Raw genomic sequence first — 57,671 nt, forward strand, 5'->3', positions numbered from 1 at the left:
GAAATATCGTGGAAAGAGAGGTAGACTATCCAGCGTTCACCGAAGAATTCGGTCATCTCGAAGGAGATACCATTGTGGGTGTTCACCACAAGAGTGCTGTTATCACGCTAGTAGAGCGTCTTTCCAAGATCATCATCACTTTGAAACCGGATGGCCGCAAAGCCAGTGACATTGAACAGAGGATGAACCAATGGCTGGAATCGATTCCTCGACATTTCTTTAAGTCGATGACGTTTGATTGTGGTAAGGAATTTTCCAATTGGAAAGCATTAAGTAATCAACATGACATTGATATTTATTTTGCCGATCCAGGAACGCCCTCGCAGCGAGCTTTGAATGAGAATTCCAATGGTTTATTACGCAGAGACGGACTGCCAAAAGGAATGGACTTTAATCAAGTAGACCAAAGCTTTGTGTCATCGATTGCACACAAACGGAACACGATTCCACGGAAATCCTTACACTACCGAACACCGTTGGAAGTATTTTTGAGTTACTTAGATGAAGCAGTTTTGTCTAGCTTAATTTGACAAATCAAATGTTTAAAAAACCAACCCAGTTTTCCAAACATATCCATACAATTCACCCCATCCTAAAATATAAAAAAGAGAGACGCGTCATACCCCTTGCCTCTCAAAATAAAGCTATCATTTTCTTCTCAAAAACTTAACTTTTAACTAAAAAAGCCTTGATACAACCGCTATTAGTAGCATAAAACATACCATAGCCAATTTACTGAAGCAAATCTTTTGCACCTTATCTATTGAGAACAGTCCAAGTATTATACCACTTTTAAAATTGTCATGCATGATTAATTAGACTGGCTTCAAAATCAAAATATATTTTTGCTGCTACTTTGTTGCCTTAGGTTTAATTCCATCTAAAAAAATAAAAAACAGGAGCCATCCGAAAAAATCGGATAACCCCTACTAGCATTATATTAACGCTGTTTCATTGAGTTCATAATTTGTTGAACTTTCTTTTTAGATGGTTTTTGACCCATTTGGGCCATCATTTGAGAAATCATTCTCTCGTCGATCGGTGGATTTTCCTTAAAGTAATCCATCATATACTTTCTTGATAGGAAGAAACCAGCGACAAAACCAATAATTAATGCAATAAATACGATAACTAACCATATCCAAGTTGCCATTTAACTACACCTCTCTTCTAAACTTCATGTAATACAATAATACTAAATAATCATTGTGTTGACTAGAGAAAATTATTCGTTGTCTCTATTATGTAAGCCACGTTCTTTTTGAATCTCTTTAACTTTATTAGGAGTTAAGTCTTCCCCTTCAGGATCAACGACTTTAATTCCCTCAATTTGAGCACCAATGCTATCTCTCATACTTTGAATGTATTCTTTGTGCAGGTTTTTTCTTTCAATCGATTCTTCTTCAGTGATTGTCCCTGCTTTGTTCTTTTTAGACAATTCGTTGATGCGTTTGATCTTATCCTTACTTAACATATAATCACTCCTTTACTACGAACATTTGTTTGCTAAGCGTTATTATAAATGCTATACTAAAAACAATAAAAACGAAAGAGTTGAAATTATGAAATCAATATCAGCAAAACAATTAAATATACTTGATTGTATATATAAAGCAATTGACTCTAATGGATACCCGCCAACTGTCAGAGAAATTGGAGCAGAAGTTGGATTAGCTTCGACATCTACTGTTCATGGTCATCTTTCTCGATTAGAAGGCAAAGGTTACTTAGTCCGTGACGCGAGTAAGACACGTGCGTTAGAACTGACGCCAATTGCGCTTGAAGCTTTGGGTATTTCAAGAAAGGATATCCCTTTACTTGGTCGCGTTGCTGCCGGTGCGCCTATCTTAGCAATTGAAGAGGCCGTTGATTATTATCCAATTCCACCTAATTTAGAACATTTTGATAGCAATGATTTATTCATGCTCCAAATTGACGGTGAAAGTATGATCAATGCCGGTATCTTCAATGGTGATTTAATTACAGTTCGTCGCCAACCTTCTGCTAATAATGGTGATATCGTTGTCGCTTTGACTGATGATGACGAAGCAACTTGTAAGACTTTTTACAAACAGTCTGATCACTATATTTTACGTCCCGAAAATGACGCTATGGATGACATTATTTTAAACTCAGTCCAAATATTAGGTAAAGTTATTAGCTTATACCGTGAATTTTAGATTTAAAATATATTAATTAAAACGAAATCCGAACACTATAGTAGAGTTCGGATTTTTTTGAATTTTAAAATAAAGAGTAGGTATTAGTATTGCATTAAAGCTTTATAGTTATAACCTTCAATTTTTTCTCTACCGTTTAATTCTTTCAATTCAATTAAGAATGCAATTCCTACAACTTCTCCACCTAGTTTTTCAACTAAGTCGATTGTAGCTTTAACCGTACCACCTGTTGCTAATAAATCATCGATAATGACAACTTTTTGACCAGGTGTAATTGCATCTTTATGCATCGTTAATACGTCAGTACCATATTCAAGTTCGTATTCTACTTCAATGATTTCACGAGGTAATTTCCCTTTTTTACGAACTGGCGCAAAGCCAATTTCCATTGCGTAAGCAACAGGACATCCCACGATAAACCCACGCGCTTCAGGTCCAACAGCAACTTCAGCCCCTACTTCTCTTGCATAGTCCACAATTTCTTGTGTTGCTTGCGCAAAAGCAGGTCCATTTGCCATTAATGGTGTAATATCGCGAAACGTTACACCTTCCTTTGGATAATCTTCGATTGAAGCAATATAATCGTTTAAGTTCATTTAGTTATTTAATTCCCTTCAAAATAATCTTTAATAGCGTCTAACGGCTGATAATTTAATAAAGCCTCTGACTTATATTCACTTTCATATTGAATAAATGTCTTTAAATGAGGTAAATCAATTTTATTATTTGTTGCATCTTTATTAAACTCTAACCGACCATTCTTAATTGTAACAAATTCTGCTTCCAAAAACATCAAAAACATCCCTTTTAATTTTACAGGGTGTAAATTTAATGATTTTGTTATACTTTCGAATTCTGTCTTATATCTGAATTCTTGCTTGGCAAAGACATATTTATACAGATTAATAAATTCTTCTCGAGTAGGAATGCCTGCCATATATTTCGATTCCTGAACAAATGATCCTAGATAGACTTTCGACCAAGCTTGCGCATTCACTATCTCTTTCAGTTGTTGTAATTGAATGGGTGGTTCCATTACGATGAGGTTATTATATTGGGCTAAATTAACTTCAGAGACATTCTCATATAATACAACGGGTGCACCATTCAATTGCTTGGTCATATAATCTGCAATTGGTTGATGGGAGAATACATATAAGGCTTTGTCTATACTTAACAAATCTTTATGAATCTTACTTGAGCGATAATCTAACCATTGAGAACCATTGACACCCATATCTTTCAGCATTAACTGTGGAAGACGATTCCCATTCCATTCGTTAATATCTAACTCACCGACGACAGACACAACACTGCCGTTCTCTAACCCTTCAGCTTGCTCTGCCTTACCAAAGCCTATGGCTTGTAATTCGGCTTGGCTATTCGTTTGTTTAAGGGCTAGCTTGACATGATTTTTATCTGCACCAATAAATCTGATTGTATTAATATGAGCATCCTTGACCATAAATTGCGGTTTAGGATTATCCGTACCGAAAGGTCCTAATAAATTCACTTCATTAATAAAGTCAATCGTCATTTCATTCACGCTTAACGGCATATCAATCACAATTGGCTCAGGTTCGTTTAGTAATTCAGTATAGTGCTCAAAACTTTTGTGAATGCTTTGTTTAAAGTCTTCCCAATTCTCTTCATCAATCGTTAACCCTGCTGCTTGACTATGTCCACCGAAGTGAGTCAGGTACTCATTTTGTTTAACGAGTTCTTCGAAGATATTTATCTTAGAGACACTTCTTGAACTTCCTTTATATTGCTTTTTCTCTTCTATGTATTGGAAGACAATCGCTGGTCTTTGGTATTTTTTAACCAAACGACTTGCAGCAATCCCCAAGACTCCGGCAGGCCAATCTTTATCTGCTTCAATAATAATATTTGGAATCGAGTCATACTGAGCCATACGATTTTCGATTTCTATAGTGATGTTTTCGGTGATAGATTTTCTTTCACGATTTTTTTCATTCACTATTTCTAATAACGATTCCGCTTCAGAAATATCTAAAGTTTTCAATAACTCTAAGCCCGGCGTCGGATCTCCTAATCGACCAACTGCATTTAAACGTGGACCAATAATAAAGCCAATCGTCTCACTCGTTAAGTTATCTAAATTAACTTTTTCATTTTGTAATAATAATTGTAAACCAACGCGCATCGAGTCTTTAATTAGAGTCAATCCACTTAATACAATCGTTCGATTTTCATCCGTTAAAGACACCATATCTGCAACCGTACCGATTGCTGCCAATTCAACAGCTTCTGTCGGAACTTCACCTAATAATGCACTAACTACTTTCAAAGCAACTCCCGCCCCACTTAATTCTGGGAAAGGATATTGACCTGATGGATGTTTTGGATGAATAATTGAGAATGCATTCGGTAATTCACTTTGCAATTCATGGTGATCGGTAATAATACAATCCACACCTATATCATTCATTGCATCCACAGCTACAAAGCCAGCAACACCGTTATCGACGGTTATGATTAATCGGATATCTAATTCGTTAACCAACTCACTCCAACGTGCTTTATTTGGCCCATAACCGTCTGTTAAGCGGTTTGGTAAATAGTAATGGACGTTGGCTCCAATAGTCTCTAAAGTCTCATACATTACCAATGTGCTAGTAATACCGTCTGCATCATAATCTCCATAGATTAAGATTGGTTCAAATTCTTCAATCGCTTTTTGAATGCGTTCGATTGTTTTGTCCATCTCAAATAGTAGAAAAGGATCATGATAAAGTTGAGGTTTTTGATTTGTTTTCTCAATTAACTCTTCAGAACTTGTGATGCCTCTAATTGAACATAGGCGTAAAAAAGTTGAACTAAATGTAGATTCATTATTGTCTAAAATACTTTTAGAAGCGTCTCTATTAAACTCTGGTCTGATTTGCCAATCAAACTGTGCCATATTGAACTTCACGAATATTACACTTCCTCTGTTGTATCAGTTGCTACATCTTCATTTAATTCTGGTTTTTCTTCTGTTTCTACAGAAATTGTATTACGTGAAACACGCTCTTGTTCTTCGACCTTACTGCGTAATTCAGCAATTGTTGCATCTTTTTCAATCGCAGTATTTGAGTGATTATGTTTCTCTTTTGATAATTGTTTTTCTAATTCTTTATTTTTCTTTCTGTTTGATTGAATCGCAGACATTGATGCAATCATTCCAATGATAACTCCAACCAAAATACTGAATAATACAACTAAGACAAGTGATACTTCAAATTGAGTGAAAAAGAAATCAATTCCAACAACATTTGTATTTTGTAATGCAAAAACGACTACTAAGATTAGTAACATAATAATCGCAATAACTTTCCATTGTTCTTTCATCTAATTATCCTCCTTGAAATTTAACATTTCTCCTGCTAATTTATCTCCAATACTTGGAAACACTTTATATAGTATATCAATAAAATGATAATAACGGGGACGATTTAACTCTCTTTTGCGACGTGATGGTTTTAAATGTTTAGTCACATCTTTAGCTAACTTTTGTGGATTTAATGCAAATGCTTTAATACGGTCATAATATTCTTTAGAATTTGAATCATGATTGAAAAAGTCCGTTTTGACAGGTCCAGGATTAATTATTGTCACATCAATACCAAACCGCTTTAATTCCAATCTTAAACTATTCGCATAGCCTATCACTGCAAACTTCGATGCCGAATAAACACTTGAACTTGGTGTGGCTATTTTACCAGCTATGGAAGAGATGAATAAAATATGTCCAGTTGTATTTTTAATAATCATTTCCCTTGCGACCAATTGTGATAGATAGATCATCGCATAAGTATTGATTTTAAAGAGCTGATCAATTTCTTTAGAAGTGAAATCCACTGCTTTTTTAAATATACCCATACCACTTGAATTGATTAAATAATCTATATGACCAAAGGCATTGATTGTTTCTTCAACGGTTTCTTCAATTTCTTTAGCCTCAGATAAATCTTTCGCTAACACAAGTGTGTCTATTTCGTATTCTTGCTTCAGTTTGTCTGCCAATTCATTGAGTACTTCTTCTCTTCGAGATACTAATACAAGATTACCGCCTTTTTTGGCTACTTCAATGGCAATCGCTTTACCGATACCACTTGAAGCGCCCGTAAGTAATACGACTTTGTTTTTCAGAAACATAATCTCATCCTTTCAATTATATTTCAAATTCATTTAAATCATAAGCAATTTTCGTTTGTTTGAATATTGAGCGCGCATCTTTTTCTAATTGTTTCACATCTGCCCCTAAATATCTTGAGCTAATGTGATTTAAATATAATTGCTTAACCTTTGATTGTTTAGCAACTTGTGCTGCTTGTTCAACTGTAGAATGGAAATAACGATTCGCCATCTTGTTCTCACCTTTTGCATGTGTCCCTTCATGAACAAGGACATCAGCTTCTTCGGCTAATTTCCCGATGTTTGCATTGGGTCTCGTATCTCCTATAATTGCAATGACTTTACCTGGTTGGGCTTCCCCGACAAAATCTTTCCCATCAAGTTCAGTACCATCTTCTAAAGTGACTGTTTTTCCATTTTTTAACTTCCCAAATATCGGTCCGTTTGGAATATTGTATTCTTTAAGTTTATCAACCAATAACACACCATCGGATTTCGGTTCTTCAATTCTATAACCAAATGATAGAATATTATGTTGTAGAGGTAAGTATTTAACTTTCCAGCCTTTATTTAATTGAATTTCTCCACCCTTTGGATCTAGTTCAACTATATTTACTTTATAAAGTAAATTTGATTTTGAATATTTCAATGAAGCATTAATGTATTGTTCAATCCCAGGAGGTCCGTAGATGGTAATAGGTTGGTTATCACCGCCTTGGAACGAACGACTACTTAAAAATCCTGGTAAGCCGAATATATGATCCCCATGCATATGAGTAATAAATATATTTTTGACCTTTCCTGGTTTCAATGTTGTTTTTAATATTTGATGTTGAGTTCCTTCTCCACAATCAAATAGCCAAGTTTCATTCAATTCATTCAATAGTTTTAACACTAAAGAACTTACATTACGACTTTTTGATGGAACGCCAGCGCCAGTTCCTAAAAATAATATTTCCATAGTCACTACCTTTCCTTAATACATTATATTTTACTACATATTTTTGAGAATTACTTTACATTTATTTTATTAAACATTAAAAGAGTGTTAGTGAGTTAATCTCCCCACCAACACTCCTCAATTAACTAATTTTTTATCTTTGACGATATATTTCATTAGCAATAAAGACTGATAATTCGTGTGCTCCTTCTTCAGTTGGATGCGCACCGTCTTCTCTTTGCCAGCCGACTTGGTCGTTTGAGTAACTTGCCCAATCAATAATATGAACATTACCAAATCGCTGAGCTGCTGCTAATAATTGTTTGTTAGCGTCAGACACCCATGAACGCTTTGTATCTGATGTTACAAAGAAAATATCATGTTCTGGCCCAATCGCTTCAATGTAGTCATTAATTTGACCTGCTGTAAAGGTTCCATTTGATCCCATCATTGTAACAACTGTTGGTTTCAAAAGTCCACTTTGATCTAAACTATTAACAACCGACACACTATTATACAGTTGACGTCCGACTTCACCGTTAATGACCGCTTTCGGGAAGGCATTTTGAATTTGTTTTGTTGCTGCTAATAAAGTAGAGTCTCCTACAAAGGTAATATCTAGTCCATTGGCATAAAGCATTTCTTGTTGGCCGAGGCCTTCAATATTGTTAACTACTTTCACATTTTCAGTATCTTCTGTCTGTGTATCTTCGGCTATTTGGGAGTTCGTTTCAATAATCGTTTGCAATTCTTCTGCCGTTTGAGCTCTTTCTTCAGGTGCAGCAAAAATTCCAATCGTACCAATGACGAAAATCACAATATAAGCACCTGTAATCACTTTAACGTTTAAAAGAGTCCCTTTATGAGATCTTAAATATTTTAATTGGTGACGTGTTTTCTTAAGATTAAAGTCTTGTCCAAGTGGTAAACTAATAGTCACTTGCTCAAATAATCGGTAACTAATTTCAGCAAGTATCGCGATAATTAAAAACTGAATTGTATAGTTTGCCCATGATGGTAAACCTAAATTTTGCATCATATTAGGAATAATTAAATAAACAGGATAAAACCATAAATAATAAGAATAACTACGTTTACCAATAAAGGTAAGCAGTGGAAAACTTAATATCTTGTTCCAAATCGTACTTGGGTGAATGGAAACAAGAATAAATAATGCACTTAAAAGCGTGAATAAACTCATCCCAAAGCGATAAGCAAAGGGTTGTGTTCCGTACATAAATTTACACATAAAGAACATCAAGACCATAATTAACGTCCCTATACCATTAAAAATCCAATTAATTTTACCTTTAATTGGCTTCGCAGTAAGATTCATCGGTAATATTAAACCGACAACCCCACCTGCTGTATAAGAAAACGCCCGTGTAAATACACTATAATAAATACGTGTAGGGTCTTCACCATCTTTATATAAATAACCCATTAAAAATGCTGATACAACAGTAACAATGAGTAACATATTCACGGTTGTTGTTTGTTTCTTATGCCAAGAATATAATAGCAATATTATTACGGGTGTAAGTAATATTAACTGACCTAAAATTCCGACATACCATAAGTGCGTAAAGGCACTTGGGTTTGCAGCCTGAACGAAATAAGACTGTTCATTCAAGATTTGATAATAGTTATTAAAGAAAGCAAGTCCTGATAAAGCCATATTTCTAAGGTTAAATAAAGACCCTCTTGAAAATAACAAGATAAAAGAACTTGCTGTTATAATCATGGCTAACATTGGGAAAAACAATCGACTTAACCTTTTTTTATAAAAGGTTAAGTAATTTATTTTAATTCCTTTTTGACTAGCACTAACAAAGTGTCTAAAGTTAAAAAAACCAGCGATTAACAAGAACATATTTACCGCTAAAAATCCACCGGGTAAAATATGCTGGAAAAAATAATACACAATAATTGTGATAATTGATAGCCCTTTAAGACCATCAAAGATATCTAATCTTTTTTTGGACTTAGTTTCTTGTGACATGCTATCACCTAATCCATAAACTCAAACTGGAATGTTGATAACTCAACAATATCTCCTGTCTGAGCTCCAATATCACGAAGAGCTTGATCAATTCCCATACCACGCATTTGTCTTTGGAAACGAGCAATACTTTCATCATGTGCCATATTCGTCATCGCAAATAATTTTTCGATTTGAGCACCCGTAATACGGTAGAAGCCTTCTTCGACTTGTTCGACTTCGAAAGGCGCTTCTTCTTGCTCTAAAGTATAATAAGCTTCTTCGACTTCAACTTCTTCTTCAAGTGGAATAAATTCTTCGTTTTGAACAAGTGAAGCTGTTTTCTTGATTAACTGATCTACCCCTTGATTTTGCCATGAGCTGATAGGATAAATCTCTGGAACATCTAAATCACGTTCGCCGTAATATGCATTTAGTTTTTCTTCAAATATTTCAAGATTTTCTTCTGAGATCGCTTCGTCCATTTTATTAGCGACAATCACCATCGGTCTCAGTAATAATCTTTCGTTATATGCTTCTAATTCATCCATAATATCAGTGAAATCAACAAAAGGATCTCGACCATGTACAGCTCCCATATCAATAACGTGTAACATTATTTTTGTTCTTTCGATGTGGCGTAAGAATTGAATTCCTAAACCTACACCTTCAGAAGCTCCTTCAATTAAACCTGGCATATCTGCGACAACAAACTCTTGCTGGTTTCGCAATTGTACAACACCTAAGTTCGGAACTAACGTTGTAAATTGATAGTCAGCTATCTTTGGTTTTGCATTACTAATTAGTGATAGCAACGTTGATTTACCAACACTTGGGTAACCAATTAAAGCAACATCTGCAAGAACTTTTAGTTCAAGTTCTAATTCTAATTCTTCACCGGGCTCACCATTTTCTGCAATAGAGGGTGCAGGGTTTTTATGCGTCGCAAAACGAATGTTCCCGCGACCACCACGTCCTCCTTTAGCAACAGTGAATTTTTGACCATTATCAACTAAATCGGCCATGAATTGACCAGTTTTAGCTTCACGGACAATCGTTCCAGGTGGAACTTTAATAATTAAATCCTCTGCTCCGGCTCCGTATTTACTCTTACTCATTCCATTTTCACCATTTTTGGCTTTAAAATGACGGTTGTAACGGAAATCCATTAAGGTTCTTAATCCTTCATCAACGATGAAGATAACATCCCCTCCTTGACCTCCATCTCCGCCGGCTGGTCCACCATCTGGAACGTATTTCTCTCTACGGAAAGCGACCATTCCATCGCCACCCTTGCCTGCTTTGACTTCTACTTTAGCATGATCTAAAAATGTTGACATTTGACATCACTCCTTTCTTTATCTGTGTAATTTTCTAAAACTTACTGTTTAATTCTCTTGGGTCTATAAATTTCAATACTTTATCCGTAATAAATTTCATCGTTTTCAATCTGTTTTCTCTAATTGCTTCATTATCGTCATTTACCATATTGTTATTGAAGTAATCTGCAATTGGATCTGACAATTTAACGAACATTTCTAATGCTTTATCTCTGTTCGTAGAGAAATCTGATTTTAACATATCGAATAATTTTTGTTCCGATTCAGTTTGAGCTTTCGTTTCTTCGAATAAGCCGTCTGAATTTTCCTTCACACCTAAATTGACAACACGTGTTAAAGATTCAACTAAGTTACGATACTCTTCTGGAGAGTCATTCTTAAGTTTTTGAATGCCTCTAGCAAAGTTCACACCTGCATACACATTAGCATGACGTCCATTAAGCTCTGCTTGAATGATATCATAATCAATCGCTTCTTTCTCAAGAAATTGTTGAATACGTAATTTAATAAAATCAATAAATGATTCAATTAAATCTTCTTCGGTAACATCCATATCTTTAATCACAACTTTAACAAATTCATGCATATCAAAGTTCCAATCATATTTCTCACTGATTTCTACCATTCCCATCGCTTGACGGCGAAGTGCATAAGGATCGTTTGATCCTGTTGGGATTAATCCGATGTTAAAGTAGTTTAATAGTGTATCAAATTTATCAGCAAAAGCAAGCATTGCTCCGGATAAAGTTTCAGGTAATTCTCCACCACTGCTTGTTGGCATGTATTGTTGGCTAATTGTATGAGCAATCTCATCTGAAAGACCAAATTTCTTCGCGTAAATTTCGCCCATCTGACCTTGTAACTCATCAAATTCGTTTACTACTTGGGTCATTAAATCAAATTTGTAAATTTTACTTGCTTCACTTGCAATGGCACCCGCTTCAGGTTCATTGATCGTTTCAGCTAATTTTTGAATGATGAGTTCCACACGTTTTTGTTTATCAGCTAATGTACCTAGTTTGAAATGTTCTTTAACTGATTCTAACTTCTCTGTAAAGAAAGCTAAATCATGTGTCATATCTTCATGATAGAAGAATAAAGCATCTTCTAAACGAGCTTTCAACACTTTTTTATTTCCTTTGATAACATTTTCAATGTGATTGGCGTCACCATTACGAACTGAGATGAAATAAGGTAACAGCTTATCAGTTTCTTGATCTAAAGCGTAGAAATATCTTTGATGGTCTCTCATCGCAGTGATTAAAACAATTTGTGGAATTTCTAAATATTCATCTTCAAATTGTCCAAAGAAAGCTGTTGGCCACTCAACTAAAGCCGTTACTTCATCTAATAAATCTTCTGTCATTGGGACATTCCAAGTGTTATCTGAAGCGATTTGTTCAATTTGTTTGATAATAATATCTTTTCTTTCATTTGTATCAACAATTACAAATTCATCTCTTAGTTTTTCTACATAAGTATCAGGAGACGTAATTTCTGTCTTGCCACCTAGGGAACGGTGACCTATTGATGTATTACTTGCTTCGATATTAATAAAGCTAAATGGTACGACTTCATCATCTAGTAATGACACAATCCAGTGTACTGGACGGATAAAGCTTTTATGGAATGAATTCCAAGTCATACTAACTGGGAATGTCATCGCGTTTAATACATCAGCCATATTCGCTAATACCTCTTTAGCTGATAAGCCTTCTGTATGTTTATTAACGAAGATATAGTCTTCATCTTTAATTTGTTCAACAAAAATGTCGTCGACAGTTAATTTTTGTCCGCGAACAAAACCTTGTGCTGCCTTACTCCATGCACCTGCGTCGTCTTGAGCAATGCGTAATGCAGGTCCTTTAACTTTCTCAGACACGTCTTCTTGACGTTCCGCAATTCCTTTAACAATCACAGCTAAGCGTCTTGGTGTTGAATAAGCAACTGCATCATCATAAGTTAATCGGTTATCAGTTAAAAACTGCTCGACTTTATCTTTTAATTGGTCGCTTAATTCAGTTAAAAAACGAGCAGGTATTTCTTCCATACCAACTTCTAATAAATAATCTTTTGTCATTTCAATTGCTCCTTTACGCTTTGTCTTTGTTTAATAATGGGAAGCCAAGCTCTTCACGCTCATTAACAAATGCTTGTGCAACAGAGCGAGCCATTTTTCTAATTCTACCTAAATACCCAGCACGGTCTGATTGAGAAATTACTCCGCGTGCATCAAGTAAATTGAATGTGTGCGAACATTTTAAGATGTAATCATAAGCTGGATGTGACAGTCCATTATCAATTAAATTCATTGCTTCTTTTTCAAATGCATTAAATTGAGTGAAAAGCATTTCTGTATTACTTAAATCAAATGAGTAAGTCGAGTGTTCACGTTCAGGTTGTTTAAATATTTCACCATATTTCACTCCCGGAGCCCATTCTAAATCATAAACATTATCCACATCTAGAATATACATGGCTAAACGCTCTAATCCATATGTTAATTCACTTGTTACTGGGTCTACTTTTAAACCACCTACTTGTTGGAAGTAAGTAAATTGTGTAATTTCCATTCCATCAATCCATACTTCCCATCCTAATCCTGCACAGCCTAATGATGGGTTTTCCCAGTTATCTTCAACAAAACGAATGTCATGCGCAAGTGGGTCAATCCCTAAAGCCACTAAGCTATCTAAGTATAATTCTTGAATATTTGTCGGAGATGGTTTCATCACAACTTGAAATTGATGATGTTGATATAAACGGTTTGGGTTTTCACCATAACGCCCATCAGCTGGACGTCTTGATGGTTCAACATACGCTGCATTCCAAGGCTCAGGTCCGATTGCACGTAAGAAAGTATACGGGCTCATTGTCCCTGCCCCTTTTTCAGTGTCATAACTTTGTAAAATTAAACACCCTTGTTCTGCCCAAAATTGTTGTAATGTTAATATCATTTCTTGAATTGTCTTTGCCATTGATAATTCCTCTTTTCTGTAAAATAAAAAAACTGCCCCTATGATTAGATAAAAATCTAAATCATAGGGACGAAGTAAATTCGCGGTTCCACCCTAATTCAAGCGTTAACTTGCACTTATGTCAAACGATTCAATTAAAAAACACTTTTAAGGTTGCCTTCGATTTGGTCTAGCTTTCACTCTCCTAGACTCGCTTTACTATCTTATTTATTCACCTTAATACATAGAACATCATACTACAATTCACTCAAATTCTCAATCAGATTTGTGTCGTTTTCTGATGACATCTTCCATGGAAGCACTTAAAGTGTCCAAATTATTTAAATAACTCTTGCTCTTCAAGTTAATACCGACAAATTCTTTATAAATTTCATCCATTAATCGACGTAATTCTTGGATTGTCTCCTGACTAACCTGAATACTATTAATCTGATGTAAACTAGCTAAATCAAGTCGACTTGCAATAAACATTGCCTTAGGCGCAATATGCATACGAAATGGATCTTCATGAAAGTGTTTCTGACATAACACCCCTTGTAATTTCATACTGAAATCAAAGGGCTGTACCGTTGTGCCACAGATGCGACACCGATCAAAATGTATGTCAAAACCAAAATACCGTAATAACTTAATCTCCATGCTGATCGTAATCGCTTCGTAAGAGACATCGCTATTCATTAGTTCCAATGCTTTCTTTAGCATCTCATATAATGCTTGATCTGGTGTGTTGTCATTAATCGCTGCATCTACTAATTGGGTCACATAACTTGAATATGCTTGTTTCATATAGTCCGTTTGAATTTTTCGATGAATTTCAATCGTATTCGCTTCTTTTAGAAAAGATAAGCCTTCTTCATTTATGTTACCAATATAGTGGTTCACTGTGAGTGGTATCAGTTGACTAGTTAAGCGATGATTAGGTTTTTGTAAGCCTCTTACAAAGAACATTTTTGTTCCATAATCTTCTGTAAAAATCTTTACGAGCGCATCATGTTCCCGATGCTTTCTTTGAAACAAAACAATCCCTTCAAACCGTTCATTCAACTAATCACCTCTGTCATTTAATAATTATCTGGTTGATAACCAAAGTCATTCAATTGAGTACGACGATCGCGCCAATTCTTTTGAACTTTCACCCATAAATCAAGATAAACTTTATCTCCTAATAGAATTTCAATATCTCGACGAGCGCGTTGACCAATTTTTTTAATCATTGATCCTTGGGCTCCGATAATAATTCCTTTTTGAGAACTGCGTTCTACAATAATAGCTGCTTGAATCTCAATCTTATCATCTTCGTTACGTCTCATACTCTCAACTTGAACCGCAACCGAATGCGGAATTTCTTCGCGCGTTAATTCTAATATTTTCTCACGAATAAATTCAGCGACTATAAAGTATTCTGGGTGATCCATCACTTGGTCAGCTGGATAATATTGAGGTCCTTCTGGAATAATTTCTTTAATTCCTTTAACTAGCGCATCAACATTATTACCTTCTGTGGCACTGATTGGGAAGATTTCATCAAAATCATGTTCTTGACGGTACGAATCAATGATTGGTAATAATTCGTCTGGTGTTACTAGATCAATCTTATTAATAACTAAGAACACAGGAATGTTCGCTTGTTTCACGCGTTCAATCACCAAGCGGTCCCCAGGTCCGATTTTTTCGGAGGCATTCACAACTACTAAGATTCCGTCTACCCCTTTAAGTGCGCTGTATGCTGCATTCAACATAAAGTCACCTAACGCATGTTTTGGTTTATGAATTCCCGGTGTATCTATGAAGACAATTTGGCTTTCTTCATCAGTCACAACCCCTTGAATTCGATTACGTGTTGTTTGCGCTTTATCAGACATAATTGCTACTTTTTGTCCGACAAAACGGTTTAATAAAGTTGATTTCCCTACATTTGGTCTACCAATAATGGTAATAAAACCTGATTTAAATTTGTTATTTTCCATAAACACTCCTTAATTAATAAATATTAACTTCCAAATTTTTGGTATAAATATAATCATTCCAATAACAACCGACATGGTAGCAACTACTAATACTGCGCCAGCGGATGCATCTTTTGCTTTTTTCGCTAGTTGATGGTACTCCTTTTGACACGCTAAATCAACTGTATGTTCGATGGAAGTATTCAATAATTCCATACCGATGACTAAGCCAATGCAAATAACGATACTCAACCACTCAACTAAATTAATCTTGAATAGAAAGCCTGCAATGATAACTAGAGCTGTAATAATCATATGGATTTTAATATTTCTTTCGACTTTTACTGTCTCCATAATCCCTTGGACTGCATGATAGACAGACTTCGTAAATTTATTATTGCCCTCGTGAAAAGCCATTTTCTTCTAGCACCTCTTCTTGTAACGAGAACATTTCTTTTTCGTCAGCTTCGGTTTGATGGTCATATCCATTCAAATGTAAGAAGCCATGGACAGCTAAGAATGCTAATTCTCTTTCGACTGAATGTCCATAATCTTCAGCCTGTTCAACGGTTTTTTCAAAAGAAATAATAATATCTCCTAAGTGTTTGGACACATCACCGCCACCTTCAATGTCAGAAAATGAATCAAAGTTGAAGTTCGGTGCCTCATCTACGTCTTCCTCTAAAGCAAAACTTAATACATCCGTTGGGCGATCAATACCACGATACTCTTTATTCAATTCATGAATAATATCATTAGATACGATTGAGATATCGACTTCGATACCTTCGCCTAATCCAAGTTTGTGAGCTGTTTGGGTAATAATGTGGTTTAACATCTCTGTATGTTCTTCAGTTAGTAACCCATCTTCATCTATTAAATCTATAATCATAAGTTGTCCTCCGTTTTTTAATCTGGATACTCCACCCGAGTATGAAATGTACTTGCTATAGTGTGTACAATTGATTTTTTAACTTTTTCTAATTCAGCGACTGTCATATGACACTCTTCAAATTGTCCTTCAGTCAATTTCCCATTAATAATATTATCAACTAAATTTTCAAATGCCGTTTGCGTATGTTCCTTAATTGTTCTAGAAGCAGCTTCAACTGAATCAGCAATCATGATAATCATCGCCTCTTTACTTTGAGGCTTAGGTCCAGGATAGCGGAACTTTTCCTCGTCCACATGATTGTTTGTTCGTTTAGCCTGATGATAAAAATACCTTACTAAAGTGGTTCCGTGATGTTGCATACAAATATCTATAACACTTTCTGGCATATCATATTCTCGTAAGATCTTTTCACCTTCAGTGACATGCCCAATAATAATGGCAGCACTCTCTTCAGCCGTCACCATTGAATGTGGAGACTCCATTCCTTCAGATAAATTCTCAACGAAAAACAATGGATGATTTACCTTTCCAATATCATGGTAATACGATGCAATTCTTACTAATAATGAATCTGCTCCGATAGCATCCGCAGCATTCGCTGAAATATTCGCTACCATCATACTATGGTGATATGAGCCTGGTGCTTTCTCTACAATACTTTTCAATAGCGGATGAGTTAAATTCGCTAGTTGGTTTAAAGTTAATGGTGCTTTACTGCTTAAAAGTTTATGCCAATATGGTTCAATAAAGAAATAAATACCAAAGCCTATCAGTAAATTAAATAATATAAACGATAATATAACAACTGAAATTTCAGATACTAATGAAACGTTCGTCATCAACACAACCGGCATGGCAAATACAGAATGCAAGACCAATGCATATAAGAAGCCGTACCTTAAAGAGTTTTTATTCTTAACTAGTAATTGATAACTTAATGAAATTAGAGAACTAAAGAAATAAAAACTTGTAATCATAAAGGTCACAGTCATACTATCGCCGTCATGAGAAATAAATAATGCAAGTAAATTGAAAAAGCCCATAAAGAATAAGGTTAATCTTATATTGGTTCTTGGTCTTAATAACATTGGGATCACATAGATTGGCAGAAATAACATGGCGTAATCAATCCCATTCAATTGCAATATATACAACACTCTCAAGACAAGAAAACTTACTGTAAAGAGTAAGCCATAACCCAGGATTTGTGTACCCAATTCAATGTCCAATAGCGCATTTTCTTTCTCTTTTACAACATAGTAAACAAGTGCGATTGCATGAATGATAATAACTGCAGCAAAAGCAATTAATAAATCATTGTTAGACTCTCGATCTAGATAACCAAGCAAATCTAATTGTCTGTAGGTCGTTTGGTTAATAATGTGCCCTTCTTGAACGATTATTTGCCCTTGTAAGATATAGCTCGGTTGAACAGCATTCTCTGCTTCTGCACGACGCTTTTCTGTCTCGCTTTCACTATAAACTACGGTTGGCACAACCAATTCTTGCATTAATTCGCTGATAATGCCCTTATTTTCAGAGTTTATATCCAATTCGCTAATATATTGATTCACATCTGATAAAATTTGATTTAAATCAGTCGATTCAATTTCACTACTTAAAACACTCGCAAGTAAATCATTGATTTGTTGTTGCATTTGATTTAAATCTTCATTATTTACTGTTAACAGTCTAGTAATAGAGTCCACTGATAACGATTCATCTAATTCTTCGACCGAATCACTCTCACTCGCTAAGATTGCTTGATTATAAACAACAAGCTGTTCCGTGGCTTCTAATTGTCCAAAAGGAACAGATTGTGTCTCAGCTCGTTGACTATCTATCGAGGTGATACCCACCAGATCACTTAATACAGAATCTTCAAGCATCTCATTAATGTCAACAGTTGAGTACTCATTCTCTCTAATAGAATAAATTAAATTAAAAAACTCTTCAGTCTGCTCCACTTGTTGATCAAGAATAGCAGGCTGAAAAACATATGCGTCTGGCACGCTTGAGCGTGCACGTTCCATATTAATCTCAGTCTGTTCAGTATCTTCTATCGTCACAGGAGCTTGAACTGTTTTCTCCGCAACTTGGTTGATGCGAAAGTTATATTGTTCAGGTTGCACATCTGTAAAACCTATAAAAAATATCAACACAGACATAAGCAAAATAATTAGAGGGATGAATAATGTGCCTAAAACCGTCTGTAGTTTCCGTAATTGCTGGTTCATTTTACTCCCCCTCTATATAAAATTAATCTTCAGAATAAGCTCTAATAATATCCGCTACAACTGGATGACGTACAACATCAAATTCATCAAAGTAATTAAATTTAATTTTATTTATTTTATTTAATTTTCTCTCAGCATCAATTAAGCCTGATTTAACACCTTTTGGTAAGTCAATTTGAGTTTGGTCTCCGTTAATAATCATCTTAGAACCAAAGCCAAGTCGTGTTAAGAACATCTTCATTTGTGCAATGGTTGTATTTTGAGCTTCATCTAAGATAACAAAAGCGTCATCTAATGTACGACCACGCATATATGCTAAAGGCGCAATTTCAATAATACCTCTTTCCATCAAACGATTTGTATGTTCCATCCCAAAAATAGCATAAAGTGCATCGTAAACAGGTCTCAGATATGGATCTACTTTTTCTTTCAAGTCGCCTGGTAAAAATCCAAGGCTCTCTCCGGCTTCTACGGCAGGACGAGTTAAAATGATTTTCTTAACACGGCCTTCTCTCATAGCTTGAACTGCTAAAACTACCGCTAAGAAAGTTTTCCCTGTACCTGCTGGCCCGATTCCAAACACCACATCGTGAGTTTCAACTGCTTTGACATATTGTAATTGTCCAAAATTTTTCGCACGAATCGCTGTTCCGTCATATGCTCGACCGATGACTTCTTCAAATAGGTTAATGAAATATTCAATGGTTCCATTTTTTGCCATCTTAACAGCAGTAATGATATCCATCGTTCGAGGGGTAATCCCTCTTTCTAAAAGCTCAACTAAATTCAACATGATTGCTCGTGTCATCTCAACATCATCTTCTTTTCCTGATATTGTTATGACTTCGCCACGATTACTCACCTGAATATCAAAGTTCTCTTCGAGTAATCGAACATACCTATCATGTGTCCCTAGTATCGCTAATAACCAATCTTGGTTTGATACAATAACTTGTTGTGAAAATGCATCTGCTCCGCTCAAATAATACGCTCCTTTTATCATTGTCTTTAATTAAAATAAGATTACCATAAATACATAAAAAAATGAACTTTAGTACCCGATTATATCAAAATCCTCTAGATATTGTATGATAGAACAAAGTTACTTCAATGTTTTTCATCTTTACATCTAATTTACACGATATTTACAGGAAATTTACACTTCTATCGTATAGTTAGTGATGGAAATAACAAAAATATTGTTTAAGGAGAATGTAAATGAAATCTTTGAAAAAAATGGTCTTATCTGCCTTACTGGCAACGACTATGTTATCAAGCGTTGGATTTAATGTTCACGCACAAGATACAGCGACAGGTTCAATCACTGAAGATACACATATCGCTAATGAGGAACGTGCGAATGATGAGGCATATTCAGAAGACGCAATTACTGCAGAAGACGGCATTGAATTTGACGATGAAGGTAATATTACGACAGTAACGATTGGTGGAGAAACTGCAGAAGTTACTCAAGAAAATCCAGCTAATCCTGAGGCGCCTGTGAATAATACACCAAACAGAATTACAACGAACTTAACAGATGATCCTTCGACATCAATGCATTTCCAATGGCACACAACGGATGCAGATGAGAACGCTAAGTTATACATTTGGGAAGATGGGCAATCGATGGATGACGCTGCTGAAGTAGATCCTGAAATCATTGAAATTGATGATGCTTTCTATAACCAAATGACAGAAGACGGGCATTACGTTTATGCTATTATGTGGGATGAGGAAGAAGATGAGCCAATGACAGACGATGATGACCCATGGATTGCAGCTGAAAATCCAGATCAAGTTATTGGATACTATACTGATGAAGTATTCTCAAATGACAACTTATTATGGCTAGACAAAGGGTTTGACAATTATTCTTTAGGTTTACCTTATCCTAGCTTTACTGAAACAGCCTATAAAGCGACTGCGACTGAATTAAATCCAAATACTATATATCACTACGCAGTTGGAAATAAAGACGGTGAATTATCTGAAGAAGCGACATTTACAACAGCAAGCGAATCAAATGAAGATTTCTCATTCATTCACTATACTGACACTCAAAATGCTTTCTCATCAGAAAACCAACGTTCAGAAGCTGATTATTCAAATTCTACGATTCAATCAATGTTAGAAAACCCTAATGCAGAAGATGCAAAATTTGCTCTACATACAGGTGTTGTGGTTAATGATGACTGGAACGATACAGAATGGGACTTAACTTTAGATGCATTATTACCATTAAATAATGAAATGCCACATATGTTTATCACCGGTAACCATGATAATGATAACTTCTTAGATCATATTAATACCGACAATGCCGTTGAAGGCATGGATTCAGGTGCAGCTTACTCAACTCGTTATAACGGTGTACAATTCATTAACTTAAACACTGAACAAGCAAATGAATCAGACGAAGATGCAGTACCAGCAATCTTAGATAACCAAATGGAGTGGTTTGAGGAAGAGTTACAAAAAGCTCAAGAAGCTAAGGACAATGGAGACATTGACTGGGTATTTGTCAGCTATCACCGCCCTCTATTCTCTTCATCTTATCATTCATTAGAAGATGAAAGTGTACAATTAATTCGTGATGATTTAATGGCTTTACTAGATGAGTATGATGTTGATTTAGTCTTTAATGGACACGATCACAACTTAACTGTGACGCATGCACTAACTCATAATGCTGAAGCATTCGGGAATGCAGAAGTAGCCACTGCCGGTGAAACGAATGAGGACGTGACAACGTTCAATAATCCTGAAGGAACGGTCTTCTTTATTCCAAGTACAGCAGGAACTAAGACTTATAACACGATTTATAAACTTGAAAGTTTTGATTGGATCTTAGAAAACGAAGATATTCATGAAACATACGAAGACTTATTCGGTCATGAATTAACTGAAGAAAACATTAATAGCTTCCGCGAGTTATTATTAACAGAAGAACAACCATTCGTTTCGTCATTCTATGCAGAAGGTCATTCAAATGCCCGTGAATCAAACTTCCAACACTACTCTGTTGTAGACGTGACTTCAGAAACTGTCACTTATGAATTATATCAAGTGGTTGGTGAAGATTTAGATAACCGTGAAACAACACTTGTTCATTCTTATGAAATTACTAAATAATTTTCTATACTAGATAAATAAAGCTGCGAGTGAGATTTCTCTTACTCGCAGCTTTTTGTATAAAAATAAAAACACCCTTTCGGGTGTTTAAAAAGATTAACCTAATAGATTCTTTGTAACTTCTTTTACAAGGTTACCATCAGCTTTTCCTTTTAGGTTGGCCATAGCTTTCCCCATAACTTTACCAAAGTCAGATTTAGAAGTTGCATTCAGTTCGTCCATTACTTTTCGAACTTCAACTTCAATTTCTTCTTCTGATAATTGTTTAGGTAAGTAACGTTCGACTACTACAATTTCATCGGTTACTTCATCTACTAAATCTTGTCGTCCAGCTTTTTCAAATTCAGCTAAAGAATCTTTACGCTGCTTTAATTCGCGAGCAATTATCGTAATTTCTTGCTCCTCATTTAAAGGTTCAGAATGCTCTAATTGCTCCATTTGTAATGCCGACTTCAACATACGTAATACTTTTAAAGTCTCTTTATCTCTAGCCTTCATCGCTTGCTTGACGTCTTGATTAATTCGTTCAGTTAGTGACATTTCGCCTCACCTATCTGTTATTTAGAATTTTCTTTTACGAGCTGCTTCCGATTTTTTCTTACGTTTAACACTTGGTTTTTCGTAAAATTCACGTTTACGTGCTTCTCTTAAAGTACCTGTTTTTGAAACATCTCGCTTAAAGCGACGAAGAGCGTCTTCTAATGATTCGTTATCACGAACTACTGTTTTAGACATTATGAATCCCCTCCTCCCAAGCTTTTCTGACCTTACTATTTTTTATGAAAAATAATAAAGTTCTTGTAATATTATAATCAAACAACCTTGTCTTTGCAAGGTCTTAATGAAAGTTTTTTCATAGAAAGTGTATATTTATTTTCAAAAATTCGATTAAATATAGGATTTTTATCCTATTTATCGAAAAGTTTATTAGATAAAATATTTAATTTAAGTATTTACACTTTGCACGTTGAACATAAACCAAATATTTCAAATCGATGTGTATCAATTTGAACATCTTTTAAAGCATCCGTCATTTTGATTAAATCCATCGGGCATGTTTCTAAAGGTATCGCCATTCCACAATTTGTGCAAATGAAATGATGATGATGGTGATTGTGGTCTAAACAATTCATACGGAAATGTTGTTCTTGGTTATATTCCGTGGCTTCCAGAATACCAGCTTCGACAAAGTCATATACATTACGGTACGTTGTGTTGTAACTCATCGTAGGATAATTTTCAGTTAGCTTCTCATGAACCGTTTGTGCACTTAAGTAACGATCATTACACGCAAAGAGCGTTAATATTTCTTGTCTTTTTTTAGTGTTTTTAAAGCCAAATTCTTTTAATTTTAAAATAGCGTCATTAATTTTAGTTTCTTCTTCTTTGGTTATAATTTCATAAGTCATTACTTGACGTCTCCTTATATAAATATGCTATGATGTAAGAACTTATAGGGGGTCATTTTAACATGAATGATAATACAGTACTACATTATTATATTTTATCAGATTCAATAGGAGAAACTGCTCAAAAAGTGGCAAAAGCCTCTTTTGCACAGTTCCCTAATATCACTACAGTATCACATAAATATACATTTATTTCAAATCATGAAACACTACATTCTATTCTAGAAGATGCAAATGAGCATGATGGCTTAGTTTTTATGACGATTGCCGATGCTGAATTAGCTAAATTTGCTGAAAAATACTGCATCAAGACCGGCTTGATTTGTTATAACTTAATCCAACCATTCACTTTAGAAATTGCGCGTCGACTTGAGACTGAACCTTCGGCAATTAGTGGAGCTCAATATGAATTATCAGAGGATTACTTCGATCGGATTCGCGCTATGGAATTCTGTTTAGCTTATGATGATGGTAAAGATCCTAAAGGTTTACGTGAAGCTGAGATTGTTATTCTAGGTATTTCACGTACCGGTAAAACACCATTAAGTATGTATCTAGGTACTTTAGGCTATAAAGTCGCAAATTTACCTTTAATTCCTGAAAAGGAAGTCACACCGATTCTTTATGAAATTGATTCGAAGAAAATTATCGGCTTAACGAATAGTTCTGGTGTCATTAATAAACATCGAGAATCACGTATGAAAGAATACGGTATAGGTACGGGTTCAAAATACGCTTCTAAAGCACGGGTTAATGAAGAATTGGAATATGCTCATAATATATATGAAGAGTTAGGTTGTCCGATTATTAATGTTTCTGATCGTAGTATTGAAGAATCAGCGAGTATCGTCATGGAAGTCATGAATTTACCACAAAGAATCTAATAACAAAATAAACACTAACACATATTCGGCTCTCTAAGAGCTTAATATGCGTTAGTGTTTTTATTTATCTTAAAATATCTGTGATTAAATTCGGATTATAAGTGTTTGCTTTAAACATAGCAATCTCCTCTTTATAAGGAGCTACTTTAACCTTTTCTTTCTCAGGAATTGGAACCCAAGGTGTTTCAAGAATCTTAGGGATATGGCTCAGTTGTGGATGATGAACAATTGCATTCAGCGTATCAAAGCCAATAGATCCTTCACCAATATTAGCGTGTCTATCTTTATAACTCTTAAATGGATTTTTAGAATCATTGATATGTAAGACTTTTAATCGATCTAAGCCAATGACTTTATCAAATTCGTTCAATACACCATCTAAATCATTAACAAGATCATAACCCGCATCATAAACGTGACACGTATCTAAGGTAATTGATAACTTCTCGTTGAAAGTAACCCCATCAATAATGGCAGCTAATTCCTCAAAGTTTCTACCAATTTCCGTCCCCTTACCTGCCATCGTCTCTAAAGCAATCTGTGGTGATTGTTCTGCAGTTAAAACGCCATTTAGACCGTTGATAATTTGCTTAATTCCAACTTCAGCACCCGCGCCCACATGCGCACCTGGATGCATCGTAATTTGAGTGGCACCAATAGCTTCTACGCGTTCAATTTCTTCTCGTAAAAATTGCATCGCAAAGTCATGGTAACCTTCCTTCGTTGTGTTAGCAAGATTAACAATGTAAGGAGCATGAACTGTAAAAAATTCAATACCGTTCTCTTTCATAAACGTCTTTGCTTCTTCAATTCTAAACTCAGAGACTTCTTTTCGACGCGTGTTTTGGGGCGCGCCAGTGTAAATCATAAAGATATTACTTCCGTAAGATGCTGCTTCTTGAGCAGCACCTAGAAGCATCTCTTTTCCCTTCATTGAAACGTGTGATCCGATATACATGATATCTCTCCTTGTATGCTTTACCTTAAAATTACTTTTTGCTTTCTTTAACTGAAATATTTAATTCACGTAATTGATCATTACTTACTCTACTTGGAGCTTGTGACATTAAGTCTAAACCGCGTCCAGTTTTAGGGAAGGCAATCACTTCACGAATGTTTGGCTCTTGAGCTAGAATCATAACTAAACGGTCTAATCCTAAAGCAATTCCGCCGTGTGGTGGGAAGCCGTATTCTAACGCGTCTAATAAGAAACCAAATTGACTATATGCTTCTTCTTTAGTGAAGCCTAATAGGTCAAACATTTGTTCTTGCATTTCACGAGTATGGATACGAATACTTCCTCCACCAATTTCATAACCATTTAAAACAATATCATACGCATTTGCTAATGCGTCTTGAGGTTTATTAGATAATTCAGAAATATCTGAGTTTTGTGGTGATGTGAATGGGTGGTGCATTGCAACGTAACGTTTGTTGTCTTCATCATACTCAAGTAATGGCCAATCTACTACCCAAAGGAAAGCTAATTCAGATGGGTCATATAATTCGTGCTTAGATCCTAAGTGAAGTCTAAGTGCGCCTAATGAGTCTGCTACGACTTTTGTAGAGTCAGCCATAAAGAAGATGATATCTCCTACTTTAGCGTCTAACGCATTGGTTAAGTAGTTGTAGTCTTCTTCTGATGAGAAGAATTTTGCAATTGGACCGTTAAAGCCATCTTCTGAAACTTTTGTCCATGCTAGACCTTTCGCTCCATATGGTTTAACTACGTTATATAATTCGTCTGCAGTTTTACGCGTATAATCGTCTGCATGACCTTTTAAGTTGATTGCTTTTACTTGACCACCGTTATCAACTGCACCTTTGAACACTCCAAAGTCAGTTGTTTTAGCGAAGTCTGAAAGATCCACTAATTTCATTTCGAAACGAATGTCAGGTTTATCTGAACCGTATTGATCCATCGCTTCTTGATAAGTCATTACTGGGAAATCTTCAGTGATTTCAATGCCTCTAGCTGCTTTCGCTACTGCTTTTAACATATCTTCAGTAAATTCTTGAATTTCTGCTTGAGTTAAGAAACTTGTTTCAATATCAACTTGTGTAAATTCTGGTTGACGGTCTCCACGTAAATCTTCATCACGGAAACAACGTACGATTTGGTAATAACGGTCCATTCCCGCACCCATTAATAATTGTTTGAATAATTGTGGTGATTGCGGTAATGCAAAGAAATGACCTGCGTTATTTCGTGTTGGAACTAAATAGTCACGTGCCCCTTCAGGTGTTGACTTAGTTAAGTAAGGTGTTTCAACATCGATAAAGTCCAAATTATTTAAGAATTGACGAATTGTTTGAGTCACTTGGTGACGTAAACGAATGTTGTTGAACATCTTCGGACGACGTAAATCGATGAAACGATTACGTAAACGTACTTCTTCATCAGTTTCAATGCTATCTTCAACATAAATTGGTGGTGTTTTACTTTTAGCAAGAACTGTTAATTCAGTGGCTAATAATTCAAATTCACCTGTTGGAATTTTAGGGTTTACTTGCTCATCTGCACGACGTTTTAAAGTCCCTGTGACTTCAACAACGTATTCACTTCTTAAGTGATCTGCTTCATCCATTTGTTCTGGAATATATTGAGCGTTGAAGACTACTTGACAGAAGCCTTCTCTATCACGTAAGTCAATAAAGATAACGCCACCTAAGTCACGGCGCTTTTGTACCCACCCTTTTAATGTTACCTCTTTATCTACAAATGATTCATTAATTAAACCTGCATAAGTCGTTCTCTTTTTCATTAGTATTTACCTCCAAAATATTTGTCAATGGCTGATGTATCAACAGTTAATTTGCGATACTCGCCCATAAAGTCTGTCATTAAATCATCAAAAGCAACTTCGGTTTGTTTCCCAGTTCCTTGATGTTTTACTTGGACTTTTCCTGTTTCAATCTCTTGTTCTCCAATCGTAATCACAAGCGTTGTATTTAATTTATCAGCTGTCTTAAATTGTGATTTCATGCTTCGATTTAAGTAGTCACGATCAGCAACTAAACCATCTTTTCTAGCTGCTTGAACAACTTGTAATGCCATCATATTTGCCTCTTCACCTAAGCTCATCACAAAGATATCTAGGCCTTCAGATTCAGGAATGTCAACGTCTTGATTCTCTAATAGAAGCATTAATCTTTCTAAACCAATACCGAAACCAAAACCAGGTGTCTTTGGTCCGCCTAATTGTTCGACTAAGCCATCATAGCGTCCACCACCACATACAGTGGACTGTGCCCCAATAGAATCGTCAGTAGCCAGGATTTCAAAGATTGTATCTTGATAATAATCTAGGCCACGAACAATAGTTGGTGTCACAGTGAATGGAATATTCAGCGCATTTAGTAATGCTTGAACTTCATCAAAGTGTTTCTGACTTTCTTCGCCTAGAAAATCTAGAATAACTGGCGCAGACTCAGCTAAAGCTTTGTCTCTCTTATCTTTTGAATCGATAATACGCATTGGGTTATCAGCCAGACGTCTTTGCGAATCTTCACTTAATTGATCTTTAAGGGGTGTAAAGTATTCGATTAAAGCATTACGATAATTCTCACGTTCTTCAGGTTTTCCTAAAGAGTTAATGTGTAGTGATAAATTCGATAAACCTAATTCATCAAATAAATCCATCGCTAATGCAATACCTTCCACATCAGTCGCAGGATTTGTACTACCAAACACTTCGATTCCTAATTGATGGAATTGACGCTGTCTTCCAGCTTGTGGTCTTTCATAACGGAACATAGGCTCCATATAATAAACTTTTAACGGCTGTGGATGTTCAGGTCCATGCAATTTATGCTCGATATAAGCACGGGCAATTGGCGCAGTTCCTTCTGGACGTAAAGCCAGGTGACGGTCCCCTTTATCCATAAAATCATACATTTCTTTAGAAACTATATCTGTCGTATTCCCTACAGATCGTTTAAATAAATCAATCGATTCGAATAAAGGTGTTCTAATTTCTTTAAAGTTATATGAATCTAATACTGCACGAGCAGTATCTTCAACATAATGCCATTTATCAATATTAACTGGCAGAATATCTTCTGTTCCTTTTGGTTTTTTTAACATAATTTACCTCCATAAATATAAAAAAGCCCTACAGCAAGTTGCTATAGGACGTCTTCAACGCGGTACCACCTAAATTTGTAACAATATATATTATTACCTTAGAACTGTAACGTAGTTAGCGGAACAACTTTGCATTGTTCATCTCCATAGTGTCTTCAATGGCTCATCTTCTACTTTCAGCGGAATGAGAAGTCTCTGTTATTGAGGCATTTACTTGGCTACTTCAACGATTTTATTAAAATACCCCTTTATTATAGAGTCTAATTAAAATTTAATCAACTAATTTCTTAAAGGATTCAAATTAAATCGTTTCCAAGCAATGTTTCTTCTACTATGATAAAATATATGAGGTAATCAGCAAATGATTTAAGCCAAACTAATGACATATTAATCGGCTTGTCTACTCTTTCTATTGAAAATCCAAGTTGTCTTAACGGATTTATAACAAACATATTACTATTGAGTGACAAAGGTTAATCGTATTTGAATTTATGTTACACAATTTATATAATAAAATTAATATCTTTAAAATTTTTGTAGGAGTGGGGGGATTTTATCAATACCTTCAATATATTCTTAAAGCGACTTTATACTAAAAAGTATTTTCCACCTTTTATTACATTCGTTTTAATTTTACTGAGTTCAATAGCTATCTTAAGCTTAACAACGAGTGAATTAATGACGATAGAAAAAGAGTCTGTCGTTTTAAGAAGTCAACCAGCAACAAATAGCCAAGCCATTGATTCCATCGATATAAACGCAAATGTAAATGTTATATCCGAGCGAAATGGTTGGTTACGAGTGCGTTATAAAGGAACATCTGAAGGTTGGATTCCAAAGTGGTTACTTGAAAGTGATAATTTGGTAACTGATCAAAATCTTGCCGCTCATTTACTTGTTGCATCACCGATATATTCTGAGCAAACTACTGACTCACAGCAGTTAGCTGACATTGATGCGGGCACTTATTTAATTGTTAATTTCGAAAGTAATGGCTGGGTGCAAGTTGTCTATGAGAACCAATATGGCTATATTCCAACGAGTTCTGTAGAGTTAATCCATCAAGATGCGATTCCTGAATCAGTACCTGACCCTGAATCAACAGAAGAATCTTTGCCAGATGAAATGACGCAAGAAGAATTAGAAGAAGCTGAAAGATTAGTAATCGTACGACAAGAAAACCAAGCCTTCTTATCAGCACCGGATTTATATTCGGACATCATCTATACACCATCTATCAATCAACGCTTTGAACTCATTGATATTACTACTGGTACAGATGAAACTGAGTTCTATTTGGTTGAAGATGAAACTGGTATTAGAGGATACATTGAATCTCGTATCGCTGCCCTTGGAAGCTACTCGTTAAATCATGTCGGCACAACCAATCCTGGTTCCTTAGCCGACGCAACCATAATGATTGACGCAGGTCATGGTGGCGAAGATTCTGGAGCGATTAGCTTAGATAATATTACATATGAAAAAGATGTTACTTTACGGACAGCAGAAATCTTACAGGAGAAATTGGAAGCTGCTGGTGCGACTGTTCTTCAAACTCGTTCAACTGATGAATTCGTTGACTTAGATGAGCGAACAATCCTAAGTAACGAAGCCAATGTCGATGCATTCTTATCACTTCACTATGATTCGTCACCTGTGCCTGATTGGCACGGGACCACGACTTATTATTTCCATGAAGATGACTTTGATTTAGCTGACAGTATTAATCAACAACTGGCTCAGTTTGAATTACCAAACAATAATGTTGTCTTTGGTAATTATCATGTATTGCGAGAAAATAATCGACCAAGTGTTCTATTAGAGCTCGGATATATGAGTAATAGTACTGATATTGATTATATACGTTCTCAAGAATATCATGATCGTATTACTGACTTAATTGTCGCTGGTTTAGAAAATTACTATAATCAGTAAAATAAATATAAAAATGACGCTATCACATTCAACGTGATAGCGTCATTTTTATTGATTTATAAACTTCTATTCTTTGAATCTAAGAGAATTGTTACCGGACCATCGTTTATAATCGATACTTTCATATCAGCACCAAACTTTCCGACTTCAACTTTGTAGCCGTACTCTCGCAAGGCTTGGTTAAAACCTTCATACAATGCGTTTGCCATATCAGGCTTCGCTACATTGGTAAAACTTGGCCGGTTCCCTTTTTTTGTATTGCCATATAAGGTAAATTGGCTAATCGATAGAATATCTCCACCAACATCTGATAAAGAAAGGTTAACTTTACTGTCCCCATCTTCAAAAAGTCGCATATTGGCTACTTTTCTAGCTAAGTAAACAACATCTTCTTGAGTATCCTCATGCGTCACGCCAACTAATAATACGTAGCCTCGGTCTATTTGTCCGATAATTTCGCCGTCGACTTTAACATGACTCTCTAAACTTCTTTGAATTAAAACTCGCATCATAACAACCTTTCTTTTGAACTTTCAATAACCATTGAATAAAGAATATTATCCCGTCACACGTTTTACTTCATAAACATCTGGTATATTTTTCAATTTATTAATTAAATCATCTAACTGCATCGTATTCGAAACAGCCACTTTAAGTGATACTGTAGCGGTACTATTTTTATCTCGTTTCCCGTTAACACTTAGTAAACTTTTCACTGTATGGCTGACAACATGCAGAACATCATTAATTAGGCCTGCTCGATCAAAACCAATAATGAATAATTCTGTGATATATTCTTCGGTTGGTTGGAATTCTTGATCCCATTTAACATCAATTAATCGATCGTTTAATTCCGTTTCTGCTAACAAATTAGGGCAATCTTTACGGTGAACTGAAATCCCTCGTCCACGTGTAATATAACCAATAATTTCATCACCAGGAACTGGATTACAACATTTACTTAAGCGAATCATTAAATTATCGGCACCTTCAACCACAACACCACTCTCATGGACCGTTCTTTGGCGTTGACGATTTGAAGCCTCTTTTGAAATAGTTGTGTCATTATCAAGCACTTCTTCTTCAGCTTTTTCTTGTTTTAAATCTAAGAAGTTAATTATCGTTGACACACTTACCTCACCTAATCCAATAGAAGCAAATAAATCCGTTAAAGTATTGTAGTTAAAGCGCTCTAATAAACTGGCTTCGACTTTTTTATTATTTAATACTTTTAGTGAGTGGCCTGTTTCTTTCAGTTCTTTTTCTAAGATACTTTCGCCAAGTTCACTATTCGCTTCAAGGTCTTGGAGTTTAAAGAAGCGTTTGATTCGGTTACGGGCTTTACTCGTATTAGTAAACTTCAACCAATCACGACTGGGTCCGTTCGAATTTGAATTAGTCAATATGTTAACAATGTCACCATTCTTCAGTTTATAATCTAAGGCGACAATTCTTCCGTTAACTTTAGCACCAATTGTTTTGTTCCCTATTTCGGAGTGAATGTGATAAGCAAAGTCAATCGGACCAGAGCCTGTTGGAAGTTCCATCACTTCACCGTTGGGTGTAAATACATAGACTTGATCTTTAAATAAATCTTCTTTAACAAAATCCATAAATTCACTGGCATCTTTAGCATCATCTTGTAATTCAACTAAATCACGGAACCATGTCATTTGTTTATTGATACTATCTTCTTCATCAACCTTACTTGTCTTACCTTCTTTATAAGCCCAGTGAGCTGCCACCCCATATTCAGCAACCATATGCATTTGTTTAGTTCTAATCTGAATTTCAACGGGTTTGCCACTCGCTCCTATGACGGTCGTATGAATCGATTGATACATATTCGCTTTTGGCATGGCGATATAATCTTTAAATCTGCCAGGCATTGGCTTCCACTGCGTATGCACAGCTCCCAATACAGCGTAACAATCTTTAATTGAATCAACAATGACACGAATAGCTAATAAGTCATAAATATCATCAAATTCTTTTCTTTGGTCCACCATCTTACGATAAATGGAATAAATATGTTTCGGTCTTCCTGAAATATCTGCTTCAATCTCTAACTCTTCAACCGCAACTTTAATCTCATCAATTGTTTCTTGAATAAAATTCTCGCGTTCCGTACGCTTCGTGTCCATCTGATTCACAATTGAATAGTAGTATTCTGAATTAACATAACGCAATGCAATGTCTTCAAGTTCCCACTTAATGGAGCTAATCCCTAAGCGATCAGCTAACGGTGCATAAATATCAATAGCTTCTTGTGATTTCTCAATCTGCTTTTCTTTACGCTGAAATTTCATCGTTCGCATATTATTTAATCTATCGGCTAATTTTACGATAATTACTCGTAAATCTTTACTCATTGCGAGTAACATTTTTCGATGGTTTTCGGCCAAAGCCTCTTGTTTACTTTGGAATTTCAATTTACCTAGTTTAGTAACTCCGTCAACTAAAAATGCAACGACGTCACTAAATTCATTCCGGATATCTTCCAATGTTCGATCCGTATCTTCAACAACATCATGTAAAAAACCTGTAGCGACTGTTGAAGGATCTAATTGTAACTCTGCCAAAATACCTGCTACTTGAATTGGGTGAATAATATAAGGTTCACCGGATAAGCGAAATTGGTCTTTATGAGCTTCCGTTGCATAATCAAGCGCACGCTGAATAAACTCCAAACTACTGTCATTCATGTACTTCGCACATAAATCAATTACCTCTTGTGCTGAAAAATCTTGTCCTTGCAAATTTATTCACCTCACTTCTTAAAATATAAGCGCAATTATAACCTAATTATACTCATTTAACAATATTGTGTTTTTTTATTTGTATTTCATTATAACAAAAGACTGTGCCTTTGTTTAGCACAGCCTTTATTTGTGTTTTAAATTAGCTTAATAGTCATCATTAGATGTCGATGGTGTTCCTGATACAATTGCGATTCCTTTTGAAGCTCCAATACGCGTTGCTCCAGCTTCAATCATAGCGATTGCTTCATCATAATTACTTACGCCACCACTTGCTTTAACACCTAAATCTGGACCTACGGCTTCACGCATTAATTTAACATCCGCTAGCGTCGCTCCTCCAGTAGAGAATCCAGTTGAAGTCTTAACAAAGTCTGCTCCAGATTCTTTAACGACTTCTGATGCTTTACGTTTCTCGCCATCTGTCAATAAAGACGTTTCAATGATTACTTTGGTTGTAATTGACTCATCAACCGCTCCAACAACTGCTTTGATTTCTTCTAGAACATAAGCCCAGTCTCCGTCTTTAGCACGTGAAATATTGATAACCATATCAATCTCATCTGCGCCATCTTTGACAGCTTGTTGTGCTTCAAAAACTTTCACTTCCGTCGCATTTGCGCCTAAAGGGAAACCAATAACCGTACAAACTAAGCTATCTGAGTCTTTTAATAATTCTTTTGATTTTGCAACAAATGCTGGGTTAATACAAACTGATTTAAAATTATATTCTGCTGCTTCTTGGCATAATTTTTCAATTTGTTCCTCAGTTGCATCTGCTTTTAATAATGTGTGGTCAATATATTTTGCTAATTCCATTCTATCTCCTCTTTCTATACTTCTAAATGATAACTCATTGCGCTTAAAGCGTATATAGGTGCCGTTTCGGCTCTTAAAATCCGTGGACCTAAACTACATTCAATATACCCTACTTCTTTCAATTTGGCTACTTCTAACTCTGTTAAACCGCCCTCAGAACCAAAGACGATGATTAAATTATCCCCTGCTTGAACTTCTTTCAAGGTTTCCTTAAGTTGGCCGTGTTGACCTTTCTTAGCTGTCTCCTCATAAGCAATTAATTTATGCTTATAATTACCGGCTTCTTTTTGCAAAGTATCAATGGTTGATAAATGACTTATCTCTGGGATCACATTACGGTGGCATTGTTCTGCTGCTTCTTTACTAATGCGTTCCAGTCGTTCGATTCGGTTACTAATTTTATTACCTCTCCACTTTACAACATCTCTTTCCAATGCCAAAGGGATAAATTCATTCATTCCGCATTCGGTTGCCTTTTGAACAATTAAATCAATCTTGTCATTCTTTGATAAACCACAGGCAATGGTTACTTGAATGGGTAATTCAGTGTGTTGGTTTTCTAAAGCATTTATAATACGTAAGTTTGCTACGTTATCTTCGATTGTCTCTATCTTCGCTTTATAAGCGATATTTGTAGAATCTACGATTATAACTTCGTCATCAATCTTTCCTCGCATCACTCGAACAATGTGATGATTATCCTCTTTTTCTAGTTGAATCTGTTGATTAACATCTATGGTTTGTTTTGAAAAATAACGTTGCATTAGTCCATATCTCCCTTAACAACAATATAATTTACCCATTCTCTCATCTGAGTTTTTTGATAAATTTCTAAGTTGTGAGTTTCAATTGCTTCTTCAATAAACGACGCTTTCTCATTTAAAATACCGCCTAAAATCAAATACCCATTGTCATTCAATAATTTATGAGCATCAGAGAATAAATCTACTAGAATATGCGGTAAAATATTCGCAACAATGACATCTGCTGTTTGGTCAATCCCTTTTAGTAAATCGTTTTCAATAAAGCGAATTTTTTGCGCGTCGATTAATTGATTAATCATCTCATTATTCTTTTGTGCATTTAAATTATTGATGGCAGCATTGACTGCTTGCGGATCAAAATCCATCCCTAACACTTCTTTAGCTCCAAAAACAGAAGCAATAAAACTTAAGATACCGGTCCCAGTTCCAACATCAAAAACGGTTTCTCCCCCTTGCATAACCATCTCAAGTGCTTGAGCACTTAGGCGGGTTGTCGGGTGATTCCCTGTTCCAAAAGCAACGCCTGGATCCATAAAAATGACTTGCTCAAACGGTGCAGCTTCATAGTTATCTTGCCATTCAGGCACAATCGATAAGAAGCGAGAAATCCGCTCTGGTTTATAATATTGCATCCAATTTTCATGCCAGTTTTCAGTTTCTAAATCAGCCACTTCAATCTTAAAATCAACTGTTCCGACTGTTTTTAGATTTTCTTCGAGTTCTTGGACATCAATCTCAGATTCATAATAACCGATGACTTCGACTGGGTGATTTAAATAGTCTTCAGGAACTTCTTCCGGAATCTCACCAAATAAATTAGGATGGTTTTCTAAATACCCTTGCGCATATTTAATTTCATTTCCTACGGCACCCGCTTCATTTAAATAGTAATTAACTAAATCAATATCTGCTGTTTGCAAGGAATCTAATGTTACTTTTATTTCTTTCCATACTTTATCCATATTCAACACTCCTTAATTAATATCTTCATGATGTGGAAAATAAATAGGAGTTTTACTATAGCGATTGCTTTCAATTAAGCGGTTTTGAATCGCTTCAAAGTCACTCCATTTCCATTCCAAGGAAAATTCTTCCGCATCCGTTTCTGAAAGAAAATCAAGCCACTTGACATCGACAGAAGACGTTAAATTTTTTAAGTATTTAACAATTGCTAAACATCTTCCGTAATCAATTCCACGCTCACTATTCACTGGAATTGACACAATGTAATCTTTATCACTGAAGCGTTTATAACCATCCTTGTAAATCATAATTTTTACATTATATACGAGGTCAGTTTGATGGCTGATGTTGTCATAGTTATCTCTAAAAGAAAGATTATTCGGATTTTCTAAATTCATTTGGAAAATTAACTCAATCTCATTCTCTCGCTCTTGCCATTCAATAGCCCATTCACAATGAAAATAAGACTCCTCAATAAGTTGTTCAAACACATTTAATATATTTGCTCTATTCATTCATACACCACCTATTTAATCATTACATATTATGACTGATTTTCTAAGATAATTCAATTTAATTAACAAGCACCAAGTTTATAATATGACATTCAAATTATTTGTTTTTTTCTCGCTATGTAAATATATTTTGTGAAATTATCATTTTACCCTTGTTATTCAAGACTTAGCGCATTATAATGGATTAGCAATTTGACTAATTTCATGGCATAATAAATGAAATTTAGTATTTAAACTTAACAAAATCGCGACTTTAGAGTTTTGCTTTGATATTTATTCGAAGTCATAGTAAACTAATAATGTGATTAATCTAAAGTGCCATTCTAATAAAAATATATAATATACGAGGTGAATATAATGGCAGAAAGAAACTTAACAGCAAAAGATATTTTGCAAAAAGAGTTTAATAAATCTGTTCGTGGATACAATACTGCTGAAGTTGATGAATATTTAGATAGTATCATCAGAGATTATGATTCTTTCCAAAAAGACGTTGTTTATTTAAAAAATGAAAACGAACGTCTCATCAGTAAAGTGGATGAATTAACTAAACAACTTGCTTTAGCTAAGAAAAGTACACCAAACTCTCCAGGGAGCGGCGTGACAAACTTTGATATCTTAAAACGCTTATCTAATTTAGAGAAGCATGTTTTCGGTTCGAAAATTGACAACACGGACAATACGATCGATTACTCTAAAGCAACAAAATATTAATAAATGACTGAGTAAATTTCGGATAATCGCGGTTATTAAATTAACTGAGGAAAGTCCATGCTCGCACAAGCTGAGATGCTTGTAGTGTTCGTGCTTAACGAAAAAATAAGTTAAGGTACCCTATTAGGTTAACGGCGAAAGAACTATCTAAGGCTTCGGCTATGATTTAGTAATTTGTAAAGTGCCACAGAGACGACGCTTATAGGAAACTATAAGATTGGAACGCGGTAAACCCCTCGAGCGAGCAACCCAAACATTGGTAGGGGCATTTCTTCGAGTAGTAAATGAACAAAAGAAGAGAACGATAGTATTATCGTAGATAGATGATTATCCATTATCCCTAGTTCCTATGCTAGAGATAATGACAGGACATGGCTTATAGAAATTTACTTATTCATAGGATTATTTAATTGACTCTGGAATCAGAGTCTTTTTTTATGTAAACTTAAAGCGTAAATAATATTGGAGTGAAAATTATGAAAACTTATTCGTTATTAGCAACTGCAGCGGCTGGAATTGAAGCGCTCGTTGCTCGAGAATTAAAATCATTCGGTTACGAAACTCAAACTGAAAATGGACTGGTTCGTTTCGACGGAACAGCAAAAGATATTGCCTACGCGAACCTTTGGTTACGTACTGCAGATCGTGTAAAGATAATCTTTGGTGAATTTGACACAAAAACATTTGACGACTTATTCAATCAAACGTATGACTTACCTTGGGAAGATATTCTTCCAATGGATGCAGAATTCCCAGTGAGTGGAAAATCAATCAAATCAACGCTACACAGTGTTCCTAATGTGCAACGTATCGTCAAAAAAGCAATTAGTAAACGTCTGATGGACTTCTACCATCGTCGTACTGACTTACCAGAAACAGGTGCGCTCTACCCGATTGAAGTAGCTATTAGAAAAGACCACGTCATGTTAACTTTAGATACAAGTGGTTCAAGTTTATTCAAACGTGGATACCGTGAACATAAAGGAACGGCTCCAATGAAGGAAAATATGGCAGCAGCGCTAGTTATGTTAACAACTTGGCATGATGACCGTCCTTTATATGACCCAACTTGTGGTTCAGGTACAATTCTTATTGAAGCAGCTTTAATGGGACATAACATTGCCCCTGGTTTGAAACGTGAATTTGCTGGTGAAAAATGGGACTTAATGAATGAACATACGGACATCTGGGACAAGACGCGTCAAGAAGCCAAAGAAGCGGCTGATTACGATAAAGAATTACAAATCTACGGTACTGATGTTGACGGACGTATGATTGAAATTGCGAAGGAAAATGCGCGTGAAGCAGGTGTGGGTGACTCCATCGAGTTCAAACAAATGCAATTATCTGATTATCGCCCAACAACTGATTACGGGATCTTAATTTCTAACCCTCCATATGGGGACCGTATGTTATCAGAAGAAGATGTCCAAAACATTTATCGCCAAATGGGTGAGTTATATGAAACGATGCCTACTTGGAGTAAATACATCATCACAAGTGATGATAAATTCGAAGATTTTTATGGTAAGAAAGCTACTAAAAAACGTAAATTATATAATGGCCCATTGAAGGTAACTTATTACCAGTACTGGGGAACGAAGTAACTCATACCATTGTAAATTAACAAAAAAGCTTGTTGACTGGCGACTTGCCAAATCAACAAGCTTTTTCATAATTGCTCTAATTCTAATTCGGAATATCTTATATCCTTTGCTATCTTCCCTTCTTTCCTCAATGCTTGCCTAGCTAAAGAATCTGCGCCGCGATTTTGAGCTTCAGGAATCCAATTAGCGAAAAATGTAGGTGAATCATTCATTATTCTTAATATATAATCGAGTAACTTTTTATATTCTTTATTCTTAGCGAATTTTTTGTCTATGGATTGGATGACAATTTTACTATCTGACTGATACATGATAATCTGATTGATATCAAGATGTGTTTTAACAAAGTTTAAAGCACCGATTAATGCTAAAAACTCAGCCACATGGTTATCTACGACTTCAGATATATGTATCTTAATTAATTCTTGTTGTTTACCATGATTGATTTGGATTCCGATGCCAGACTCTTGAGTTTTAGGATTAAAAGCAGCATCTGTACTTATTTTTATCATTTTTAACCTCTTATTCTTTTTATGAAAGGAACTGACTATGACTGATATCACACCAATGCCTAATAATGCTGAAAATTATTATAGAAAAGCAAGCAACGCACTAGAAAACAACCAATTCAATAAAGCGATTCATTACTTAGAAAATAGTTATAATCTTGAATCTAACCCACTCGTTTTTACTGAATTAGTTAAATTATATATTGCTTTTAACAAGCAAGAACAGCTAACTAAATTATGGGAACAGGACCAATTTACATTGGATTTTATCTCACAATCCGCAGAGCTAACAAGTTTGTATGCCCAATCTCTACCGATTATGAGCCCAACGAGCGAAAGTTTAAATAAATTATATCAATTAAGAGATTTAATTCAAAGCTCAACTGCGACAACTGAATTGAATAAAGCCATCGCAACTATTTCGGATTTATTAAATGTAAAACAAGAAATAAATGCTTTAACAACTGAAGAAAGAATTGAGGCATATGCGAAACAGTTACTAGAAAAGTCCTATTTTGAAGTCTTATCTAAATTAAAACTCGTTTATCAAACTGATTTAGACAAGAATTTACCTCTTCTCAAAGCACTTCTAAATGATGAAAATCTTTTGAATTTTATTAAAAATGACATCTTACATTATATAATTATTAATGGTGAGTCTTTAGACATTGACTATACGTGGCTAAATGTAGAGAAGCATATCCAAACAGACCAGTTAAAGCCTTATACGAGTACCGACTTTTATCAAAAAGGCACACGGATTATCGAGGATTATTTCTCACAAACGGATCCACATTTTGCTAAACAAATTTTAGAATTGTTCAATTTGCATGCGATGGTTTTTTATCCTTTTTATAATGATGCTATTTCAGATCCACAAAAATGGTTAAACTATACATTATTACAATTCGGCTTAGAAAATGACATGATTGACATTCTTACAGAACAGGAAAAGGAGTATTACCAACTTGCTCAAGACGAATTAGCACAATTATTCCAAGCGTAAATAAAGAGGCCTTCCAAAATAAATGGATGGCCTCTTTACTTATACTCTATCTAAATCTTAAAGAAATAAATTAAAAACATGCCTGACGATATTCAAGGCATGCCTTTATTAATTTGTCGTCTTTACTTCTTCATATTCGAACATAACATCTTCGTCTTCCGCTTGCTCTGGAAGCGATACAAACGATTCAATATCTTTGAAGTTTACAATTGTACGGTCTTCGCAAATATCACGCATCGTAATATCAGATTTACTCCAATATATCTCAACAACGGCACTATTAGTTAATAGTTTGATAATTATTCCGGTCATCTTACTATCTCTGAATTTAAATTCGATCTGATTACCTACTTCAGGACGAATTTTATCCTTTACACTCTCAATCTTAACAAGTCCTTTTTCGTAATCAACATCTAATATTGTTGCGATACGGGATTTGCTAGTACCTCTTCTTAGTTCACGCTCGATAATCTTACGTTCACTTGCTGTTACGTTTTCTGCACTCACGTTAATTCCCTCTTTCCTTGTTGACCTTAACGCTCACTAATACAATTATAACGTATTTTCAAATATATTGCTCACAATATGCTTTTTAGCTTTCGCCTGTAATTAAAACGTCAATCGCTTGACTCAAAATCTCAATCTCTAATGGTAATTCTGGACCGTTATCCCCGTCAACATTAATAGTAATTGATTCATTATTGATTGACTCAATTTTGAATTTCGTGTCAGATAATCTGAAGATATTATCTGCATCTATATTTGATAACCCAACCTCAAGTCCTGCTCGAATCGTATTAATAGGTGTATGTCCTTTAATTGCTGATAAGTAACCTTTACCGTCGTTGTAGTTGGCTCCTGGAATCATAAATTCAACACCACCAATACTATTCGTTAAACCAACAAATAGTAAGTTTGTTTTAATTTCTGTGGTAGTCCCATCTGAAGCTGTCACTCGAACTTCATAACCTTTATCGGTAAAGAAAGCCTTCATCCCGTCTCGAACATAAGCAAGAACTCCAAAACGATTCTTATCATCTGAATCTGTCGTCATTACTTGCTCCGCAATCGGTCCTAATGCAATCACATTTATAAACACGCGATCGTTTACTTTTCCAACATCTAATTTATCGATCGAAACAGTTTTAAAGTCTTCAATCGCTTTTTCTGCGTTCATTTTATATCCCAATGCACGTCCTAAATCATTAACCGTCCCCATTGGAACAAAGCCAAATACCGGCTTATCTTGAGCTTCAATAATTCCATTTACCGTTTCTGATACCGTACCATCGCCACCTAAGCAAATGACTGTGTCAAATCCCTCTTTTGTTGCATTTTTACTCCATTTTGTTGCATCGAATTCTTCTTCAGTAATTTTTATCTCAACGTTTGATTGATGATAGTCCTCAAGAACATCTTTTAATTTTTGAGCATACTTTTCTCCAAGTCCTTTTCCTGCAACTGGATTTGTAATTAACAATACATTTTTCAGCATAAAATTCACCATCTTTGTGATTTATTTATTATTATCTAAATAACATTATAGCAATTTAGATAATAATTCACATCTATAATATGATTTTTCTATTACATTTATATGAATTTTAGCTAAAACCTGTTACCATTCTTGATTTAATAGTATAATATATATTCAGAAAACTGTAGTATGCAACTACAAGGAGGAAAAATAATGAAGAAAGAATTTAAGGTGTTATTATACTATAAATACGAGACAATTGATGATCCTGAGCAGTTTAGAGAAGAGCATTTAGCTTTTTGTAAAAAAACTGGACTAAAAGGACGTATTTTAGTTGGAACTGAAGGTATTAATGGAACTGTTTCTGGTACAATCGAACAAACAGAGAAATATAAGGAATTTTTACATTCTCTTCCAGGCTTTGAGGACGTATGGTTCAAAGAAGATCCTGCTGATGACTACGCTCATAGTAAAATGTTTGTGCGTGTACGTGAAGAAATCGTTTCGTTAAGGTTAGAAGATGACATCGATCCACTAACAACAACGGGTAAACATTTAAAACCAAAAGAATTCTGTGAAGCGCTTGAAGACGAAGATACCATTGTATTAGATACACGTAATGATTATGAATATGACTTAGGTCACTTTAAAGGTGCGATTCGTCCTGAAATTCGTAACTTCCGTGAATTACCTGAATGGGTAGTAAACAACAAAGAGAAATTCATGGACAAAAAAGTCGTTGTTTATTGTACAGGTGGCGTACGTTGTGAGAAGTTCTCTGGTTGGATGCTTCGCGAAGGTATCGCAACAGAAGTTGGCCAATTAGAAGGTGGAATTGATACATACGGTAAAGACCCAGAAACTCAAGGGGATTTATGGGAAGGTCAAATGTACGTCTTTGATGAACGTATCTCAGTACCAATTAACCGCGTATCACCGACTGTTGTTGGTAAAGATTACTATGACGGAACGCCTTGTGAACGTTATGTAAACTGTGCAAACCCAGATTGTAATAAACAAATATTAAGTTCAGAAGAAAATGAAGCAAAATATGTCCGTGGATGCTCACCAGAATGCCGTCGTCATCCGCGCAATCGTTATGTAAGCGAGCATAATCTTTCAACTTCTGAATGGCAAAACCGCTTAGAAGCCATTGGAGAATCTTTAGAGAATACCGAAACGGCTTAATAATAAATTTTAAAAGGAAGATGGTGAATCAATGACTGATAAACATTCAAAAAATAATTCTAATGAAAATAAGTTTTTTGATATTTCATTTGACGAGCCAATTGAAGATAGCCACTCAAATCGTAAAGTTCCGTCTGAAGATACTAATGAATCAAATAACCATCCCTCTTCTAATAAGTGGGATAACTTTTATGATGATTTTCAAGAGGAACAACAAGAACGCTATTCTGATATTCGGAAGGAAAACTCTTCTAACTCGAACTTTAATCAAGAAAATACATCACCCGATAATAAAATTCATCCGAATAAATCAAATCTAATGATAAACCGTTCAATTAAACGGGTTCAAAAGTTATTTAGCGAAACAAATGAAGCGCCCTCTTCTACTTATTCAGATATTAAATCAGCGAAAAGCCGAGATTTAAATGAACGAGCCAAAAGAGCCTCTCTTCACACAAGCAATATTCCGTTAAGAGATGATGCAATCAAACGAAATATTGTAAGAGAACGCAGAGAATCAGAACTCAATGATCAGCTTTATTCAGATAAAAGTGGCTATAAGCCAGACTTTTCATTATCTGATACAGAAGATAATAAAGAAGAGCCGTTGAATAATAATAACTCAACACACAATGCGGCTTCTGATCTCCCAAGTCCTGATCGATTATTAGCTGAACGGGAACGACGTCGTAAAGAAAGAATCGCACAACTTGAAGGTATGAGTTCTGATAAAGAAATTGAAGATTCGTATCAATCAATGAAATCATCGTCATCTTCAACTGATGATGACAATCGTGAGGATTCTAAGGAAATTGAGAACAAACCCATTGTTCCAGTAATGCCTACACCTAAAGTTACAGAGCCCGATTCACTTGATGATGAGGCGAATGTACCAGATTCTGAGTCTCTTATTCAAACAAATGACGTTGACGATGTTGAAAAGCAAGCTATAACAGATGATGAAGTGCAATCTGAAAGTAAGCCGGATGCACACTGGGCTGATTCAATGGATTCAATTCATGTGTTCAATCCTGAGGGTGAAACTGCATCAGCCGCTCCTCTAGGACAAAGCATTGAAAATCCCGCAGGAGCTGCGACATTAGCTGGCGGAGTTGTTGCAAGTACGGACTCTGAGGTTGAAACTGGTGAAGAAGCAGTTGATCCTAAAAGAGAAAAACGTCAAAGTAAAAAAGATAAATATTCACTAAAAAACTTTTCATTAAAAGACAAAACATTTTTTGGAATAAACGTAACTTTTAATGTTATCAAACGATTAATTATGTCTTTAATTATTATTATCGTCTTAGCGGGAGCACTAGTTGGTGGTACTGGTATCGGATTCTTTGCGAATCTTGTAGCAAATACGCCTCCTCCTACTGAACGCGAGATGGCGGAACAGATTAATCGTCTAGAACAACAAAGTACATTGTATTATGCTGACGGAAACCCAATTGCCAATGTCCGGACAGATATTGTTCGTTCTATTGCAAATCTAAACGATATTTCAAATTATATTGTCGATGGTTTTATTGCAACTGAGGATGAATATTTTGCAGAACATCCGGGAATTGTTCCAAAAGCATTGCTTCGTGCTGTACTTCAAACTTTCTTAACAGGTTCAGGTACAGGGGGGTCAACGCTGACTCAGCAATTAGTTAAGCAACAAATGCTAACCAATGATGTAACTTTCTTTAGAAAAGCGAATGAAATTCTATTAGCTTTAAGATTAGAAAACTATTTTACTAAAGAAGAAATATTAACGTCTTACTTAAATGTGTCTCCTTTTGGTAGAAATAACAACGGAGATAATGTGGCTGGTATTGTAAAAGCAGCCGAGGGTATTTTTGGTGTAGCACCTGAGGATGTTACTTTAAATCAAGCCGCATTCTTAGTCGGTCTTCCTCAAGACCCGTATACTTATACTCCTTACGATCAAAATGGAGAAATCCGTGACGAGGCTTCCCTTCAATTTGGTATCGAACGAATGAATGAAGTTTTATATCGTATGTATCGTGAAGAGAAAATTACAAAAGATGAGTATGAAACAGCCATTGCTTATGATATTACTCAAGATTTCTTGCCACCCGAACCCCGTGAAGAAATTCGCCAATCATACTTATATCAAGCGGTTATGAATGGTGCCATTGAGGAACTTATGTTATTAAACATTCAAGACGATGGATACTCATGGAAGCAAGTCTATAGTGATGACGAATGGTACAATGAATATTACTTTGCGGCTGAAGAACAGTTACGTACTGGAGGTTACCGCGTATATTCTACAATCGATAAAGAAATTTATGACCAACTCCAAGAGTCAGCTAGAGCCTATGAGGATCAGCTTGGTGCGGTTTATGATGGTGTCTACACTGACCCTGAGACTGGTGTGGAAACATACTATGTGGAAGAAGTTCAAACTGGTTTAGTTGCAATTGATAACAATACAGGTGCGGTCCTTGGATTCGTAGCGGGAACTGATTTTGAGAATAACCAAATTGACCACGCATTCCAAATGCGTCGCTCACCAGGTTCAACCATTAAACCGATGGCCGTTTATGGACCTGCGGTGGAGAACAATATCATTAACCCTTCTACAGTTATTCCGGATACAGCTTTTGTAGAAACTTATGAAGATGGTTCAACTTGGGCACCAACGAACTATGGTAGTGTTGTGAGTGATACATTAATGACCGCTCGAACTGCCCTATTAAGATCAGATAATATACCTGCAGTTCGTATTTATGACGAATTACGTTCTCAAGGTATTCCAGTGATTGATTATCTAGAGCGTATGGGCTTCAATACGATTGACTCATATACTGAAGAAGATACGAATAATTTAGCATTCTCTCTAGGTGGTGTAACTACTGGTCCTACCGTTCTAGAGGAGACTCGAGCTTTCTCTACGTTCGCTAACGGTGGAGAATACGTAGACGGTCACTATATTGAACGTATCGAAGATGCTTTTGGTAATGTAGTATTCCAACAAAACGAAGCACCAACACGCGTGTTCTCAGAAGATACAAACTATATCATGGTTGACATGTTACGAGACACTATGACCGAAGGTACAGGACGTACAGCGAATGAATACATGAATGTCCCAGGAGATTGGATTGCAAAATCAGGTATTAGTGAAAACTCTAAAGATATTTGGTTTATTGCTTCTACCCCATCGATTACGATTGGATCTTGGATTGGATATGATTCAAGATATGCTGATTATACGATTGATGTTAATGATGGTTTTGACCGCGAAAGTGTTCGTAGTCAGATCTATTGGTCCCGAATTGTTAATGATCTATACGAACTCCGTCCTGAAATTTTTGGAACGGAAGAAACCTTTGTTCAACCTGATTCTGTTCGTGAACAAACTGTTCTAGAACAAACAGGAACTCTACCTGGTAGATTTACATACAATGGTAATACATATCAATTAACAGGACCGACGAAGACGGAGTTATTCAAGGTTTCTAACCCTGCCCCTGAGTTAACCTTTGACTTTATGTTAGGAGCTACTGAAGAAGATCTTGCTCGATTCTGGAATAATGTTCGTTCAACTCAAGAACAACAAAGAAGGCAGCAACAGCAGCAGCAACAATCATCCCAAGAAAGTGATGAAAGTAACGAAGGCGATGAAAGTAATCAGGATGAATCTAATGAAGATGAAACAACAGAGAATCCAGATGAAAATAATGACTCAAGTGATGAGGAACAACCGGCAGAATCGACACCGGAAGGTTAATTATCAAAAAGGCACTGAGGGCTACTTTACTAGTAGTTTTCTCAGTGTCTTTTTATTATTGTTTTTCTTAAGTATTATAGTCCGTTTTAACGACTTAATGCCCTATTTAAGGGTGATTTTAATTATTTAACCTTTTATCTAATATGAAGACAATTAGGCTGTCATAGTCAATTTTTATTGTTTAAGCCCTCAAAATACTCAAAAAATTGAAAAATCCCGCTAAACTGTTAATCAACAATTTAGCGGGATTTTTATTTCATTACTATTTAATTTTCATCTTTGTGCAATGTTGAACCACGGTGTTTAATCTTATACGGTAAAATTACTTGTTTCTCTTCAACTTCTTCATTACTCATAATTTTAGTTAACAGACGCATCGCAACTGCACCAATATCATATAATGGTTGTTGGATACTTGTTAATTTTGGTCGTACAATTTCAGTAACGATTGAGTTATCACTAGTAATCACTTCTAAGTCTTCTGGTACTTTAAAGCCAGCGTCTAAAGCAGCGTTCATTAATGCAGCAGCAAATGTATCTTCTTTAACGATAACACTATCTGCCTTAAGGGTTTGTAATTCTTCTAATACTTTATCCGCATCCGTATATCGTAGTGCTTGTTGGATAACTAAGTCTTCATCAAACTCTACACCTTTTTCTTCATATGCAGCTTTAAATCCTTCTAAACGGTGTTGAGACGTTAATAATTCTGGCTCATCTGTCACTAAAACAACACGACGTCCATGTTCTAATAATTCTGCTGTGATTTCTTTTGTAGCAACCGTGTGATCAATATTCACACTGTAATATTCTGGGTTGTCAACTAAAGTACCAGCAAAAACAACCGGTGTTGATGTACGTTCGATTTCTTTACGAATAGACTCTGAAACATTTTGTCCCATAAAGATAATTCCATCTACTTGATTGGCAAGTAATGTATTAAATACTTGTACTTCCTTCTCTTGACTCTCATCAGAGTTTGCTAAGATAATGTTATATTTGTACATTGACGCAATATCGTCTATTCCTCGAGCTAAAGATGAGAAGAATAAATTCGTTACACTCGGTAAAATAACTCCAACTGTCGTCGTTTTTTTACTTGCTAAACCACGAGCTACGGCATTTGGTCGATAATCTAATCTTTCAATAACCTCTGAAACCTTTTTGCGTGTACTAGGTTTAACATTCGGATTACCATTGACAACACGAGATACCGTTGCCATAGAAACCCCTGCTTCACGAGCGACATCATATATTGTAATTGTTTGTTTTTCCATAGGGCTAACCTTCTTTCAAATAAGTATCTACTTGTTGTAAATTTATCACAATTCATTTTTTATTGCAAGCGTTTTATTTCCAGTGAATTACGATTTCAGCAATGTTTTTATGAAAATGATATAAATATACCCAAGACTCCATGTTCCTATATTTTCATGAAAATGTCAATAAAAAAATGTGAATAATACATTAAATTAATGTATCATTCACATTGCTAATTTATTATTTATTTACTTCATTTTTCACGGTATCAACTGCGTCTTCAGTTGAAGCTTTTACGTGTTGTGTTGAGTCACTTACATCGTCTGCTAAGTCTTCAGCTTCAACAGTAATTGTATCTCCTAAGTCCTCTGCATCTTCTTTTAATTTTTGTGCATCTTTACTTAATTCATCTTTGGATTCGTTCATGTCGCTTTTTACACGATTCCATTCTGTTGATGCTTCTTGCCGAATATCGTCAAATTGAGATTTAAATTGATCCGCTGAATCTTTTAGATTTACTTTAATATCTTCAGTTGTTTCATAGGCAGCATCATATAATTCAACACCACGTTCTACTGCATAGTCTGTATATTCCCCAGCACTATCTAAAAACTGGTCAACTTCTACAGCAATATCACGACGTAGCTCTTTCCCTGATTTTGGTGCGTATAATAAAGCAGCAATTCCTGCTACTGAAGCGCCAAATAATGCTCCTAAGAAAAATCCTCCATTTTTACTCATTCAAATCATCCTTTCTATTATCATTCTTTTAGTTTTTTATTGTTATTTCTCCAGCTGTCTTTGATGCTGGTTTATTTTTAATATCAAATAATTCTGATTCATATAATTCTTTTTCTAATGAATCTACCGTTGGTACAGGTGGTTTTGGTTTAGTCACCGGACGATTCGACGTTTCTGTTCTGGGTGATGGTGCCGCTTCTCCTGCTGAAGGTCGTTTGCGTGCTACTCCCTTAGCTGAATTTACAAATTTTTCAATCGGTGATTGGCGTTTCTTTCCTACACCTTTCAATAAATTTGAAGTCATATTTTTAGTTGAATCATTTAAATCAGATACCGAAGTACCTAAATCTCCGATAGCAACAAATAATGGATCTGTTTTACTTAATTTACCATTTACATCGTCAACTAACGTATTCGCTTTGTTCAATAACCCCTCAACTTCGATCGATAGATTATCTACGTCTTTTGTCACGACATCAATAGTAGTATTTAGTTTTGCCACCGTTTCGTTTACATCTTTTAAAATTTGTGATAATTTTGATAAATTTAAACAAATAAATACAACTAATACCACAAATGCAAGTGCTGCAATAATTCCAGCTAATTCTCCTATTGTCATACTTCTAACTCACTCCTTCCCTGTTCTTATAGGATAAATATATCATTTTTAAGGATATTGTACAAATAATTGGATACTTATAAAGTGAGTTTTTTTACAAAATATTTTTGAAGCGTCTTTCTAATCATGCAAAAAACTATTTAAATCATTCTAATTCTGTTATATTTTAGTAAAGGAGTGTGATAATTTGGCAATCGGACAATTAAACTTAGAAGCAATTCTAAGGAATTTTATGCCAGAAGAAACATCTGAGAATATTATTTATTTTGGAACAATATTATTACGTTTAATAATCATTACGATTATTTTTTTAGTCGTGAAATACATTATCGAATCATTCTTTGATGCGAACCCTGCAGGTCGTATTAGCATTAGAGGAAAGCAATCACCCCAACGAATTAAGACTATTAATACCTTACTTCGTAACTTTTCAATGTATATTTTATACTTTCTATTTATATATTATTTACTCACAGCTTTAGGTTTTCCTGTTGGAACGTTATTAGCTGGTGCTGGGATTGCTGGGGTTGCGATTGGTCTTGGTGCCCAAGACCTGATCAATGATATGATTAATGGTTTCTTCATTATCTTTGAGAATCACTTTGAAGTGGGAGATTTTGTGCAAATTCCAGCGGAAGAAATTACTGGTACAATTGAGGATGTTGGTATACGTACAACAACCATTCAGGCAGCTAGTGGGGATAAGTTTTATATTCCCAATAGTCTAATTACAACGGTTAACAATAAAAGCCGTAGTACGCGTCAAGTTACGATTGAAATCCCAGTAGCAGACGAAACTGAATTTAAAACTTTTGAAGCAGAAATGGAAGATATAACTCAAATGATTTATGAAAAATACAATGAAGTCATGCGCGATGAACCTTCCATTGTTGGTTTTGTTCGAGGAGTTGATCAAACATTCAATTACCGTATTGCTTTTACTGTAGCAACGGGAGAAGATTATATGCATACAAGTATTTTCTATCGTGAATATTTATTTGCTCTACAAGAACAAGATTTCAAAATTCCAAGTTCTGTTTACGACGAAACATAATAAAAAAATGCGATGAGCTTAAAAACTCATCGCATTTTTTTATCTTGGATAGGTGTGTGTTAATTCTTCTAGTAGTTTCATATCCTCATCATAGAACGTCACTTCATATTCATCTTTAGTTACATTAACAATCGCATATGTTTTATATGGATGAATCCCTCTTGAATTATTTAAACTACCTGGATTAACTAATAGTAATTCATCATCAATCAATTCACTCTTTAATTGATGCGTGTGACCATGAAACACAAAGTTCGCTCCGCGCTCTTTAGCTAATTCAATGACAGAGCTGTTTGTACGATTAACACTTTGAACGTGTCCATGTACTAAGTACACTTTTCCTTCTGGTGTGTCGATGATTTGTTCCATTGGATAATATTGATTCCCGTCCATATTCCCTTCTACGGCACCATCAATTAATTCCCAAATAGAATCATCTTGTTCGAACTCTGAATCACCTAGATGGAAGATATAATCCACTGTTGGTCTGACTTCTTTAACAATGTCATATACTTTTTTCCAACGTCCGTGATTGTCACTTAAAATCATCATTTTCATAAATATCCAGCTCCTTCATCCATTTATCTATTTTTTTCTTTAATTCTTGCATTGCTTTCGCTCTATGACTTATTTTATTTTTTTCTGTCAGGATCATCTCTCCAAATGTCTTTTCTTTCTCAGGATAATAAAATAATGGGTCATAGCCGAATCCATCGTCGCCACTTAATTCTTTGAGAATATAACCTTGAGCTTTTCCTTCAACCACTAGACTTTCATTATTTGGATAAGCTAATACTAATACCGATTGAAAGTATGCCTGGCGGTCTTCCCCTTCAAAACTTGCCATCTCGGTTAATAATTTCTGATTATTTAGTTGATCATCTTTCGGTTCGCCGCTGTATCTTGCACTATATACCCCCGGTTCGCCGTTTAATGATGGAACAACTAAGCCTGAGTCATCGGCTAAAGCAATGACCTGTAATTCATTGGCAATTGTTTCAGCTTTCAAACGCGCATTTGCTTCAAATGTTGTTCCAGTTTCTTCAACTTCTTCAACGTCAGGGTAATCTAATAATGATTTTACTTCGATATCAGTGTTTTTGAACATCTCTTTAAATTCTTTTATTTTCCCTTGATTATGACTAGCTATCATAACGATCAACGATAATCTCTCCTTTTATATCACATTCTTGAACTTTGAGTTCGGGTTGCTTTAACCATTGACGGGCGAATGTTTCAAATTCCGAAGCATTGCCTGTCGTATAAATTGCTTGCGTTGCTGGTGTGAGTGCTGCTTCTTCTGCGGTACGGCTTAAACTAAAGTAATCGAGTAAGGTACTCACTTCATTAATCGTTTCAACCCCAGAATCAATCAAAGTAACCTCTGGTCCCATGACCTTTTGAATCTTGTCAATCAGTAAGGGATAATGTGTACATCCTAGAACAAGGCTATCTACTTTCGCCTCTTTTAAGGGTTCTAATCGATGATTTATAATATCAAGAGCTTCGTCCGTTTCAATATTTTGAGACTCAACGAGTTCAACAAATTCAGGACAAGCGATACTCGTAATATTGAGTGTGTCAGCTTTTTCAAGCATCACCTCTTCATACATATTACTATTAATTGTTCCTTGGGTTCCGATAACACCGACGTGTCCGCCGGTCGTATTCTTAATAGCTGTACGACAACCAGAATGAATCACACCAACAACTGGAATAGCTAATGTTGCTCGAATCTCTTCTAACGCAGCTGCTGTCCCTGTATTACAAGCAATGACAAGCATTTTGATGCCCTTTTCGCGTAAGTAATTCGTCATCTGCCATATATATCGTTTAACTTCTTGTAATGATCTCGGCCCATAAGGTGCACGTGCACTGTCACCTAGATAGATGATTGATTCATTAGGTAGTTGTTTTAAACTCTGCTTTACAACCGTTAAACCACCAAACCCTGAATCAATAAAGCCAATGGGTAATTCTTTCATACTTTCATCTCTTTTCTAATAGTACCGTATTAATAATATCGCATCGATATTAAGTGGAGTGAATAAATCGCTCCGAAAGTAAACAAATAATTATTAACTTATAGTATAACGCTGATTACAAAATAATGCTAAAAAATGTGTCTAAAAATTTCACAAAAAAACAACCCGTGTGACTGGATTGTTTCTTTAAACACATTCTATTTACTTGCTCTTTCACTTTTCCATAAGGCAAATGAACGTTTGAAGGCATTCACCATCCCTTTATCACTATAGATTAGAACATTGCTCTTATAGAACAGAAGTGAGAACCAAAGTACAAAGGCCATAAATAAGACGGAAACCACAATTGAAATGGCGATTTCAGTTGAACTTACAGTCTCTGCAGCGACTCTAAACGGCATGATAAATGGTGTAAATAATGGGATTTGCGATGTAATTCGAACTAAGGAATTATTCGTTGAATTCAGTGCAAACATCCCAACATAGAAACCACCTAGAGCTAAGAATATAATCGGTGTAATCATCTTATTAACATCTTCAGTCTTAGATACTAGTGAACCTAAGAATCCGGCAAGAACAGTATAAATTAATATACCGCTGATGGCATAGACGATACCTAAGATAACAACATTACTACTACCTTGTAACAGTTCACCAATATTTAACCCCTCAAAAGAATCCAGTAGATTCAATTGACGTAAAACAAAAGAAATTAAGAAATACAAACCAATATAAATAACGACTTGAGTCAGTATCACTAATAATATCCCGATCAATTTCCCTAGGAAGTGAGCGGTAGGTGATACACTGGAAAGTATAATTTCCATAATTCTAGACCCTTTTTCAACCGCGATTTCTTGAGAAATAATACTCACATAATTCATAATAAATATGAATACAATAATTGAAACAGCATAAGCAATCCCAATCCTTACAAACATCACAGGATCTTGAGCAGATTGTTCAACGACTTCACCGGCCTCATTCCTACTCACATTAATACTATTAATCGATACGGCTGTATCTTGAATTTGAGTTAATTGTTCACCGGTCAAGCCCATTTCTTCCGCTGAATTGACGAAATTATATTGACTTAAGGCTTCTTCAAAAGGTGCTAATGAAATATCTTTGCTTGTAGTTTTGCGGTAATACATTGGATTAGAAACATCATCTCCAAATATTAAATAACCGTCTATGTCATCGGTCTGTAAAGCTTCATCTGCTTGACTACGATCAAAATTATATTGTATTTGATTTCCAGTATTAACTTCTTCAATAATCTCTTGTACTTCAGCATTCGCATCAATCACCGCAATATTACCCACAGATGAATCTAACTGACTGCTGCCGACGAAATAACCAATAGCTAACACAACACCTACCATTATAATTGGTGAGACAATCATCCAGAAAAATGACCAAGATAGGACATTTTTTCGATAGACTTCTTTAATAATAACTCCTAATCTATTCATGAATGGCTTCACCTGCTTTCATCTTAAATATTTCCTCTAAGGTCGGTGGCTGTTGACTAAACTTCGGTAAGTATTCACCTTTAGAAATTGTTTTAAATAAAGGTTCACCATAAGATGCATCCTCGAGTTTCAATGTATATTGATTTTTTCTCGTTTCCTTCACATCGATGACCCCTTCTAATTCTTTGAGTTCTTCAAGTGTCCAATCAGGTGTTTCTATATAGATAAATGTTCTTCCAAAGCTTTCTCTCACTTCATTAATTTCACCATACAATAATTGTTTTCCGTGATGAATCATGACTAATTTATCACAAATCTCTTCGACATTATTCATATTATGACTTGAGAAGATGATTGCACTACCCTTTTCTTTCAAGTCTAAAATGCCTTGTTCTAATAACTCAGCATTCACCGGATCGAGTCCACTAAAGGGCTCATCTAAGATAACTAATTTAGGCTCATGAATTAACGTCGCAATGAGCTGGATCTTTTGCTGATTCCCTTTAGATAAAGTTTTAATCTTATCTGTTCGTGTCCCTTTAACATCAAACTTTTTCATCCATTCATCGATTTTATTATCAATATCGTCTTTTTGCATCCCACGCAATTGAGCGAAATAGGTGATTTGTTGTTCGATAGTCATAGTTTCATATAATCCACGTTCTTCTGGTAAATAACCGATAATATCATACAAATTATTCCCTAATTTTTCACCGTTCCAGTTAACTTTACCGCCTTCTTCTGGGGTTAAAAAATCTAATATCATTCGAAAGATTGTCGTTTTACCAGATCCATTTTGGCCGATCATTCCTAGAATTATTCCATCCTCAATCTCAAACGATACGCCATCGACTGCTCGTAACTCGCCAAAACTCTTAACTAAATTGCTTACTTTTAACATAATAGCCTCCTCTACTCCTTTAAGGTTTAAGTATATCAAATTCATATTCATATGCCAAATCATATTCCTTTTCATATCCATAGCAAAAGACCCACATACTTTCAAATATGTGGGTCTTTTGTTTAATTTATATTATTGTTTACCATTCAATTTCTCTGACTTCTCCAGACTCTGTAGCTGTAAAGTCAACTTCTGTACCTGCTTCTAAGAATGGTAAGTGGTCATTTAATGTGATATCAGCTTTATAAACTGTACCATCAAAGGTGAAGTAATAAACTGTATTTCCTTCGACAACAACCGCTTGAACAGCGTCCACTTCACCTGTAAATTCATTTAAGTCATCTTCGGTTTCAATCTCCTCAACATCTAAAGGATTATCGACGGCATAGGCTTGCATTAATTGAGATACACTGGATTCAACGTAAACACTTTGATAGTTTTGAACGTCAACTAAAGCATACTCTTTAATTAAACCTGAATTATCTTTCAGCGTGAGGATATACATCGGATTCCCATTAATGTTTATGAGTAATGGGAATGTCGCAGTATAACTTGTTTCTTGAACACTACCTTCCGCTGAACGCATTGCTGAGAATTCTTCAGCTGCACTTAGAGGATACATTTGGGCTTCTTTCGTTCTTAAGTTTACTAACACAAAACCAATATTCGACTCATCCGCCGCTACGGATGTAATACCTGTATACAGATATAAATCATCTCCGATTGGTAAATATGTATATCCCGCTGTTGGTTCTGTCACTCCTTCTTGAGCAAAGAGTGAGTTAAAGAATCCGTTACGGTAGTGACCTTGCATCGTCAATTGATGCATAATTAAATCTGCACCATACACTCGATCGACCCAACTTGGTATTTCTTCTAAAGAATACGTATTTGTTTCACCAGTCGTCGCATTCAACACAATGACACCATTTACTTCTGGCTCTCTTATAAAGAAATTACGCGTATATGTTGAAGCGATATAAAAAGGATTTCCCTCATCATCAATTTCAAACGTTGGCGCTTCAAATAATACAAATGGATTTGAAAATCGTAACTTACGCATCACATCTCGGTTTAAAATTTCTGAATGACTATAGCGAATAGGTTCAGGTGGAGTTTGTAATTGGACGTCCCCTGTGACATTATCAACTTGGATATAATGAGGAATCCCTGTTTGAAAATTATTTAACCAACGGAAGAAACCAGCATATTCTAGTGGTGATACACGGTAAGGTGCTGAATCTATAGTAATTTGGGTGTAATCTTCAGCCACCTCAAATTGAGAAACAAGTTCTGATATATTACCTAATTGTCTATTCCCCAATCGTTCAGCCGTATCACGGTCAACTAATGGAATTTGATTGATATTTGTCTCAGGAAAATCTTCTTCGAAAGAAGCTTGATCCACTGTAATCATATTTGAATACCCATCCGAAAAGAATACAGGTGATAAGACTAAGTAAGTAACCACACCAATAACTAATAAGATTGGCCATGGGTACACTAATAATTTATATTTCAGAGAGAATTTTGGCATACTAAAGCCAGTTTCGCCGTTTTTAAGTTTGGAAAATGTTTTTACACTATCTGCTAACAATTCAATAATTAAAACACCAGCTGCAATAAGGAATAAGAAAATCCAAAAATCAAGTGAAGCATAATGTAATGGCGGAAGCATAATATAGTAGTAAAGAGCTATTAAAATCGCTAGTACAATATATAAATAACGTACTTTCCCTCCACTTAATTTATTCTTGGACATCCTGTTTTGGAAAGAATCTTTCCACTTCCTGTTGTTAAATGTATCGGTTACATCTTTCATTAAAAAATTCCTTTCTATATTTTATTGAGGGAAGAATTCCTTTAAAGTTGGCTCGAAATAAATTCCCCATTTGATATCACGATTCAAGGCTAACGTATTGTCTAATGATTGCTCGATAATATTTCCTGTCTTCTCTAGAGACTCTTCAATGGATAGCCCTCTACTATACCAAACCGTTGTCGAACTCACGACAATATCTCCAGTACCAAAGAAATGTTGCGGATAATATCTATGCATCAGCAACTTTTGGTAATCATTGTGTCCTCTAACATAAAAGCCTATTTGATCTGGCATTTTATCAGGTAAACGAACGCCAGTAATAGCTACATATTTCGCACCAGACTCAATTAATTTGCGACTCACTACGTCTAACTCTTCAACCGTCATCGATTCTGAATAAGGTGTATTCGTAATAAAGCAAGCTTCTGTAATATTTGGAAAAACAATATCCGCTTCTTTCATTAATGCTGAGAATTTTTCTGCGATTTTGTGGTCAAATCCTGGATAATATTTCCCGTGATCGGCCATAATCGGATCCATTAACAAGATAAGTTCTGGATTCAACCGTTTCTCCTCACGATAATACTGGGTAAATAATTCAACTTGCTCTGTCGTTGAAAAATACCCAGTCATCATGACATCAAAATGGATGTCATTTGCCTTCCAAACTTCAACCGTTCGTTTGAAATCTTCATTCATCTCATGACGAATAATATTAGCATAACTTTCCCCTGTTTGGGTTGATACAAACATTGTTGGAAGAATGGATACTTCCAATCCACCTGCGGATAATATTGGAATGTTTATATTTGCTGCCACTTTACCTGCTCCTGGAATATCATTTACGACTAAAACTCTTTTTGACATCTTTTCATACACCTCTCACATCAATTATAGTCTAGTTTTCCTTATATAACTAGAGGGAATTCAAGTCCCTTTTGACTTATAGAAATACTATCAGTATATCTAATTTTTCCCAAAAATCAAAAAAAGCACTCACCTTAAAAGTAAGATGAGTGCTAGAATCTAATCTATCTATTTATATGTACTGATTTAAAATCTCAGTTAGACGTGCTTTGTCGTGATATCCTACTAATTTCTCAACAACTTCGCCATCTTTTTTGATTAAAAGTGTTGGAATTGACATAATTCCAAATGATTGAGCTGTTTTAGGTTCGTCGTCTACGTTCATTTTGTAGAATTCAACGTCATCCATTTCTTCAGCTAATTCATCCACGATAGGTGATTGCATACGGCAAGGTCCACACCAAGGTGCCCAAAAATCCGTTAAGGTAATCCCTTCGTCTGTTTTTGCATTAAATTGATCATCTGATATTGCTTGTGTCATGATTACATTCCTCCCTTTTCATAAAACTATTATAACATCTCATAGTATTGAAGACTATCGAATTGCTCAAATACTTATTGTAATGACTAAATTTATTATTTGAAATAAACAATCGTTGACCCATCGCCACCTGCATTGGGTGGTGAGTATTCAAAGCGATCGACTTGCGGATGCTCTTTAAGTGCTTTTTGAACACCGTTTCTTAAAGCACCTGTCCCTTTACCATGAATAATTGTTACCATTGGATGATTTGATAATAAGGCAGAGTCCAAATACTCTTCTAATTTGGATAAGCCCGCATCATAACGTTGGC

The 57,671-nt window shown here is 35.4% G+C and carries 55 protein-coding genes and 1 other RNA gene (1 of these 56 running past the window's edge); 12 read left to right on the top strand and 44 right to left on the bottom strand.

The window, feature by feature from the left end; translation table 11 throughout:
- A partial coding sequence (locus ACEN31_RS02045; protein WP_407101443.1) for an IS30 family transposase occupies positions 1-530 on the top strand: 530 nt, incomplete at its 5' end.
- Positions 531-940: 410 nt separating this feature from the next.
- Here the strand turns inward: ACEN31_RS02045 and ACEN31_RS02050 are convergent.
- Positions 941-1,153 (bottom strand): YneF family protein, encoded by a 213-nt coding sequence (locus ACEN31_RS02050; protein ID WP_138403917.1) that lies wholly within the window; start codon positions 1,151-1,153, stop codon positions 941-943.
- Between the two features lie 72 nt (positions 1,154-1,225).
- Entirely contained in the window at positions 1,226-1,474 is a 249-nt protein-coding gene (locus ACEN31_RS02055) for a DUF896 domain-containing protein (protein WP_197104010.1), read from the bottom strand.
- 88 nt (positions 1,475-1,562) lie between these two features.
- Between ACEN31_RS02055 and lexA the strand changes: the two genes are divergently transcribed.
- Positions 1,563-2,180: a transcriptional repressor LexA gene (gene lexA, locus ACEN31_RS02060; protein WP_197104009.1), complete on the top strand. Its 618-nt coding sequence runs from the start codon at positions 1,563-1,565 to the stop codon at positions 2,178-2,180.
- Between the two features lie 83 nt (positions 2,181-2,263).
- Here lexA and ACEN31_RS02065 read toward each other — a convergent pair whose 3' ends face one another.
- The 15 genes from ACEN31_RS02065 to ACEN31_RS02135 form a co-directional block, all read right to left on the bottom strand.
- Entirely contained in the window at positions 2,264-2,776 is a 513-nt protein-coding gene (locus ACEN31_RS02065) for an adenine phosphoribosyltransferase (protein WP_138403920.1), read from the bottom strand.
- Positions 2,777-2,784: 8 nt separating this feature from the next.
- Positions 2,785-5,106 carry a single-stranded-DNA-specific exonuclease RecJ gene (recJ, locus tag ACEN31_RS02070; RefSeq protein WP_407108477.1) on the bottom strand — a complete coding sequence of 774 codons (2,322 nt, stop codon included), beginning with the start codon at positions 5,104-5,106 and terminating at the stop codon, positions 2,785-2,787.
- Between the two features lie 17 nt (positions 5,107-5,123).
- Positions 5,124-5,534 carry a lipopolysaccharide assembly LapA domain-containing protein gene (locus ACEN31_RS02075; RefSeq protein ID WP_197104007.1) on the bottom strand — a complete coding sequence of 137 codons (411 nt, stop codon included), beginning with the start codon at positions 5,532-5,534 and terminating at the stop codon, positions 5,124-5,126.
- Complete coding sequence (locus tag ACEN31_RS02080; RefSeq protein WP_407108478.1) at positions 5,535-6,341, bottom strand: SDR family NAD(P)-dependent oxidoreductase; 807 nt, start codon at positions 6,339-6,341, stop codon at positions 5,535-5,537. It lies immediately after the preceding gene.
- Positions 6,342-6,357: 16 nt separating this feature from the next.
- On the bottom strand, positions 6,358-7,281 hold the full coding sequence (gene rnz, locus ACEN31_RS02085; protein ID WP_338488635.1) for a ribonuclease Z: 924 nt from the start codon (positions 7,279-7,281) through the stop codon (positions 6,358-6,360).
- Between the two features lie 133 nt (positions 7,282-7,414).
- Positions 7,415-9,262, bottom strand: a complete 1,848-nt coding sequence (locus tag ACEN31_RS02090; protein ID WP_407108479.1) for an acyltransferase family protein — start codon at positions 9,260-9,262, stop codon at positions 7,415-7,417.
- A gap of 8 nt (positions 9,263-9,270) precedes the next feature.
- Positions 9,271-10,581, bottom strand: coding sequence for a GTPase ObgE (gene obgE, locus ACEN31_RS02095; RefSeq protein ID WP_407108480.1), 1,311 nt, complete (start codon positions 10,579-10,581; stop codon positions 9,271-9,273).
- 34 nt (positions 10,582-10,615) lie between these two features.
- Positions 10,616-12,661 (bottom strand): glycine--tRNA ligase subunit beta, encoded by a 2,046-nt coding sequence (gene glyS / locus ACEN31_RS02100; protein ID WP_407108481.1) that lies wholly within the window; start codon positions 12,659-12,661, stop codon positions 10,616-10,618.
- A 13-nt stretch (positions 12,662-12,674) separates the two neighbouring features.
- Positions 12,675-13,559, bottom strand: coding sequence for a glycine--tRNA ligase subunit alpha (gene glyQ / locus ACEN31_RS02105; protein WP_138403928.1), 885 nt, complete (start codon positions 13,557-13,559; stop codon positions 12,675-12,677).
- Positions 13,560-13,814: 255 nt separating this feature from the next.
- Complete coding sequence (gene recO, locus ACEN31_RS02110) at positions 13,815-14,603, bottom strand: DNA repair protein RecO (protein ID WP_197104002.1); 789 nt, start codon at positions 14,601-14,603, stop codon at positions 13,815-13,817.
- 17 nt (positions 14,604-14,620) lie between these two features.
- The gene (gene era, locus ACEN31_RS02115; protein ID WP_407108482.1) at positions 14,621-15,526 is read right to left on the bottom strand and encodes a GTPase Era; all 906 of its coding nucleotides are present in this window, start codon (positions 15,524-15,526) and stop codon (positions 14,621-14,623) included.
- Positions 15,527-15,535: 9 nt separating this feature from the next.
- Complete coding sequence (locus tag ACEN31_RS02120) at positions 15,536-15,922, bottom strand: diacylglycerol kinase family protein (RefSeq protein ID WP_138403931.1); 387 nt, start codon at positions 15,920-15,922, stop codon at positions 15,536-15,538.
- Positions 15,900-16,397 carry an rRNA maturation RNase YbeY gene (gene ybeY, locus ACEN31_RS02125; RefSeq protein WP_407108483.1) on the bottom strand — a complete coding sequence of 166 codons (498 nt, stop codon included), beginning with the start codon at positions 16,395-16,397 and terminating at the stop codon, positions 15,900-15,902. The genes ACEN31_RS02120 and ybeY overlap by 23 nt, the downstream gene beginning before the upstream one ends.
- A 17-nt stretch (positions 16,398-16,414) precedes the next feature.
- Positions 16,415-18,637: an HD family phosphohydrolase gene (locus tag ACEN31_RS02130; RefSeq protein ID WP_407108484.1), complete on the bottom strand. Its 2,223-nt coding sequence runs from the start codon at positions 18,635-18,637 to the stop codon at positions 16,415-16,417.
- Positions 18,638-18,659: 22 nt separating this feature from the next.
- Positions 18,660-19,619 (bottom strand): PhoH family protein, encoded by a 960-nt coding sequence (locus tag ACEN31_RS02135; RefSeq protein ID WP_407108485.1) that lies wholly within the window; start codon positions 19,617-19,619, stop codon positions 18,660-18,662.
- A gap of 236 nt (positions 19,620-19,855) precedes the next feature.
- Between ACEN31_RS02135 and ACEN31_RS02140 the strand changes: the two genes are divergently transcribed.
- Positions 19,856-21,772: a metallophosphoesterase gene (locus ACEN31_RS02140; RefSeq protein ID WP_407108486.1), complete on the top strand. Its 1,917-nt coding sequence runs from the start codon at positions 19,856-19,858 to the stop codon at positions 21,770-21,772.
- 96 nt (positions 21,773-21,868) lie between these two features.
- On the opposite strand, the gene ACEN31_RS02145 is transcribed toward ACEN31_RS02140, so the two are convergent.
- From ACEN31_RS02145 to ACEN31_RS02155, 3 genes are all read right to left on the bottom strand, one after another.
- Positions 21,869-22,312: a GatB/YqeY domain-containing protein gene (locus ACEN31_RS02145; RefSeq protein ID WP_138403936.1), complete on the bottom strand. Its 444-nt coding sequence runs from the start codon at positions 22,310-22,312 to the stop codon at positions 21,869-21,871.
- 21 nt (positions 22,313-22,333) lie between these two features.
- Positions 22,334-22,507 carry a 30S ribosomal protein S21 gene (gene rpsU / locus ACEN31_RS02150; RefSeq protein WP_138403937.1) on the bottom strand — a complete coding sequence of 58 codons (174 nt, stop codon included), beginning with the start codon at positions 22,505-22,507 and terminating at the stop codon, positions 22,334-22,336.
- A gap of 218 nt (positions 22,508-22,725) precedes the next feature.
- A complete protein-coding gene (locus ACEN31_RS02155; RefSeq protein WP_407108487.1) occupies positions 22,726-23,181 on the bottom strand; it encodes a Fur family transcriptional regulator in 456 nt (151 codons plus the stop codon).
- 62 nt (positions 23,182-23,243) lie between these two features.
- Here ACEN31_RS02155 and ACEN31_RS02160 point away from each other — a divergent pair, with 62 nt between their 5' ends.
- The gene (locus tag ACEN31_RS02160) at positions 23,244-24,065 is read left to right on the top strand and encodes a pyruvate, water dikinase regulatory protein (protein WP_407108488.1); all 822 of its coding nucleotides are present in this window, start codon (positions 23,244-23,246) and stop codon (positions 24,063-24,065) included.
- Positions 24,066-24,129: 64 nt separating this feature from the next.
- On the opposite strand, the gene ACEN31_RS02165 is transcribed toward ACEN31_RS02160, so the two are convergent.
- Genes ACEN31_RS02165 through hisS form a run of 3 tightly spaced genes read right to left on the bottom strand, consistent with a single transcriptional unit; the run spans position 24,130 to position 28,152 of the window.
- Entirely contained in the window at positions 24,130-25,023 is an 894-nt protein-coding gene (locus ACEN31_RS02165) for a deoxyribonuclease IV (RefSeq protein WP_138403940.1), read from the bottom strand.
- Between the two features lie 31 nt (positions 25,024-25,054).
- Positions 25,055-26,830, bottom strand: a complete 1,776-nt coding sequence (gene aspS / locus ACEN31_RS02170; RefSeq protein ID WP_197103995.1) for an aspartate--tRNA ligase — start codon at positions 26,828-26,830, stop codon at positions 25,055-25,057.
- Complete coding sequence (gene hisS / locus ACEN31_RS02175) at positions 26,830-28,152, bottom strand: histidine--tRNA ligase (RefSeq protein ID WP_138403942.1); 1,323 nt, start codon at positions 28,150-28,152, stop codon at positions 26,830-26,832. The genes aspS and hisS overlap by 1 nt, the downstream gene beginning before the upstream one ends.
- Before the next feature lie 678 nt (positions 28,153-28,830).
- On the opposite strand from hisS, the gene ACEN31_RS02180 reads away from it, so the two are divergent.
- The gene (locus ACEN31_RS02180; RefSeq protein WP_138403943.1) at positions 28,831-30,087 is read left to right on the top strand and encodes an N-acetylmuramoyl-L-alanine amidase; all 1,257 of its coding nucleotides are present in this window, start codon (positions 28,831-28,833) and stop codon (positions 30,085-30,087) included.
- A gap of 56 nt (positions 30,088-30,143) precedes the next feature.
- Here the strand turns inward: ACEN31_RS02180 and dtd are convergent, their stop codons facing one another.
- The 6 genes from dtd to ACEN31_RS02210 all read right to left on the bottom strand — a co-directional run bounded on the left by dtd (position 30,144) and on the right by ACEN31_RS02210 (position 35,907).
- Positions 30,144-30,596, bottom strand: a complete 453-nt coding sequence (gene dtd / locus ACEN31_RS02185) for a D-aminoacyl-tRNA deacylase (RefSeq protein ID WP_407108518.1) — start codon at positions 30,594-30,596, stop codon at positions 30,144-30,146.
- Between the two features lie 48 nt (positions 30,597-30,644).
- Positions 30,645-32,792 (bottom strand): RelA/SpoT family protein, encoded by a 2,148-nt coding sequence (locus tag ACEN31_RS02190; RefSeq protein ID WP_407108519.1) that lies wholly within the window; start codon positions 32,790-32,792, stop codon positions 30,645-30,647.
- Between the two features lie 201 nt (positions 32,793-32,993).
- Positions 32,994-33,665: a deoxyribose-phosphate aldolase gene (deoC, locus tag ACEN31_RS02195; protein ID WP_407108490.1), complete on the bottom strand. Its 672-nt coding sequence runs from the start codon at positions 33,663-33,665 to the stop codon at positions 32,994-32,996.
- 14 nt (positions 33,666-33,679) lie between these two features.
- Positions 33,680-34,429 (bottom strand): 16S rRNA (uracil(1498)-N(3))-methyltransferase, encoded by a 750-nt coding sequence (locus ACEN31_RS02200; RefSeq protein WP_407108491.1) that lies wholly within the window; start codon positions 34,427-34,429, stop codon positions 33,680-33,682.
- The gene (prmA, locus tag ACEN31_RS02205) at positions 34,429-35,391 is read right to left on the bottom strand and encodes a 50S ribosomal protein L11 methyltransferase (RefSeq protein WP_407108493.1); all 963 of its coding nucleotides are present in this window, start codon (positions 35,389-35,391) and stop codon (positions 34,429-34,431) included. The genes ACEN31_RS02200 and prmA overlap by 1 nt, the downstream gene beginning before the upstream one ends.
- A gap of 12 nt (positions 35,392-35,403) precedes the next feature.
- A complete protein-coding gene (locus ACEN31_RS02210) occupies positions 35,404-35,907 on the bottom strand; it encodes a DUF3013 family protein (protein WP_407108494.1) in 504 nt (167 codons plus the stop codon).
- Positions 35,908-36,264: 357 nt separating this feature from the next.
- On the opposite strand from ACEN31_RS02210, the gene gpsB reads away from it, so the two are divergent.
- The 3 genes from gpsB to ACEN31_RS02225 all read left to right on the top strand — a co-directional run bounded on the left by gpsB (position 36,265) and on the right by ACEN31_RS02225 (position 38,228).
- The gene (gpsB, locus tag ACEN31_RS02215) at positions 36,265-36,621 is read left to right on the top strand and encodes a cell division regulator GpsB (protein ID WP_407108495.1); all 357 of its coding nucleotides are present in this window, start codon (positions 36,265-36,267) and stop codon (positions 36,619-36,621) included.
- Between the two features lie 14 nt (positions 36,622-36,635).
- Positions 36,636-37,005: RNase P RNA component class B (rnpB, locus tag ACEN31_RS02220), an RNA gene on the top strand.
- A gap of 92 nt (positions 37,006-37,097) precedes the next feature.
- Positions 37,098-38,228 (top strand): class I SAM-dependent RNA methyltransferase, encoded by a 1,131-nt coding sequence (locus tag ACEN31_RS02225; RefSeq protein ID WP_407108497.1) that lies wholly within the window; start codon positions 37,098-37,100, stop codon positions 38,226-38,228.
- A gap of 65 nt (positions 38,229-38,293) precedes the next feature.
- On the opposite strand, the gene ACEN31_RS02230 is transcribed toward ACEN31_RS02225, so the two are convergent.
- The gene (locus ACEN31_RS02230; protein ID WP_407108499.1) at positions 38,294-38,740 is read right to left on the bottom strand and encodes a ribonuclease HI family protein; all 447 of its coding nucleotides are present in this window, start codon (positions 38,738-38,740) and stop codon (positions 38,294-38,296) included.
- Positions 38,741-38,777: 37 nt separating this feature from the next.
- Here ACEN31_RS02230 and ACEN31_RS02235 point away from each other — a divergent pair, with 37 nt between their 5' ends.
- Positions 38,778-39,743: a hypothetical protein gene (locus ACEN31_RS02235; RefSeq protein WP_407108500.1), complete on the top strand. Its 966-nt coding sequence runs from the start codon at positions 38,778-38,780 to the stop codon at positions 39,741-39,743.
- A gap of 108 nt (positions 39,744-39,851) precedes the next feature.
- Here the strand turns inward: ACEN31_RS02235 and ACEN31_RS02240 are convergent, their stop codons facing one another.
- Together ACEN31_RS02240 and ACEN31_RS02245 are read right to left on the bottom strand one after the other, a co-directional pair.
- The gene (locus ACEN31_RS02240; RefSeq protein WP_197103985.1) at positions 39,852-40,250 is read right to left on the bottom strand and encodes a DUF2187 family protein; all 399 of its coding nucleotides are present in this window, start codon (positions 40,248-40,250) and stop codon (positions 39,852-39,854) included.
- 85 nt (positions 40,251-40,335) lie between these two features.
- Positions 40,336-41,238 carry a diacylglycerol/lipid kinase family protein gene (locus tag ACEN31_RS02245; protein WP_407108501.1) on the bottom strand — a complete coding sequence of 301 codons (903 nt, stop codon included), beginning with the start codon at positions 41,236-41,238 and terminating at the stop codon, positions 40,336-40,338.
- A gap of 195 nt (positions 41,239-41,433) precedes the next feature.
- Between ACEN31_RS02245 and ACEN31_RS02250 the strand changes: the two genes are divergently transcribed.
- Positions 41,434-42,408, top strand: a complete 975-nt coding sequence (locus ACEN31_RS02250; protein WP_407108502.1) for a rhodanese-related sulfurtransferase — start codon at positions 41,434-41,436, stop codon at positions 42,406-42,408.
- A 31-nt stretch (positions 42,409-42,439) separates the two neighbouring features.
- Complete coding sequence (locus ACEN31_RS02255; protein ID WP_407108503.1) at positions 42,440-46,153, top strand: transglycosylase domain-containing protein; 3,714 nt, start codon at positions 42,440-42,442, stop codon at positions 46,151-46,153.
- Positions 46,154-46,419: 266 nt separating this feature from the next.
- On the opposite strand, the gene ccpA is transcribed toward ACEN31_RS02255, so the two are convergent.
- The 3 genes from ccpA to ACEN31_RS02270 form a co-directional block, all read right to left on the bottom strand.
- Entirely contained in the window at positions 46,420-47,430 is a 1,011-nt protein-coding gene (gene ccpA, locus ACEN31_RS02260; RefSeq protein WP_407108504.1) for a catabolite control protein A, read from the bottom strand.
- A 223-nt stretch (positions 47,431-47,653) separates the two neighbouring features.
- A complete protein-coding gene (locus ACEN31_RS02265) occupies positions 47,654-48,154 on the bottom strand; it encodes a YtxH domain-containing protein (protein WP_407108505.1) in 501 nt (166 codons plus the stop codon).
- Positions 48,155-48,182: 28 nt separating this feature from the next.
- Complete coding sequence (locus ACEN31_RS02270) at positions 48,183-48,773, bottom strand: DUF948 domain-containing protein (protein WP_407108506.1); 591 nt, start codon at positions 48,771-48,773, stop codon at positions 48,183-48,185.
- A gap of 187 nt (positions 48,774-48,960) precedes the next feature.
- On the opposite strand from ACEN31_RS02270, the gene ACEN31_RS02275 reads away from it, so the two are divergent.
- Positions 48,961-49,827: a mechanosensitive ion channel family protein gene (locus ACEN31_RS02275; RefSeq protein ID WP_407108507.1), complete on the top strand. Its 867-nt coding sequence runs from the start codon at positions 48,961-48,963 to the stop codon at positions 49,825-49,827.
- 39 nt (positions 49,828-49,866) lie between these two features.
- Here ACEN31_RS02275 and ACEN31_RS02280 read toward each other — a convergent pair whose 3' ends face one another.
- From ACEN31_RS02280 to ACEN31_RS02320, 9 genes are all read right to left on the bottom strand, one after another.
- Positions 49,867-50,385: a YfcE family phosphodiesterase gene (locus tag ACEN31_RS02280; protein ID WP_407108508.1), complete on the bottom strand. Its 519-nt coding sequence runs from the start codon at positions 50,383-50,385 to the stop codon at positions 49,867-49,869.
- Complete coding sequence (locus tag ACEN31_RS02285) at positions 50,363-50,980, bottom strand: XTP/dITP diphosphatase (protein ID WP_407108520.1); 618 nt, start codon at positions 50,978-50,980, stop codon at positions 50,363-50,365. Before ACEN31_RS02285 ends, ACEN31_RS02280 begins: the two co-directional genes overlap by 23 nt.
- Entirely contained in the window at positions 50,970-51,812 is an 843-nt protein-coding gene (racE, locus tag ACEN31_RS02290) for a glutamate racemase (RefSeq protein WP_407108509.1), read from the bottom strand. The genes ACEN31_RS02285 and racE overlap by 11 nt, the downstream gene beginning before the upstream one ends.
- 197 nt (positions 51,813-52,009) lie before the next feature.
- Positions 52,010-53,287: an ABC transporter permease gene (locus tag ACEN31_RS02295; protein ID WP_407108510.1), complete on the bottom strand. Its 1,278-nt coding sequence runs from the start codon at positions 53,285-53,287 to the stop codon at positions 52,010-52,012.
- On the bottom strand, positions 53,280-54,188 hold the full coding sequence (locus ACEN31_RS02300) for an ABC transporter ATP-binding protein (protein ID WP_407108511.1): 909 nt from the start codon (positions 54,186-54,188) through the stop codon (positions 53,280-53,282). Before ACEN31_RS02300 ends, ACEN31_RS02295 begins: the two co-directional genes overlap by 8 nt.
- A 139-nt stretch (positions 54,189-54,327) precedes the next feature.
- On the bottom strand, positions 54,328-55,950 hold the full coding sequence (locus tag ACEN31_RS02305) for a hypothetical protein (RefSeq protein WP_407108513.1): 1,623 nt from the start codon (positions 55,948-55,950) through the stop codon (positions 54,328-54,330).
- Between the two features lie 81 nt (positions 55,951-56,031).
- Entirely contained in the window at positions 56,032-56,877 is an 846-nt protein-coding gene (locus tag ACEN31_RS02310) for a pyridoxamine kinase (protein ID WP_138403964.1), read from the bottom strand.
- Positions 56,878-57,049: 172 nt separating this feature from the next.
- Positions 57,050-57,358, bottom strand: coding sequence for a thioredoxin (trxA, locus tag ACEN31_RS02315; RefSeq protein WP_138403965.1), 309 nt, complete (start codon positions 57,356-57,358; stop codon positions 57,050-57,052).
- Positions 57,359-57,453: 95 nt separating this feature from the next.
- Positions 57,454-57,671, bottom strand: partial view of an endonuclease MutS2 gene (locus ACEN31_RS02320; RefSeq protein WP_407108521.1) — the 3' end only. It continues 2,149 nt past the right edge of the window; 218 of the gene's 2,367 nt are visible here — the last part of the coding sequence; its start codon lies off the right edge, out of view — the gene reads right to left on this strand; it ends in the stop codon at positions 57,454-57,456.

This window comes from Ruoffia sp. FAM 26255, assembly GCF_045528525.1.
In the GTDB taxonomy this organism is placed as follows: Bacteria; Bacillota; Bacilli; order Lactobacillales; family Aerococcaceae; genus Ruoffia; species Ruoffia tabacinasalis.

Coding starts and splice junctions, on each gene's coding strand:
- lexA (WP_197104009.1), top strand. CDS start 1,563: ATGAAATCAATATCAGCAAAACAATTAAATATACTTGATTGTATATAT.
- ACEN31_RS02065 (WP_138403920.1), bottom strand. CDS start 2,776: ATGAACTTAAACGATTATATTGCTTCAATCGAAGATTATCCAAAGGAA.
- ACEN31_RS02310 (WP_138403964.1), bottom strand. CDS start 56,877: ATGTCAAAAAGAGTTTTAGTCGTAAATGATATTCCAGGAGCAGGTAAA.
- ACEN31_RS02300 (WP_407108511.1), bottom strand. CDS start 54,188: ATGTTAAAAGTAAGCAATTTAGTTAAGAGTTTTGGCGAGTTACGAGCA.
- glyQ (WP_138403928.1), bottom strand. CDS start 13,559: ATGGCAAAGACAATTCAAGAAATGATATTAACATTACAACAATTTTGG.
- ACEN31_RS02295 (WP_407108510.1), bottom strand. CDS start 53,287: ATGAATAGATTAGGAGTTATTATTAAAGAAGTCTATCGAAAAAATGTC.
- ACEN31_RS02180 (WP_138403943.1), top strand. CDS start 28,831: ATGACGATAGAAAAAGAGTCTGTCGTTTTAAGAAGTCAACCAGCAACA.
- dtd (WP_407108518.1), bottom strand. CDS start 30,596: ATGCGAGTTTTAATTCAAAGAAGTTTAGAGAGTCATGTTAAAGTCGAC.
- gpsB (WP_407108495.1), top strand. CDS start 36,265: ATGGCAGAAAGAAACTTAACAGCAAAAGATATTTTGCAAAAAGAGTTT.
- ACEN31_RS02190 (WP_407108519.1), bottom strand. CDS start 32,792: ATGAATGACAGTAGTTTGGAGTTTATTCAGCGTGCGCTTGATTATGCA.
- ACEN31_RS02200 (WP_407108491.1), bottom strand. CDS start 34,429: ATGCAACGTTATTTTTCAAAACAAACCATAGATGTTAATCAACAGATT.
- aspS (WP_197103995.1), bottom strand. CDS start 26,830: ATGAAAAAGAGAACGACTTATGCAGGTTTAATTAATGAATCATTTGTA.
- ACEN31_RS02120 (WP_138403931.1), bottom strand. CDS start 15,922: ATGGCTTTTCACGAGGGCAATAATAAATTTACGAAGTCTGTCTATCAT.
- ACEN31_RS02145 (WP_138403936.1), bottom strand. CDS start 22,312: ATGTCACTAACTGAACGAATTAATCAAGACGTCAAGCAAGCGATGAAG.
- ACEN31_RS02265 (WP_407108505.1), bottom strand. CDS start 48,154: ATGAGTAAAAATGGAGGATTTTTCTTAGGAGCATTATTTGGCGCTTCA.
- ACEN31_RS02210 (WP_407108494.1), bottom strand. CDS start 35,907: ATGAATAGAGCAAATATATTAAATGTGTTTGAACAACTTATTGAGGAG.
- ACEN31_RS02225 (WP_407108497.1), top strand. CDS start 37,098: ATGAAAACTTATTCGTTATTAGCAACTGCAGCGGCTGGAATTGAAGCG.
- ACEN31_RS02080 (WP_407108478.1), bottom strand. CDS start 6,341: ATGTTTCTGAAAAACAAAGTCGTATTACTTACGGGCGCTTCAAGTGGT.
- rnz (WP_338488635.1), bottom strand. CDS start 7,281: ATGGAAATATTATTTTTAGGAACTGGCGCTGGCGTTCCATCAAAAAGT.
- ACEN31_RS02130 (WP_407108484.1), bottom strand. CDS start 18,637: ATGAACCAGCAATTACGGAAACTACAGACGGTTTTAGGCACATTATTC.
- ACEN31_RS02165 (WP_138403940.1), bottom strand. CDS start 25,023: ATGTATATCGGATCACACGTTTCAATGAAGGGAAAAGAGATGCTTCTA.
- rpsU (WP_138403937.1), bottom strand. CDS start 22,507: ATGTCTAAAACAGTAGTTCGTGATAACGAATCATTAGAAGACGCTCTT.
- hisS (WP_138403942.1), bottom strand. CDS start 28,152: ATGTTAAAAAAACCAAAAGGAACAGAAGATATTCTGCCAGTTAATATT.
- trxA (WP_138403965.1), bottom strand. CDS start 57,358: ATGACACAAGCAATATCAGATGATCAATTTAATGCAAAAACAGACGAA.
- ccpA (WP_407108504.1), bottom strand. CDS start 47,430: ATGGAAAAACAAACAATTACAATATATGATGTCGCTCGTGAAGCAGGG.
- prmA (WP_407108493.1), bottom strand. CDS start 35,391: ATGGATAAAGTATGGAAAGAAATAAAAGTAACATTAGATTCCTTGCAA.
- ACEN31_RS02285 (WP_407108520.1), bottom strand. CDS start 50,980: ATGATAGCTAGTCATAATCAAGGGAAAATAAAAGAATTTAAAGAGATG.
- ACEN31_RS02255 (WP_407108503.1), top strand. CDS start 42,440: ATGACTGATAAACATTCAAAAAATAATTCTAATGAAAATAAGTTTTTT.
- ACEN31_RS02155 (WP_407108487.1), bottom strand. CDS start 23,181: ATGACTTATGAAATTATAACCAAAGAAGAAGAAACTAAAATTAATGAC.
- ACEN31_RS02075 (WP_197104007.1), bottom strand. CDS start 5,534: ATGAAAGAACAATGGAAAGTTATTGCGATTATTATGTTACTAATCTTA.
- ACEN31_RS02090 (WP_407108479.1), bottom strand. CDS start 9,262: ATGTCACAAGAAACTAAGTCCAAAAAAAGATTAGATATCTTTGATGGT.
- ybeY (WP_407108483.1), bottom strand. CDS start 16,397: ATGATTATAGATTTAATAGATGAAGATGGGTTACTAACTGAAGAACAT.
- ACEN31_RS02305 (WP_407108513.1), bottom strand. CDS start 55,950: ATGTCCAAGAATAAATTAAGTGGAGGGAAAGTACGTTATTTATATATT.
- ACEN31_RS02140 (WP_407108486.1), top strand. CDS start 19,856: ATGAAATCTTTGAAAAAAATGGTCTTATCTGCCTTACTGGCAACGACT.
- ACEN31_RS02280 (WP_407108508.1), bottom strand. CDS start 50,385: ATGAAAATGATGATTTTAAGTGACAATCACGGACGTTGGAAAAAAGTA.
- racE (WP_407108509.1), bottom strand. CDS start 51,812: ATGAAAGAATTACCCATTGGCTTTATTGATTCAGGGTTTGGTGGTTTA.
- deoC (WP_407108490.1), bottom strand. CDS start 33,665: ATGGAATTAGCAAAATATATTGACCACACATTATTAAAAGCAGATGCA.
- ACEN31_RS02250 (WP_407108502.1), top strand. CDS start 41,434: ATGAAGAAAGAATTTAAGGTGTTATTATACTATAAATACGAGACAATT.
- glyS (WP_407108481.1), bottom strand. CDS start 12,661: ATGACAAAAGATTATTTATTAGAAGTTGGTATGGAAGAAATACCTGCT.
- recJ (WP_407108477.1), bottom strand. CDS start 5,106: ATGGCACAGTTTGATTGGCAAATCAGACCAGAGTTTAATAGAGACGCT.
- ACEN31_RS02245 (WP_407108501.1), bottom strand. CDS start 41,238: ATGCTGAAAAATGTATTGTTAATTACAAATCCAGTTGCAGGAAAAGGA.
- ACEN31_RS02230 (WP_407108499.1), bottom strand. CDS start 38,740: ATGATAAAAATAAGTACAGATGCTGCTTTTAATCCTAAAACTCAAGAG.
- ACEN31_RS02270 (WP_407108506.1), bottom strand. CDS start 48,773: ATGACAATAGGAGAATTAGCTGGAATTATTGCAGCACTTGCATTTGTG.
- obgE (WP_407108480.1), bottom strand. CDS start 10,581: ATGTCAACATTTTTAGATCATGCTAAAGTAGAAGTCAAAGCAGGCAAG.
- era (WP_407108482.1), bottom strand. CDS start 15,526: ATGGAAAATAACAAATTTAAATCAGGTTTTATTACCATTATTGGTAGA.
- ACEN31_RS02160 (WP_407108488.1), top strand. CDS start 23,244: ATGAATGATAATACAGTACTACATTATTATATTTTATCAGATTCAATA.
- ACEN31_RS02235 (WP_407108500.1), top strand. CDS start 38,778: ATGACTGATATCACACCAATGCCTAATAATGCTGAAAATTATTATAGA.
- ACEN31_RS02050 (WP_138403917.1), bottom strand. CDS start 1,153: ATGGCAACTTGGATATGGTTAGTTATCGTATTTATTGCATTAATTATT.
- ACEN31_RS02055 (WP_197104010.1), bottom strand. CDS start 1,474: ATGTTAAGTAAGGATAAGATCAAACGCATCAACGAATTGTCTAAAAAG.